General features: G+C 61.1%; 48 protein-coding genes (1 of these 48 running past the window's edge). 27 read left to right on the top strand and 21 right to left on the bottom strand.

What is annotated here, in order from left to right; translation table 11 throughout:
- The 3 genes in view from AC1DKH_RS20350 to AC1DKH_RS20340 are tightly spaced (at most 39 nt apart) and all read left to right on the top strand, a layout consistent with a single transcriptional unit that may run on beyond the window.
- Positions 1-170, top strand: partial view of an oligosaccharide flippase family protein gene (locus tag AC1DKH_RS20350; protein WP_477799094.1) — the final stretch only. 1,249 nt of this gene lie to the left of the window's left edge; 170 of the gene's 1,419 nt are visible here — the last part of the coding sequence; its start codon lies off the left edge, out of view; its stop codon occupies positions 168-170.
- Positions 171-200: 30 nt separating this feature from the next.
- Positions 201-1,253 (top strand): UDP-glucose 4-epimerase GalE, encoded by a 1,053-nt coding sequence (gene galE / locus AC1DKH_RS20345; RefSeq protein WP_477799093.1) that lies wholly within the window; start codon positions 201-203, stop codon positions 1,251-1,253.
- A gap of 39 nt (positions 1,254-1,292) precedes the next feature.
- Positions 1,293-2,768, top strand: a complete 1,476-nt coding sequence (locus AC1DKH_RS20340) for a family 16 glycosylhydrolase (RefSeq protein ID WP_477799092.1) — start codon at positions 1,293-1,295, stop codon at positions 2,766-2,768.
- A gap of 50 nt (positions 2,769-2,818) precedes the next feature.
- On the opposite strand, the gene AC1DKH_RS20335 is transcribed toward AC1DKH_RS20340, so the two are convergent.
- From AC1DKH_RS20335 to AC1DKH_RS20255, 17 genes are all read right to left on the bottom strand, one after another.
- Complete coding sequence (locus tag AC1DKH_RS20335; RefSeq protein ID WP_477799091.1) at positions 2,819-4,429, bottom strand: mechanosensitive ion channel family protein; 1,611 nt, start codon at positions 4,427-4,429, stop codon at positions 2,819-2,821.
- 256 nt (positions 4,430-4,685) lie between these two features.
- On the bottom strand, positions 4,686-5,141 hold the full coding sequence (locus tag AC1DKH_RS20330) for a hypothetical protein (RefSeq protein WP_477753776.1): 456 nt from the start codon (positions 5,139-5,141) through the stop codon (positions 4,686-4,688).
- 274 nt (positions 5,142-5,415) lie between these two features.
- Complete coding sequence (locus AC1DKH_RS20325) at positions 5,416-5,718, bottom strand: DUF6124 family protein (RefSeq protein ID WP_477799090.1); 303 nt, start codon at positions 5,716-5,718, stop codon at positions 5,416-5,418.
- Positions 5,719-6,042: 324 nt separating this feature from the next.
- Positions 6,043-6,744 carry an NAD(P)H-dependent oxidoreductase gene (locus AC1DKH_RS20320; protein WP_477799089.1) on the bottom strand — a complete coding sequence of 234 codons (702 nt, stop codon included), beginning with the start codon at positions 6,742-6,744 and terminating at the stop codon, positions 6,043-6,045.
- A gap of 87 nt (positions 6,745-6,831) precedes the next feature.
- Positions 6,832-8,238, bottom strand: a complete 1,407-nt coding sequence (locus AC1DKH_RS20315; protein WP_477799088.1) for an aldehyde dehydrogenase family protein — start codon at positions 8,236-8,238, stop codon at positions 6,832-6,834.
- Positions 8,231-9,421, bottom strand: coding sequence for a pyridoxal phosphate-dependent aminotransferase (locus AC1DKH_RS20310; RefSeq protein WP_477799087.1), 1,191 nt, complete (start codon positions 9,419-9,421; stop codon positions 8,231-8,233). The genes AC1DKH_RS20315 and AC1DKH_RS20310 overlap by 8 nt, the downstream gene beginning before the upstream one ends.
- 24 nt (positions 9,422-9,445) lie before the next feature.
- On the bottom strand, positions 9,446-11,053 hold the full coding sequence (locus tag AC1DKH_RS20305) for a 5-guanidino-2-oxopentanoate decarboxylase (protein WP_477799137.1): 1,608 nt from the start codon (positions 11,051-11,053) through the stop codon (positions 9,446-9,448).
- Positions 11,054-11,063: 10 nt separating this feature from the next.
- Positions 11,064-13,163, bottom strand: coding sequence for an acetate--CoA ligase family protein (locus AC1DKH_RS20300; protein ID WP_477799086.1), 2,100 nt, complete (start codon positions 13,161-13,163; stop codon positions 11,064-11,066).
- Positions 13,164-13,181: 18 nt separating this feature from the next.
- Positions 13,182-14,342 carry an acyl-CoA dehydrogenase family protein gene (locus AC1DKH_RS20295; RefSeq protein ID WP_477799085.1) on the bottom strand — a complete coding sequence of 387 codons (1,161 nt, stop codon included), beginning with the start codon at positions 14,340-14,342 and terminating at the stop codon, positions 13,182-13,184.
- A 40-nt stretch (positions 14,343-14,382) separates the two neighbouring features.
- Positions 14,383-15,174, bottom strand: a complete 792-nt coding sequence (locus tag AC1DKH_RS20290) for an enoyl-CoA hydratase/isomerase family protein (protein ID WP_477799084.1) — start codon at positions 15,172-15,174, stop codon at positions 14,383-14,385.
- A 508-nt stretch (positions 15,175-15,682) separates the two neighbouring features.
- Complete coding sequence (locus AC1DKH_RS20285; RefSeq protein ID WP_477799083.1) at positions 15,683-17,107, bottom strand: amino acid permease; 1,425 nt, start codon at positions 17,105-17,107, stop codon at positions 15,683-15,685.
- A gap of 208 nt (positions 17,108-17,315) precedes the next feature.
- Positions 17,316-19,571 (bottom strand): ATP-binding protein, encoded by a 2,256-nt coding sequence (locus tag AC1DKH_RS20280; RefSeq protein WP_477799082.1) that lies wholly within the window; start codon positions 19,569-19,571, stop codon positions 17,316-17,318.
- On the bottom strand, positions 19,568-20,341 hold the full coding sequence (locus AC1DKH_RS20275; RefSeq protein ID WP_477799081.1) for a substrate-binding periplasmic protein: 774 nt from the start codon (positions 20,339-20,341) through the stop codon (positions 19,568-19,570). The genes AC1DKH_RS20280 and AC1DKH_RS20275 overlap by 4 nt, the downstream gene beginning before the upstream one ends.
- Before the next feature lie 5 nt (positions 20,342-20,346).
- On the bottom strand, positions 20,347-21,063 hold the full coding sequence (locus AC1DKH_RS20270) for a response regulator (RefSeq protein ID WP_477799080.1): 717 nt from the start codon (positions 21,061-21,063) through the stop codon (positions 20,347-20,349).
- A 107-nt stretch (positions 21,064-21,170) separates the two neighbouring features.
- The gene (locus AC1DKH_RS20265) at positions 21,171-21,803 is read right to left on the bottom strand and encodes a TetR family transcriptional regulator C-terminal domain-containing protein (RefSeq protein ID WP_477799079.1); all 633 of its coding nucleotides are present in this window, start codon (positions 21,801-21,803) and stop codon (positions 21,171-21,173) included.
- 258 nt (positions 21,804-22,061) lie between these two features.
- Positions 22,062-22,850 (bottom strand): class II aldolase/adducin family protein, encoded by a 789-nt coding sequence (locus AC1DKH_RS20260; RefSeq protein ID WP_477799078.1) that lies wholly within the window; start codon positions 22,848-22,850, stop codon positions 22,062-22,064.
- A gap of 76 nt (positions 22,851-22,926) precedes the next feature.
- Positions 22,927-23,976 carry an ABC transporter substrate-binding protein gene (locus AC1DKH_RS20255; protein WP_477799077.1) on the bottom strand — a complete coding sequence of 350 codons (1,050 nt, stop codon included), beginning with the start codon at positions 23,974-23,976 and terminating at the stop codon, positions 22,927-22,929.
- Between the two features lie 315 nt (positions 23,977-24,291).
- Between AC1DKH_RS20255 and AC1DKH_RS20250 the strand changes: the two genes are divergently transcribed.
- Both AC1DKH_RS20250 and AC1DKH_RS20245 read left to right on the top strand, forming a co-directional pair.
- Positions 24,292-26,253 (top strand): oxidoreductase, encoded by a 1,962-nt coding sequence (locus tag AC1DKH_RS20250; RefSeq protein WP_477799076.1) that lies wholly within the window; start codon positions 24,292-24,294, stop codon positions 26,251-26,253.
- Between the two features lie 193 nt (positions 26,254-26,446).
- A complete protein-coding gene (locus AC1DKH_RS20245; RefSeq protein ID WP_477799075.1) occupies positions 26,447-27,043 on the top strand; it encodes a cupin domain-containing protein in 597 nt (198 codons plus the stop codon).
- Here the strand turns inward: AC1DKH_RS20245 and AC1DKH_RS20240 are convergent.
- A complete protein-coding gene (locus AC1DKH_RS20240) occupies positions 27,040-27,972 on the bottom strand; it encodes a helix-turn-helix domain-containing protein (protein WP_477799074.1) in 933 nt (310 codons plus the stop codon). The genes AC1DKH_RS20245 and AC1DKH_RS20240 overlap by 4 nt on opposite strands.
- Before the next feature lie 162 nt (positions 27,973-28,134).
- Between AC1DKH_RS20240 and AC1DKH_RS20235 the strand changes: the two genes are divergently transcribed.
- The 3 genes from AC1DKH_RS20235 to AC1DKH_RS20225 all read left to right on the top strand — a co-directional run bounded on the left by AC1DKH_RS20235 (position 28,135) and on the right by AC1DKH_RS20225 (position 32,031).
- Positions 28,135-29,493, top strand: a complete 1,359-nt coding sequence (locus AC1DKH_RS20235) for a glutamine synthetase family protein (RefSeq protein ID WP_477799073.1) — start codon at positions 28,135-28,137, stop codon at positions 29,491-29,493.
- A 151-nt stretch (positions 29,494-29,644) separates the two neighbouring features.
- Positions 29,645-30,733 carry a polyamine ABC transporter substrate-binding protein gene (locus AC1DKH_RS20230; protein WP_477753667.1) on the top strand — a complete coding sequence of 363 codons (1,089 nt, stop codon included), beginning with the start codon at positions 29,645-29,647 and terminating at the stop codon, positions 30,731-30,733.
- Positions 30,730-32,031 carry an NAD(P)/FAD-dependent oxidoreductase gene (locus AC1DKH_RS20225; RefSeq protein ID WP_477799072.1) on the top strand — a complete coding sequence of 434 codons (1,302 nt, stop codon included), beginning with the start codon at positions 30,730-30,732 and terminating at the stop codon, positions 32,029-32,031. The genes AC1DKH_RS20230 and AC1DKH_RS20225 overlap by 4 nt, the downstream gene beginning before the upstream one ends.
- A gap of 79 nt (positions 32,032-32,110) precedes the next feature.
- Here AC1DKH_RS20225 and AC1DKH_RS20220 read toward each other — a convergent pair whose 3' ends face one another.
- On the bottom strand, positions 32,111-33,763 hold the full coding sequence (locus tag AC1DKH_RS20220) for an arylsulfatase (protein ID WP_477799071.1): 1,653 nt from the start codon (positions 33,761-33,763) through the stop codon (positions 32,111-32,113).
- Between the two features lie 372 nt (positions 33,764-34,135).
- Between AC1DKH_RS20220 and AC1DKH_RS20215 the strand changes: the two genes are divergently transcribed.
- The 9 genes from AC1DKH_RS20215 to AC1DKH_RS20175 all read left to right on the top strand — a co-directional run bounded on the left by AC1DKH_RS20215 (position 34,136) and on the right by AC1DKH_RS20175 (position 44,427).
- Positions 34,136-34,732, top strand: a complete 597-nt coding sequence (locus AC1DKH_RS20215; protein ID WP_477760495.1) for a paraquat-inducible protein A — start codon at positions 34,136-34,138, stop codon at positions 34,730-34,732.
- Positions 34,729-35,385, top strand: coding sequence for a paraquat-inducible protein A (locus AC1DKH_RS20210; RefSeq protein WP_477799070.1), 657 nt, complete (start codon positions 34,729-34,731; stop codon positions 35,383-35,385). The genes AC1DKH_RS20215 and AC1DKH_RS20210 overlap by 4 nt, the downstream gene beginning before the upstream one ends.
- Positions 35,366-37,042: a PqiB family protein gene (locus AC1DKH_RS20205; RefSeq protein ID WP_477799069.1), complete on the top strand. Its 1,677-nt coding sequence runs from the start codon at positions 35,366-35,368 to the stop codon at positions 37,040-37,042. Before AC1DKH_RS20210 ends, AC1DKH_RS20205 begins: the two co-directional genes overlap by 20 nt.
- Positions 37,043-37,059: 17 nt before the next feature.
- Entirely contained in the window at positions 37,060-37,617 is a 558-nt protein-coding gene (locus AC1DKH_RS20200) for a PqiC family protein (RefSeq protein WP_477764200.1), read from the top strand.
- Between the two features lie 305 nt (positions 37,618-37,922).
- A complete protein-coding gene (pmrG, locus tag AC1DKH_RS20195; protein ID WP_477753660.1) occupies positions 37,923-38,579 on the top strand; it encodes a lipopolysaccharide core heptose(II)-phosphate phosphatase PmrG in 657 nt (218 codons plus the stop codon).
- A gap of 176 nt (positions 38,580-38,755) precedes the next feature.
- Entirely contained in the window at positions 38,756-40,477 is a 1,722-nt protein-coding gene (gene arnT, locus AC1DKH_RS20190; RefSeq protein WP_477799068.1) for a lipid IV(A) 4-amino-4-deoxy-L-arabinosyltransferase, read from the top strand.
- A 266-nt stretch (positions 40,478-40,743) separates the two neighbouring features.
- The gene (locus AC1DKH_RS20185; protein ID WP_477753658.1) at positions 40,744-41,757 is read left to right on the top strand and encodes an iron ABC transporter substrate-binding protein; all 1,014 of its coding nucleotides are present in this window, start codon (positions 40,744-40,746) and stop codon (positions 41,755-41,757) included.
- Positions 41,758-41,761: 4 nt separating this feature from the next.
- Complete coding sequence (locus AC1DKH_RS20180) at positions 41,762-43,360, top strand: ABC transporter permease (RefSeq protein ID WP_477799067.1); 1,599 nt, start codon at positions 41,762-41,764, stop codon at positions 43,358-43,360.
- Positions 43,357-44,427: an ABC transporter ATP-binding protein gene (locus AC1DKH_RS20175; protein WP_477753656.1), complete on the top strand. Its 1,071-nt coding sequence runs from the start codon at positions 43,357-43,359 to the stop codon at positions 44,425-44,427. Before AC1DKH_RS20180 ends, AC1DKH_RS20175 begins: the two co-directional genes overlap by 4 nt.
- A gap of 4 nt (positions 44,428-44,431) precedes the next feature.
- Here AC1DKH_RS20175 and AC1DKH_RS20170 read toward each other — a convergent pair whose 3' ends face one another.
- Positions 44,432-45,370 carry a site-specific integrase gene (locus AC1DKH_RS20170; RefSeq protein ID WP_477799066.1) on the bottom strand — a complete coding sequence of 313 codons (939 nt, stop codon included), beginning with the start codon at positions 45,368-45,370 and terminating at the stop codon, positions 44,432-44,434.
- A gap of 392 nt (positions 45,371-45,762) precedes the next feature.
- On the opposite strand from AC1DKH_RS20170, the gene arnB reads away from it, so the two are divergent.
- The 10 genes from arnB to AC1DKH_RS20120 all read left to right on the top strand — a co-directional run bounded on the left by arnB (position 45,763) and on the right by AC1DKH_RS20120 (position 57,420).
- Entirely contained in the window at positions 45,763-46,911 is a 1,149-nt protein-coding gene (gene arnB, locus AC1DKH_RS20165; RefSeq protein WP_477799065.1) for a UDP-4-amino-4-deoxy-L-arabinose aminotransferase, read from the top strand.
- Positions 46,908-47,927 carry an undecaprenyl-phosphate 4-deoxy-4-formamido-L-arabinose transferase gene (gene arnC, locus AC1DKH_RS20160; RefSeq protein WP_477764195.1) on the top strand — a complete coding sequence of 340 codons (1,020 nt, stop codon included), beginning with the start codon at positions 46,908-46,910 and terminating at the stop codon, positions 47,925-47,927. Before arnB ends, arnC begins: the two co-directional genes overlap by 4 nt.
- Positions 47,924-49,915, top strand: coding sequence for a bifunctional UDP-4-amino-4-deoxy-L-arabinose formyltransferase/UDP-glucuronic acid oxidase ArnA (arnA, locus tag AC1DKH_RS20155; protein WP_477799064.1), 1,992 nt, complete (start codon positions 47,924-47,926; stop codon positions 49,913-49,915). The genes arnC and arnA overlap by 4 nt, the downstream gene beginning before the upstream one ends.
- Positions 49,915-50,799: a 4-deoxy-4-formamido-L-arabinose-phosphoundecaprenol deformylase gene (gene arnD, locus AC1DKH_RS20150; RefSeq protein WP_477799063.1), complete on the top strand. Its 885-nt coding sequence runs from the start codon at positions 49,915-49,917 to the stop codon at positions 50,797-50,799. Before arnA ends, arnD begins: the two co-directional genes overlap by 1 nt.
- Positions 50,796-52,445, top strand: coding sequence for a lipid IV(A) 4-amino-4-deoxy-L-arabinosyltransferase (gene arnT / locus AC1DKH_RS20145; protein ID WP_477799062.1), 1,650 nt, complete (start codon positions 50,796-50,798; stop codon positions 52,443-52,445). Before arnD ends, arnT (AC1DKH_RS20145) begins: the two co-directional genes overlap by 4 nt.
- Positions 52,442-52,786 (top strand): 4-amino-4-deoxy-L-arabinose-phosphoundecaprenol flippase subunit ArnE, encoded by a 345-nt coding sequence (arnE, locus tag AC1DKH_RS20140; protein ID WP_477753649.1) that lies wholly within the window; start codon positions 52,442-52,444, stop codon positions 52,784-52,786. Before arnT (AC1DKH_RS20145) ends, arnE begins: the two co-directional genes overlap by 4 nt.
- Positions 52,783-53,184, top strand: coding sequence for a 4-amino-4-deoxy-L-arabinose-phosphoundecaprenol flippase subunit ArnF (gene arnF, locus AC1DKH_RS20135; RefSeq protein ID WP_477799061.1), 402 nt, complete (start codon positions 52,783-52,785; stop codon positions 53,182-53,184). The genes arnE and arnF overlap by 4 nt, the downstream gene beginning before the upstream one ends.
- Positions 53,181-54,560 carry a UDP-glucose dehydrogenase family protein gene (locus AC1DKH_RS20130; RefSeq protein ID WP_477753647.1) on the top strand — a complete coding sequence of 460 codons (1,380 nt, stop codon included), beginning with the start codon at positions 53,181-53,183 and terminating at the stop codon, positions 54,558-54,560. The genes arnF and AC1DKH_RS20130 overlap by 4 nt, the downstream gene beginning before the upstream one ends.
- A gap of 5 nt (positions 54,561-54,565) precedes the next feature.
- Positions 54,566-56,149 (top strand): ArnT family glycosyltransferase, encoded by a 1,584-nt coding sequence (locus AC1DKH_RS20125; RefSeq protein ID WP_477799060.1) that lies wholly within the window; start codon positions 54,566-54,568, stop codon positions 56,147-56,149.
- 92 nt (positions 56,150-56,241) lie between these two features.
- Entirely contained in the window at positions 56,242-57,420 is a 1,179-nt protein-coding gene (locus AC1DKH_RS20120; RefSeq protein WP_477799136.1) for an MFS transporter, read from the top strand.
- A 15-nt stretch (positions 57,421-57,435) separates the two neighbouring features.
- Here AC1DKH_RS20120 and AC1DKH_RS20115 read toward each other — a convergent pair.
- Positions 57,436-57,671: hypothetical protein (locus AC1DKH_RS20115; protein ID WP_477799059.1), on the bottom strand; the 236-nt coding region annotated here is incomplete at its 5' end.

Below are 57,671 nucleotides of genomic sequence, written 5' to 3'. Positions count from 1 at the left end.
CGCTGGTCATGGCGGTTGTGGTGCTGACCGCTTCTGCGCACCTGCCCTTGCAAGGCGTCTTGCACCTGGCCTGCAACATCGCCATCGGTGCCCTGACCTATGCGCTGGCCTATAGCGTGTTGCACCCGCGCTGGCCGCAGGAATTCAAGTTGGTTTTCACCGCCCGCTGACCCTGACTTCTTGAAACAGGAACGCCCAAAATGCCTAAAACCACGCTGATCACGGGCGGGGCCGGCTACATAGGCTCCCACACCGCGTTGACCCTCATCGACGCCGGCCAACATGTGCTGGTGCTGGATAACCTGTGCAACAGTTGCCACGAGTCCATCGAGCGCCTGGAGCACCTGGCCCATGCCCAGGTCCGCTTCATTGAAGGCGACATCCGCGATACGGCCTTGCTCGAAAGCCTCTTCAGCCAATACGAAATTGACGCGGTGGTGCATTTTGCCGGCCTCAAGTCCGTGGCCAACAGCGTGTGTCATCCCCTGGAGTATTACGCCAACAACGTAGTGGGCACCCTTAACCTGTGTGAGGTCATGGCGCGCTTCAATGTGTTCAAACTGGTGTTCAGTTCCTCGGCGACGGTCTACGGCGAACCGGCGCACACGCCCATCGTCGAGGCATCGGGCACCGGCATTCCGGCCAGCCCCTATGGTCGCTCAAAGCTCATGGTCGAGCAGTTGCTCACTGACCTTGCCCTCTCCGAACCGCGCTGGAGCATCGCCCTGTTGCGCTACTTCAACCCGATTGGCGCCCACCAAAGCGGCCTGATCGGCGAAGACCCCAACGGTCGGCCGAATAACCTGTTGCCCTGCCTGACCCAAGTGGCGATTGGCCGAATCCCCGAGCTGACGGTGTTTGGCAATGACTACCCCACCGTCGACGGCACCTGCGTGCGGGACTACATCCACGTGGTCGACCTCGCCGAAGGGCATCTCAAGGCCTTGCAGGTGCTGCACGGTGCTGGCGGCATTCACATCTGGAACCTCGGCACCGGGATCGGCTATAGCGTGCTGCAGATGATCCACAGTTTCGAAGACGTCACCGGCGTCAGCATTCCGTTCCAGATCGCCCCGCGCCGGGCCGGCGATATTGCCCAGTGCTGGGCCGATGCCAGCAAGGCCCGGCACGACCTGGGCTGGTGCGCCCGGCGTGACCTCGCGCAGATGATCCAGGACAGCTGGCGTTGGCAATTGAGCAATCCCTACGGCTACCGCCCCGCTGTCGAGTTGTCGGCCGCCTTTGCCAGGTGACCGGCGCGTCACTCCTCCACGCTCTTTCAGGGGGCTCACATGCTCAGGGAATGCTGGCTGGTTTTGCTGCTGGCCGCGATGGCCTGTTGTGCCCAGGCGACGCCCGCGCGCCCGGCGACCGATGGCCTGGTCCTGTGGCTGGACGGCGCCGATCGGTCAACGATGTCCCTGGACCGGCAAAACCGGGTCCTGCGCTGGCATGACAAGTCGGGCAAGTCCAACCATGCGAGCGTCGACAACCCGAACGCCACGTCACTGCCGCTGCGCGTCGACAACGCGCTCAACGGCAACGCCGTGGTGCGTTTCAGTGGCGTTTCGGCATTCGTCGGCAAACAAATTCGTGTGGCAAAGGGCCCGGCCACGGTGTTTCTGGTGTCCCGCCGGCTGCCCGAACAGGCCGGCGGCGACACCTGGCAGCGCCAGTTCAGCTCGCGCCCGCGGCTTGCCGATAACGACAACGTGGCGCCGAACTTTGCACTCAGCGTGGAAAAGAGCACAGCCTTCGCGCCAACCCTGGATTTTCTGGAACTCCATGATGTGCCCATCGGCCCCTATGCCGTGGCGCGGAACGTGGTGGGTACCACCGAAGTCTTGCGTGGCGACATCGCTGAAGTGCTGGTTTACGACCGCCCGCTGATCACCCAGAAAGAGCGCCGGGAGGTGTTCGAATACCTGGCGAACAAATGGGCGGTGACCATCCCCGGCCAAGCGGATGTCTGGACCCGGGCGGGCCCACTGGGCCCGGTGCCTCAGCAAACCCATGCCAGCCTGCCGCTGTCGGATCAGGCCAATGCCGGGCGTTGGGTGCTGGACGCGCAACTGTCCGACGACTTCAACGGCAACACCCTTGACCGTGATCGCTGGTACGTCAACAACGGCACGGGCAGCGACTCGCTGGGGCGCAAACCGGCCCTGTTCATGCCGGAAAATGCCAGCGTCGACAACGGCAATCTCGACATCGTGTTCCGCAAGCAAACCTTGCCGCAGAAGTACACGAAACTGGGCTTCAAGGATTACAGCTCGGCGATGGTGCATACCAATGAGCGGAGGTTGTACGGTTACTACGAGGCCCGAGCCAAACCGATGAATTCCGCCGGTTCCAGCGCATTCTGGCTGGCCTGGACGGGGCTGCCCGAAAACGCCACCGAAATCGATATCTTCGAAATCGGCGGCAAAACCGGAAACGGCGCTTTCGACCGACTGTACAACATGAACGCCCATGTATGGGCCACGCCGCAAAGCAGCGAACATCTGGCCAATGGCAGCACCTGGACCGCGCCCTGGCGCCTGGCCAGCACCTTTCATGTCTACGGGTTCGACTGGCAACCCGACACCCTGCGCTGGTACGTCGATGGCGTGCTGGTCAGGGAATCGAAAAACACCCACTGGCACTTCCCGATGCAAGTCGTGTTTGACAGTGAGGCCTTCTGGAAATGGTTCGGCGTCGTGGACGACGCTGACCTGCCCTCCACCTTCACAATCGATTACTTAAAGGTATGGCACCGAGGCCAGTAACCGGCGCTGATGTGTGCCTTTGCTCCCGCAGTACGCCCTTCCAGGCGGAATCAGGATTCCTTCGATTTTTGCGCAGGAGCCGGGTACCACTTGTCCCTGGGCACCCACTTTTCCTGTTGCGGATCGCCCAGGTAGTGCGGCGACATGATCTGCACGCCGTACTCGTTGAATACATCCTGGATGTTGGCGTGCAGCATGCTCAGCAACACCGCTCGCGGCCGAGGCTGGCTGGGAATGGCCTGGGCCACCAGCCGGTATTCCGGGTAGAAGTCCGACAATGCCGTCTGGAACACCTGGGCCGGCGGCACTTCGAGAATCCCCGGCGTGCGTTTTGCGGCCTCCAGCAACATCGCCTCCACCTGCCGCCACGGCGTGTCGTAGCCGATGGTCACGACGGTGTCGACCACGTAGCCAGGGCCTTGCACTACACGCGAGTAGTTCTTGGTGACGGTACCGGTGATCATCGAATTGGGCAGGGTCAGCACCTCGCCCAGGCCGGTGCGAATGCTGGTGGTAAACATGCCCAGTTCGGTAACCGTGCCTTCGTAGTCGCCAATGCGCACAAATTCGCCGGGGCGCAGGGTACGGGTGTAGGTCAGGATCAACCCCGCCGCCGCCTGGCCCACCACGCTGGTGGCGCCCAGGGAAATCATCAGGCCGATCAGCACCGACAAGCCTTTGAATGCATCGGTGCCAGCACCCGGCAGGTACGGATAGGCCATGGCCAGAGCAAACAGCCAGATCGCCAGGGACGTCAGGCGTTGGGTCGGTTGCAGGGTTTCATGGTTCAGCCAGCTGACGGTTCCCGGTGCAGCCATGCGCCGCAGTATCCGCCGCATGAACGCGGTTGCGCCGCGGGCGATAAAGAAGATCGCCAGCGCCACGCCCAGCCCGGGTATGGCACCGACGATCCCTTGCAGCAGATAGCCGCCGAGTTCCAACAGATAGTTATTCAGGCTTTCGCCCCAGGGACGGGTATAGGGAAAGCGTGACAGGACAAAGCCCAGCCATTCGTACGTAAACAGCGCGACGACGATCCAGCGCACCAGCTCCAGCAGGCGGCTGACCAAGGGATACAGGTAATTGGCGTCGACGAGCGGAACTTTTCCGACTTTCAGGGCCTGGGTGTGCCGATGCATCAGTTCGGGCAGTTTCTTCAGCACTCTGCGCCGCAAAAACATCATGCCGTACAGCAGAGCGATGTAAATGCCGGTGGCGAGCAACGCGGCGACTACGGAACGCAGGATCAATTGCAGGCTACGGGCTTCCCGGGTTTCGGCCACGACCTGGCGCAGCCTGTCAGCCGCGGCTTCCGCGGCCTGCTGTACCGAGTCGTATTCGGTCTCGTCGAAGTCCTTGGGCGAAACGATAAAGGCGCGCCGGCTACCCAGCAGCACCATGTAGCTTTTCATGATCGGGTCGAGGGTGACATTGAGGTCGTCGGCGTCATCCAGCGCCTCACCGATCACCACTTTCGCCCGTTTGACCCGCGAGGCCGGGGCTTCACCGAGGAGGGTCGCGCGAAATACCATGATGCTGCGGTTGGCCACTTTCAATTCGACGGGAGCATCAACCGCTTTAGGTGCATCCTCGGCCCACAGTTGCACCGACCAAAACATCCCGAAAACAGTAACCATTACAGCGAGCAGCCTGCTCCGCATGTGTCGGATCCTTACGTCACAAAATTCAGATCGAGGGTACGTATCGCAGCGTAGTCCACCGATGAACGGTTGTCAGATTAGAGCTACAGGCAGTTTCCTTATCCGCCTGCTTCCTTGAAACAGCGAGCTCGGGGATCCTGTAGGAGCGAGCTTGCTCGCGATAAACCGGAGAGCACCGCGGGGCACCTGCCAACCAGCGTTATCGTTGACGACCATCGCGAGCAAGCTCGCTCCTACAGTGTGTTCCGTACCTGACTCAAGGGTTGACCTGATAACCCTTGCCCTGCAAACAGCTGCTGTAGGCCGACGCGGTATTCGTCTGGGTGGTTTTCGCATCCGCCCGGCGTTCCTGGCGTTGACGTGAACCACCGACCACAGCGCCGGCCGCTGCCGTCGACTTGGCGCGGTTCTGGCGATAGTCCTGTTTCGTGTCATCGTCGACGCGGTCATAAGCCTCGTCATGCTGATTGCCGCGTACCTGGGCAGCCGTTGCGCCAGCGGCGGCCCCCACAGCGGCACCCTTGACCCTCCCGCCGGAAGGCGTGGAAGCCGTCGAGGCGCTTTGGCTGGCGGCGATGCTGTTGCATTCGTTGATGTCGGCCTGGGTTTGTTGCGAACTTTGCCCTTTCATCGGCACCACCGATTGCGCCCATCCCGGGGCACTGAGAACCGACAAGGCAAGGCACAGACTGATGGGTGACAACCTTTTCATGATGACCTCCGACAGGCTTGCCACAACGGGCAAGCCTTTGGGTCGACTGGCGGCGGCAAGCGACGCCATGCGTCGCCTGCCGATCGGGTGGAGCAACTGAAAAGTGTAGTTCAATGGCTCCGCTGAGAAGGACTTCCGAACAAGCGGTGGGTGTTGTGTAGGAGTGAGCCTGCTCGCGATGGCGGCGTGTCAGACAAAATAGACGTCGACTGACACACCGCTTTCGCTGGCAAGCCAGCTCCTACAGGTCTATCGGTGATCTGGAGATTTGTGGTTATTCAGGCGGATCGAGTTGATCCAGCGCCCGGTTCACCGCCAGTTCGCCGAGCATGATCACCTGCGCAATGCCGAGCAGCGCATTGCGGCTGGTTCCTTCCAGATGATCCACCAGATCGGTGGCCATGACATTGGCCGACGCCAGCGATTCACAGGCATGCACCAGCAAGGTCTCGACATTCAGTTCGGGATTGACGATGAACATGGAACTGGGTTTACGCGGCGTGGCCATGATGCCGGGGCCGGGGTCGAGGTAATGATCGAGGGCGCGCTCGGCGGCTTCGTGGAGTTTTTGGGACATGATGTGTCGTTGCGCGCCAGACTCCGGGCTACCAAACCCGATCGCTGTTGTTTTCCAGCGACCGGCCTACGATAGAACCCGCCCCCAAGACGCACAAGCCGGCGGATTCTGGCGTAGCTGTAGGCAATGACGCAAGCCGCTGTAGCTTGCGGGAAGTAACGCTGACAGCCGTCAAACAACCCATAAACACCCCCGATTCAGACAGCCCATACAATCCCCTGTAGGAGCTGGCTTGCCAGCGAAGGCAGTGTGTCAGGCAAACACTTGTTGGCTGAAGGACCGCTTTCGCTGGCAAGCCAGCTCCTACAAGGTTCGGGGTGTTGATCAGGTCAGTGGATAGAGCTTGTCATCAAACTGCGCCAACTTCGGAAACACCAACGGCTGATCATCACTCAGATGCTGCAGCCGCTGGCCGTAATCAACCAGAAATTGCTGGCGCGCTTCGTCGCTGATGTACGGCACATGCCAGGCCACGAACGGTTCCAGCACATCGAACCCGACGTACGCCAACGTGCCACGCAGGATCGGCCGCAGCATGTCCTCCAGCGGGCCATGAATCGCGCCTTCGCCGAACATGTGTTCGCGCCCGCCCAGGGTCACGGTCACCAGTGCCTTCTTCCCAGCCAATCCGCCCTGATCGTAAAAGCGTTTTCCGCCGTAGCAGATGCCGGACACCAGCACCCGGTCGATCCAGCCCTTGAGCATCGCCGGGGTGGAGAACCAGAAGATCGGGAAGTTGAGGATCAGCAGGTCGGCCCACAGCAGTTTGTCCAGCTCGGCCTGGATGTCCGGCGCCAGCGACTGGCTCTTCACGCCCAGGCGTTGTTCCAGGGCATAGACCAGGTACTCGGGGTTTTCCCGATTCGAGAAGTCTGCGTCACTGGCCACCGGGTTCCAGTTCATTTTGTACAGGTCGCTGACCTGCACCTCGTGGCCCTGGGCTTCGAGGGTGGCGACAGCCTGGTCCCGCAGGGCGGCGGTGAAGGATTGCGGTTCCGGGTGAGCGTGGACGATCAGTACTTTCATGGTGGTTCCTTAGACTTTTTCCGGCGTATCGGTTGAAGGTGTGGAGTCGCAACATCGTGGGTGATGAACAGTTTGAGTCGCCAACCGTCACACCTGGATCGCCTTCACTTCGACGAACTCGTTCAGCCCCTCCTCACCCCATTCGCGACCGTTACCCGACTGTTTGTAGCCACCGAACGGCGCCTGATAATTGAACGCCGCACCGTTGAGGAAGCACTGACCGGCGCGCATCTGCCGTCCCAGGTGCAAGGCGCGTTCGGCACTGCCGGCCCACACGCCACTGGACAAGCCGAACGGCGAGTCGTTGGCGATCTGGATCGCTTGCGCCTCATCGGTGTAGGGAATCAGGCATAGCACCGGGCCGAAGATTTCTTCCTGGGCAATGCGCATGCGGTTGTCGACATCGGCGAACAGCGTCGGGCTGACATGGAAGCCGCGCCCCGGCATGTCACCGCCGCACAGCAGGCGAGCGCCTTCCTGCTGGCCAACCTTGATGTAGTCGAGCACGGTGCGTTTTTGCCCGGCCGAACACATCGGGCCGAGGAAGCTTTGCGGGTCGAGGGGATCGCCCATGCGCAGGCTCAGGGTTTGCGCCAGCGCCACTTCCACAGCCTCGGCGTAGCGGCTGGCCGGCAGCAGCATGCGGGTCAACGCGGTGCAGGTCTGGCCGGAGTTGATCATCACGTCCTGCACGCCGTAGCGCACGGCCGCTGCCAGATCCGCATCCTCGGCGATCAGCAACGGCGACTTGCCGCCCAGTTCCAGGCACACGCGCTTGACCGAAGGTGCCGCCGCTTGCGCAACCCGAACCCCGGCGCCGGTGGATCCGGTGAACGACACCATGTCCACGTCCGGGTGCTTGGCCAGCGCTTCGCCGACTTTCGAGCCCGGACCGCTGACCAGGTTGAACACCCCGGCCGGCAGGCCGATGTCCTCGATCATTTGCGCCAACAGGAAGGCATGCAGCGGAGTTTCCTGGCTCGGTTTGACCACCACGGTGCAACCGGCGGCCAGTGCCGGGGCCAGTTTGCCGATCAATTGGTGCAGCGGGTAATTCCACGGGTTGATGAACGCGCAGACACCCACGGCCTCGCGGATCACCAGCGAATTGCCGACTTCGCGCACCTCGTCCATGAGATGAGCCAGTTCGACGTATTGCTCAAGGCCAGTGATCGGCCCATCGACCTGCACCGAACGGCACCATTGCACCGGCATGCCCAGCTCCATGGTGATGACCGAGGCCATCTCATCGGCACGCTTGCGCAGTTGATCGGCCAGTGCACGGATATAGCCCGCACGCACGCTGGACGGCGTGCGCGACCATGAATCGAAGGCCCGGCGTGCAGCCGCCACGGCGTTTTCGACATCGAGTTCATCACCCAGCGGCACGCTGCCGCACACTTGCCCGGTGGCCGGGTTGATCACCTCGGCGATGCCCTGCCCCGAAGGTTTCTGCCAGCGACCATCAATAAACAACGCCTTGTGGTTAAGCATATAGCTGAGCCTCCATCAGTTCTTGAGCACAACGGGCAATGCGCTGGCAGGCATCGCGCAGCGGTTCGGCGCCGACCACCAGACCGAGGCGAATATGCCCCGCCGCGCTCGGACCAAAGGCCTCGCCAGCCAGTACCGACACGCCGTGGCGATCCAGCAGACGGTCGGCAAACGCTTGGGCGCTGAGCCCGGTCTGGCGGATATCGAGCATCACGAACATCCCGCCATCGGGTTTCAACGGCCGCACGCCGGGGCAATCGGCCAGGCTGTCGCACACCAGATCACGACGCTGGCGATAGGCTTCGCGCATGGCTTCGAGCTCTGGCAGGTTGCTTTCCAGGGCCACCACGGCGGCGTCCTGAATGAAATCCGGCGAGCCGTAGAGCATGCACAACGCGAGGTTTTCCAGGTGCGCGGCCAGGGATGGCGGCGCCACCACCCAGCCGACGCGCCAGCCGGTCATGGCGTGGGATTTCGACAGGCTGTTGAGGGTCGCGGTGCGCTCGGCCATGCCCGGCAGGCTCGCCGGGCTGACGTGCTCGCCGTCGAACAGCAGGTCGCTGTAGACCTCATCGGAAATCAGCCACAGGTCGTGGCCGATGCACAATTCAGCCAAGGCAGCCCAGGTGCTGCGCGGCAGACTCGCGCCGGACGGGTTGTGCGGGCTGTTCAGTGCCAGTGCCCGGGTGCGCGGAGTGATGCGCGCGGCGACATCTTCGGGCAGCACGCGGAAACCGTTTTCCGAGTGCACCGGCACCGGCACCACCACGGCACCGCAGGCACCGAACACCGCTTCGTAGGTGACGTACATCGGTTCGGCGACGATCACTTCGTCACCTGGATTGAGCACGCATTGGGCCACGCTGAACAATGCACATTGCGCCCCGGCCAGCACGGTGACCTGATCGGCCGAAACGGATTGGCCGCTGCGCTGTTGATGACGCCTGGCAATGGCTTCACGCAAGGCACGCTTGCCGCGCACCTCGGCATAGTGAGTGTTGCCGCTCAGCAGGCTGTCGATGGCGCCCTGCACGATGGGCTGTGGCGTGTCGAAATCCGGGTCGCCCACGGACAACAGCAGAATGTCTTCACCCTGCTCGCGCAGCGCCAGGGCGCGGTAGTGAATATCCCACGCGGCGGCGCCGTCACCGGCGATTCGTTGAGTCAGATCGGAAAAGCGCATGGCTTCATCCCCTTAATATGCAGATCAATGCGCGCAGGCATGCTTGAGTTCGATCAGGGTCACGCCGTTACGCTTGAAGCCATGGCGCAGGTCGGTCTGCAACTCGGCCAGGCTTTGCGGTTGAGTCACGGTGCAGCCGAACGCACGTGCGAGGGCGGCGAAATCCGGGTTGCGCGGCAACACGCCGATGGGCTCGATGTCGAGGCCGAGCATGTCGTCACGGATCTGCCCCAGCGCGTCGTTGTTCCACAGCAGCACCACCAGCGGGCTCTCCAGTTCTTCAACAGCCGTGGCCAGTTCCTGGGCGGTGTAGAGGAAACCACCGTCGCCCACCAGCACCAGGCCCGGCCGCTGCGGCGCGCCGAACTTGGCGCCGATGCCGGCCGGCAGGCCATAACCCAAGGTGCCGTAGCCGGTGGGGTGCAGCCAACTGCGGATCGCCAGGCTGTCGAAGGCGTAGTTACCCGTATACGCAAGCTGGGTCATGTCGGTGCTGATGAACGCGTTGTCCGGCAGCTCCGTGGCGATACGGTCGAGAATCGATTGATGAATGGACTGCAACGGTCCATGGCTGGCCTTGACCGCTTCGCGCAGGGCGACAACCGAGGCAATGGCGGCGCCAGCGTCGCGCACGTCGGTGGGCAAACGCTCAAGCAACCCACTGAGGGTTTGTTGTGCATCGCCATGCAACGCCACCGCGCACGGGTAGAAGTCGTTGAACTTGCGCGGGTCGATGTCGACGCGCAGCAGCTCGGCATTGAGCGGCAGGCGTTCACGCCAGTAGTCGGTGTCGGCCATTTCGGTGCCGACCGCCAGCACCACGTCGGCCTCGGCGATGAGGTTCCAGCCCGGCTCCACACACAGGGATGAGCCAGCGTTGAGCGGCGCGTCCGGCGGCAGCAGGCCTTTACCGGCGACGCTGGTGAACAGTGGCGCGGCCAGTCGGGTGCTGATTTCCCGCAATTGCGCAGCGGCATTCAGCGCACCCCCACCGGCGATGATCATCGGCCGCTTGGCAGCCTTCAGTTTGGCCACAGCTTGATCGATGGCGGTAACGGATGCCGGGCCACGACCCGGACGACGCACTACGTCGTTGCTCCAGTCACGGGCAATCGGCGCCGACAGCACGTCCAGCGGCACCGAGATGTGCACCGGGCGCGGGCGCTCGCTGTCGAACACCGCGTAGGCACGGGCAATCAGTTCCGGCAGATCTTCGGCGGTCAGCGCCACTGCGGAGAACGCAGTAATCGGCGCGGTCATCGCACGCTGGTCCTGACATTCGTGCAGGCTGCCCCAGCCCTTGCCAAGGCTGGCGCTGTGGTTGACGCTGGAAATCACCAGCATCGGAATCGAGTCAGCGTAGGCCTGGCCAATGCCGGTGGCGGCGTTGGTCACGCCGGGGCCGGTAATGACGAAACACACGCCGGGTTTGCCGCTGACCCGGGCATAGCCGTCGGCCATGAAGCTGGCGCCCTGCTCATGACGGGTCAAGACGTGGCGGATGCCGCTGCCGGGCAAGCCGCGATACAGCTCCAGGGTGTGTACGCCGGGGATGCCGAACACGGTATCGACGCCGTAGTTGGCCAACAGACGCACCAGGGCCTGGCCACCGGTCAAGGATTTGCTTTGCATATTCATGTCCTCACTCGTGGCCGAGGCGAATCAACGCATCGACCGCAGTCGTGCCTTGGGCACCGACCAACAATGGGTTCACATCGAGTTCCAGCAGGTGTGCGGAGCTCTCGCAGGCGTAATCGGCCACGGCGCGGATCGCGGTCACCAAGGCGTCCAGGTCAGCAGACTCGCGTCCACGGAAACCTTGCAGCAACGGCGCGCTGCGCAGGCTGAGCAAGGCGTTGCGGATCGCGCCGTCGGTGGTCGGCAGCAACAGGCTGCGACTGTCCTTGAGCAACTCCACCAGAATGCCGCCGGCACCGATCACCAGCGCCAGGCCGAAATCGTTTTCGCGTTTGATGCCGACGATCAGCTCAGCCAGTGGCGGCTTGGCCATGGGTTCAAGCAACAGTTGATCGAACACTACGCCCGGGGCGTAGGCGGCAATGCTGGCGCGCATCTTCTCCAGTGCAGCGCCCAATGCCGCGCCGTCCTTGAGGTTCAGCGCCACGGCACCGGCCTCGGTCTTGTGTGGCAGTTGAGCGCTGACCGCTTTGAGTACCAGCGGATAACCCAATGCTTCGGCATCCTTCAGGGCCTTGTCCGGGGTGCTCAATACGCCATTTGGCGTTGGCAGGCCAAAGGCTTTCAACGCCTGTTTGGAGTTCCACTCATTGAGCAAACACCCCTCACCTTCCAGCGCTTGCGGGCACAACGGCACCAGTGCCGATTCGCCCAAAGCCAGCAAGGCCTGGCGGTTGCGCTGATAACCGGCGATGCGACCCCACGCGGCCAGGCCATCTTCAACGCCTTGCAACGCCGCGACACCCTGCGCGTGCAAACGCTCGCGGGCATGGGGCGGCAGCAACTCGGGGAAGGCCGAAGTGACAAAACCGGTCTTGCCGTGACGTTGCAGTGCCGCGCAGTACAACTCCAGCAGCAGGTCGCATTCCTTGCGCTCGCCGGTGAACTCCGACGGGTAGTCGAGCACCAGCATCGCCGCATCGGCTTCGGTGCGCAGCGCACTGTCGAGCATGCAGTTCAAGGCTTCGCCGTCGCCCCAGATCGCCGTGGTGAAATCCAGCGGGTTGACCAGGTTGGCGTAGCTCGGCAGCACTTGCGCGAGTTCGCCGACCTGTCCTTGATCGAGTTTCGGCAGGCCCAGGTCGTTGCGTTCGGCGTAGTCGGCAATCAACCCGGCGTCGCCACCGGAGCAGGCCAGCGCGATCAGGCTGTTGCCCGCCGGCAGATTGCCGCAAGCCGCGGCTTTGAGGGTTTCGACAAAACTCACCGGGCCGCTGACGCGGATCACCCCGAGACGGTCGAACAACGCGTCGTACAGCGCATCGGAACCGGACAGCGAACTGGTGTGACTCAAGGCCAGTTCGGCGCCGATCTGCGACACGCCGGTTTTCAAGGCAATGATCGGGACGCCCTTCTCCAGTGCCTTGTGCGCGGCGCGGGCAAAACCCGGCACGTTCTTCAGGCCTTCCAGATGCAGGCCGATGGCGGTGACGCGCGGCTCGTCGAGCAACACGTCCATCAGTTCAGCGACACCCAGTTGCGCCTGATTGCCGACCGAGGCCATGTAGGCCACCGGCAGCGAACGGTCGCTCATGGACAGGTTGTAGGCGAAGTTGCCGCTCTGGGTCAGCACCGCCACGCCCTTCTCCACTGCCTTGCCGCCATGGGCCACCGGCCACAGCGCACAACTGTGCAGGTAGTCGAGCAGGCCGTAGCAGTTGGGGCCGAGCAAGGCCATGTCGCCAGCGGCCTTTAGCAGTCGCTGTTGCAGGGCCTGGCCTTCGGCGCCGGTTTCGGCGAAGCCCGAGGCGTAGCAGATCGCGCCGCCCGCGCCGATGGCGGCCAGTTCGGCGACGCAGGCCAGGGTCAGTTCGCGGTTGGTGGCGATGAACACGGCGTCCGGGCCGCAAGGCAACTCGGCCACGCTGCGCACGCACGGCACACCTTCAAGGCTGTCGTGCTGCGGGTTGACCAGCCACATCTGCCCTTGGTAGCCACCCTCGGCACAGCGCTTAAGGGCGCGGGCCATGTTGCGGCCGCCGACGAACGCCACGTGTTGCGGCGCGAGCATGCGTTTGAGGTTGTCACGAATGGTTTGGGACATGGGAATTCTCCGGGCCGATCAGCGCAACAGCGGCCGCAGCAGCTCGCGGGAAATGATGTGGCGCTGGATTTCCGAGGTGCCTTCCCAGATCCGTTCGATCCGCGCGTTGCGCCAGATGCGCTCCACCGGTCCTTCGTCCATCAGGCCCATGCCGCCGAAAATCTGCACCGCTTCATCGGCGGCACGACCGAGCACTTCACTGGCGAACAGCTTGGCCATGCCGGCCTCGCCATCGGTCATGGTGCCCTGGTCCATTTTCCAGGCGGTGTGCAGGGTCAGCAGTTCGGCGGCGCGGATTTGCGTGGCCATGTCCGCGAGCTTGAACGACACGCCCTGGTAGGTGCCGATCGGCTGGCCGAATTGCTTGCGGTCTGCCGCCCATTGCAAGGACACGTCCAGTGCGCGCTGGGCCTGACCGACGCAGTTGGCCGCCACCATCACCCGGCCGGCGGTCAGCCAGGCGTTGGCCACTTCCCACCCCTTGCCGACTTCGCCCAGCACTTTGCTGGCCGGTACGCGGCAGTCGTCGAAGAACATTTCAAAGGTGTGATAACCCCGGTTGCTCACGCACTTGGGCCCACGGCGAATGGTCATGCCCGGGGTATTGCGGTCGACCAGGAACGAGGTCACGGCGTTGCGCTTTTTGCCGTTGTGTTCGTAGGTGTCGGTCACGGCGAAGACAATGGCGAAATCGGCATGGCCGGCGTGGCTGATGAAATGCTTGCTGCCGTTGAGAATGAAGTCGTCGCCTTCACGCACGGCGCGGGTCTTGATCGCATTGGCGTCGGAGCCGGCACCCGGTTCGGTCAGGGCAAAGCAGTCGATCTTCTCACCCTGGATGCTCGGCAACAGGTAGTCGTTGATCTGGTCGCCGGTGCAGGCCATGAGGATTTTCGACGGACGCGCGACGAACACGTGCAGCGCCCAGGACACCTTGGACAGCTCACGTTCGATCAGCGCCTGGGACAGATAGTCCAGGCCACCACCGCCCACTTCTTCGGGCATGTTGAAGGCGTAGAAACCGGCGGCGATCGCCTTGCCGCGAATCTGCGCCGCCAGTTCCGGGGAGACCTCGTCGGCGCGGTCGACCTGCTCTTCATAGGGCAGCAGTTCCTTCTCGACGAAGCTGCGTACCGAGTCCACCAACATTTCTTGTTCTTGGGTCAGTTGGAAATTCATGCTGCTACCTGTTGTTCGTGTTCTGGGAGATGGAGAGGAATCAACGACCGATGAAGCGTGCCGGGCGTTTTTCCATGGCGGCACGCAGGGCTTCGTTGCCGTCTTTGCTGCGACCGCAGAGCAGGCCGGCGGCGAGTTCGGCTTGCAGTTGCTCGGCCAGGCTGCGTTCGGCGCCTTCACGCATGAGTTTTTTGGTCTGGGCGAAGGCGAAGGTCGGGCCGGCGGCCAGGCGTGCGGCGAGTTCGCTGGCCGCAGTCAGCAGTTGATCGTCAGCGCAGACGTCACTGACCAGTCCGGCACTCAGGGCACGGTCGGCGCCCCACAATTCGTCGAGGAACAGCAGGCGCTTGGCCTGTTCACTGCCGATCAAACGCGGCAGATGCCAACTGGCGCCAGCATCCGGCGAGTAGGCCATGCTGGTATAGCCGGCCTTGAAGCGTGCCGATTGCCCGGCGATACGCAGGTCGCAGCACAGGGTCAGGTCCATCCCGGCGCCGACGGCGGTGCCGTTGATGGCGGCGATGGTGGGTTTTTCCAGGCTGTGCAGGCGGGTCATCAGGGCGTGGGCGGTTTCGGTCCAGCCGTAGGTTTCCAGGGCGCCCCGGGCTTCGGCATCGGCCCATTCATCGAGGTCGGCGCCGGCGCAGAAGCTGCGGCCACTGCCCGTCAATACCACCACGCGCACCGCTGGATCGGCGTTGAAAGCGTCGAGCAAGCCGTGCAGGTTTTTCAGCGTCGGAATGTCCAGCGCATTGCGCTGGGCAGTGCGATTGAGGGTGATCCAGGCAACGCCTGCTTCGACCTGGCTGAGCAGCGACGATTGAGTGGTCATGGGAATCCTCGAATTATTGTGATGGGTCTGAGGTGATGCGACTTGAGGCCATACTAAACGAGTGTTCAGTAAGGCGGCAATTGGTGGGGGAATGGGCTGTAACAAGCCAAAAAATTATGTAACTAATTGGTTTTATTAAAATATTTCTAGATACACGAGCGTAAGTCGTTGGCGCTGTTACAACTTCGAACAACTGGCGACAGGACGTTGGTCGCAGATCTTTTGCCCACCACAAAACCAATGTAGGAGCGAGCCTGCTCGCGATGGTCGTTAACGGAGACGCGTTCTTGCTGGATGAACGCGGCGCTGTTGAGTCCATCGCGAGCAGGCTCGCTCCTACACTCATTTTTGGTTGCCAACAGATTTTGACCACACCGACTACCCCTGTAGGAGCGAGCCTGCTCGCGATGAACTTGAAAACGCCGCGGAGTGTCAGGTACCCAGCGTTATCGTTGACGACCATCGCGAGCAGGCTCGCTCCTACAGGGGAAACGGTTATCTGGAGGTGTCAGGCAGTCGGCAAGCTCGGTGCCAACACGCCCTGACGCTTGCGATGGATCAGGAAGTACGCGCCATAGCACAGTGCAATGAATCCAAAGCCCCAATACAGCGACGGACGCTGGGTTTCATCCAGGGCCAGGAACACGAACAGCGAGCAGCACAGCGCGATGCACATCAGTGGCAATACCGGGAACCACGGCGCGCGGTATTTCAGGTCGCTGAGTTTGCCGCCGTCACGCAGGTAGGCCTTGCGGAACTTGTACTGCGCCAGCGCGATGACAATCCAGGTCACGGTGCCGGACATGCCGCTCACCGCCATCAGCACCATGAACAAGGTGTCGGCGGCGACGAAGCTGGTCATCAGCGACACCAGCGCGAAGCACAGGGTGATGCTCAAGGCACGCAATGGCACGCCACGCTTGCTCAAAGGCGACAGGCTCTTCGGCGCCATGCCGGTTTTCGACATCGCCCACAGGATGCGCGTCGAGGCATACAGGCCGGAGTTGCCCACCGACAGGATCGCCGTAAGGATCACGAAATTCATCAGGTCGGCGGCGTAGGGAATGCCGACCATGTCGAACACCTGCACGAACGGGCTTTCCATCAGGCCGGCCTGCTGCCACGGCACGATGGCCGACAGCACGATAATCGCCAGCACATAGAAGATCAGCACGCGGAACACCACGTTGCGTACGGCCCGGGGAATGCTCTTTTCCGGTTGATCGGTTTCACCGGCGGCCACGCCCATGATCTCGCAACCCTGGAACGCGTAGACCACGGTCATCATCACCGCAAACACCGCCGACAGGCCGTTGGGGAACAGCGAATCGCCGATCAGGTTGCTCGCCATCGGTGCCGGTGCGCCGCTGCTCAGGGGCATCACGCCGAAGATCACCAGTACGCCGACCACGATGAAACCGAGAATCGCCGCGACCTTGATCCCCGAGAACCAGTATTCCGCCTCACCAAAAGCGCGGGTGGCCATGGCATTGATGCCGAACAGCACCACCACGAACAACGCCGACCAGTACCAGATCGGCACCGCCGGGAACCAGCGCGTCATCAACATGCCAGCGGCGGTGAACTCCAAACCGACGGTGGTGGCCCAGCTCATCCAGTACACCCAGCCGATCATGAACCCGGTGGCCGGGCCAATGTATTTAGTGGCGTGGGTCTGGAACGAACCGGACACCGGCATCTGCACCGACAGTTCGCCCAGGCAGACCATCACCAGGTACATCAGGAAACCCGCGACCAGGTAAGCCAGAATCGCCCCCACCGGGCCGCCCTGATTGATGGTCACACCGGAGCCCATGAACAACCCGGTGCCGATGACGCCGCCCAGCGACAGCATGAAGATGTGACGGCTCTTGAGGGCACGGGTCAGCTGGATGCCTTTATGATCAGTGCTGCGATCAGTATTTTCGTTCATGTCGGCACCTCAGCAGTCAATGAGGTGTGCAGCGCGCGACAGGACGTCACGGCGCAGGGAGGGATCAGCTTTACGGCAATTCATTATTATTATCTCCAATAAGCTTCGAAGACCGCGCTGCGGCGGTTGCGTCGATTATTGGAAAGCCATGTAAGTTCGCGTTGACCGTAAAGATCGAAGTTGTACAAAGTCGTAACAAACTTGTACGTCAGCTCTGCAACAGGCCTTTCAGGGTCGTCAGTGCCTGCTGCAATTGTTCATCCAGCGCGGGGCACATGTGGCGGATCGCCGATTCATCGTTGCCCAGGGCCAACGTCTCCAGCGTCCTGAGCGTCGTGGCCAGCGAACGAAAACCCAGCGAATCGCAGCTGCCGGCCAGACGGTGCGCCAGTTGCGCGACCTCGGTGCAGTCGTCGGCGGCAATGGCTTCATTCAGTTCATCGCGGTGCTGAAGAATAGAGTCGCGCAGCACCGCCAGCAAACTCTGAACCTTTTGCTCGCCGAGCAAGTTGCGATGAGTCTGCAACAGTGGCCAGTCCATCGTCTCGTCGCGCAGAAGCGACTCGGCCACGGGCGTATGCCCGTCCAGCACCTGACGCAGGTTTTCCAGTTTCAAGGGTTTGGCGAGGACGCCGTCCATGCCGGCCTCCAGATAACCGCGCACCAGTGCCGGTTGCACGCTGGCGGTCAGGGCGAAGATGCGGGTGCGGCGATTCGGCCCGTCGCTGTTGCGGATCTGCCGGCACAACTCGACCCCGCTGATGCCCGGCAGATGCACGTCCAGCAGCAGCAGATCGAAAACCCGCGCCGCGCAGTGTTCCAGCGCCTGTTCTGCCTCTTCGGCCAGCCATACCCGGTGACCGTCCCGCTGCAGCAAACCCTTGGCCACTTCGCGGTTGAGCGCCACGTCTTCGACCACCAGGATGTTCAGTGCCGGCCCCACCGCCCGCACCGGTTCCGCCTCAACCACGCCGCTGGCCGGCTGCAAGGACAGCTCGAACCAGAAGCAACTGCCGCGCCCCTCTTCACTGTCCACGCCGATGCAACCGCCCATCTGCTCCACCAGATGTTTGCAGATCGCCAACCCCAGCCCGGTGCCGCCAAACCGTTGCGCGACTTCTTCGCTGGCCTGGGTGAAACGCTCGAAAATCTTCGCCTGCATCAAAGGGGCAATGCCGATGCCGTCGTCCGTGACACTGACCCGCAACCGCTGCCCGGTCTGTTCGCCGGTTTCGCTGAGCAGCGCCACCTCGACGCTGACTGCGCCGCCTTCGGTGAACTTGATCGCGTTGGCCAGCAGGTTGCTCAGCACCTGCCGCAGGAACTGCTCGGCACCGTGGTGATACTCGGCAATGCGCTGATCGACCCGGCAACTCAGGATCGTATCGTTGTTCAGCGCGCGCGGTTCCAACAGTGTCAGTACCTCATCGAGCAACTGGCGCAGCGAGAAATCCACCGGTTCGGGATGGCTGACGCCCTCCTCCAGCTTGGCGAAATACAGCACTTCGTTGAGGATCGTCAGCAAGCCTTCGCCAGCCTTGTGCAAGGCATCCAGGCGTTTACCGTCCAGGGCATCCAGACGCGCGCCGCGCAACAATTCGGCCATGCCGAGGATGCCATTGAGGGGCGTGCGCAGTTCGTGGCTCATGGTCGCCAGGAACCTCGACTTGGCAAGGTTGGCCGCTTCCGCCTCGTCTTTGGCGCGCATCAGGCTGGCGGTGCGGCGCTCAACCATTTTCAGCAGCTCGTCACGGTTGTCCTGCAGGGCCAGGCGATCGGTTTCCCGGCGCTCGATGTCCCGCAGGATCGCCCGGCGCATGTCGTCCAGGGCATGGGCCACGGTGTCGATTTCGTCGCTGCCACGGCGCTTGTCCAGGTGCAGGGGCTCGTGCCATTCACCGGCGGCGATGCGCCGGGCAAACTCGGCCATGACTTTCAGGTGCCGGGTCACCAGTCGATAAAACAGGCCCGACAAGGCAACGGCCAGACCGCAGAGGAACACCGCCATCCACAACAGGCTGGTCAAACCGGTGGCGTAGAGACGCTGGTACACCGCCCCCAGATCGGTACTGACCTCCAGCTCGCCAAGGTGGCGCAAAGGGCCTGACGGCGGCTGATAGTCCAGGGCAAAGCGCTCGATACGCAACGGTCCCGCAGGGTCCGGATTGCCTTGTACCAGATCGAAATCGGCGCTGGTCAAGTGCACCCGCGCGACGTCGGAGAAGTCCACCAGCCCGCGCAACTGCACGTTCAACTGTTCCTGGTTCAAGTCCCAGAGGCTGCGTTCCAGGCTGGCCAGGTAGCCGGCGCGGATCAGCTCCATGCGCGAATCGATATCGCGCATTTCCCGCCGATACTCGATGTACAGTTGCACGCTGCTGGCCAGCACGGTGAAGCACAGGCTGAACAACAGAATGAACAGCAACAGGCGTTGCAACAGTCCACCGGGACGGGCGCGAATCATTGCGCATCTGCCGGCAGATTGATCATGTCACGGTAGGTCACTTCGCTTTCGTTGAGCCAGCGTTCGATGTCGCCGGCATCGACCATGCGCTGCAACTGCGCATTGATCTCGGGCATGCGCTGGGCCAAGGGTGAGCGCCGCGACACGGCGACGCGCAGATAGTCCACGCTCAAGGCCTTGGGCAAGGCAATGATGTCCTGGCCGCCGGGCAGGTTTTCCACATACAACTGGCCGGTGCGCCGCTCCTGGGTGATGAAGTCGATACGCCCGCGAATCAGCTTGCCGAAGTTCTGGTGGCTGTCGGAAACCCATTCGATATTGTTGTTGTGCGCAACCATGCGATCGAACTCCACACCGTAGCTCTCGCCGAACAACAGGCCGCCACGGTAATGGGCCAGATCGTCCAGTTGTTCGAATTTCACCGGGTGTTGGCGATTGATGAACAGCGCCACTTCTTCACGCAAGACCGGCACCGTCGAGAACAGCATGCTCTGCTCGCGTTGCGCGGTGCTGTAGGCCAGCACCACGTCGACCCGGCCTTCGGCGGCGTCCAGCAGGCAGCGTTTCCAGTTGCCCAGCACGACCATCTCGACCTCATATCCCAACTGGCCGAACAGGCTTTTCACCACGCTCGGCGCCAGTCCGCGCACCTGTTTGCCGTCGCTCCAGGAGATCGGCGGGTACACCGGGTAATCGCAATAGCGAACCTTCTCCGCCGCGACGGCATGGCCGGCCACCAGCATCGCCAGCAGGCAAAGACATCGCGCCATCAGGTTCAGGCTGCCACGCTGGCGGTGAACAGGTAACCGGCGCCGTGAATAGTAATGATCAACTGCGGTTCGGCCGGATCGTCATGCAACTTGCGGCGCAGGCGCCCGACCAGCACGTCGATGGAGCGGTCGTTGGGCACCCATTCGCGGTTGCGGATCTGGTCCATCAACTGATCGCGGCTGAGGGTGTGGCCACTGTTGCGCAGGAACACGCTGAGCAACTGGTATTCGCCGTGGGTCAGCAAGGTTTCGCTGCCGGACGCATCGATCAGGCGACGGCGGTCGGTGTCCAGTGACCAGTCGGCAAACTGCTTGACCGGCTTGGCCGCCGCGACAGTTGGCGCTGGTGTTTGCGCATGACGTACCCGGCGAATCAGGTTTTTCGCCCGGGACACCAGCTCCCTTGGATTGAGGGGTTTGATCACGTAGTCATCGGCGCCGCATTCGAGGCCGACGATGCGGTCGATTTCGTCGTTGCGCCCGGTGATCAGGATGATCCCGACCTCAGACCGCACCCGCAGCTCGCGGGTCAGGGTCAGGCCGTCCTTGCCCGGCAGGCGGATGTCGAGCATCACCAGGTCCACGGTCTGGCTGGCGAGGAAGGTTTCCGCCAGTTCCGCCGTGGCGGCGCAATGGACGTCGTAGCCTTCCTGGGACAGGTAGGCATGCAGCAGATCGCGAATCAGCGGATCGTCATCGACGATCAATACCCGAGGAGTCATCGCTTGGTGTCCGGCTCAGGCCCGAAGGCCAGTTTCTTATTAGAGTGTTTTCCTGCATCGGCGCCAGAGAGTATCGATTGCTGAACGACTGATCAACAGTCGCTCGTCTACACGCAGAAGCGCTGGCGTCCGCCGGCCTGCAACCCGTCGACCCACGCCTCGCAAATCTGGATGCCTTGCTCCGGCGTGAAGGTACCTGGGTTCAGCCCGGACTCCAGCCACAAGCCATCGAGCAAGGCGCTCAGGCTGATGGCGGCGAGGTCGGCGTCGAAGTTTTCCCAGCCCTCCTCCCGGGCCAGTTCTGTCAGCACCTTGCGCAGGATGCCGCGATACTCGCCATAGGAATGATCGTGGGCCTGGTTGATGGCCTCGGCGGTTTTCACCGCGCCCCAGAACGCCAGCCAGGCATCGAGCAGTTGCGGATCGAGCAGTTCGGCGGAAAACGATCCGCGGAAAAACGCCGACAAGCGCTCCCGGGCATTCGGCGCGGCTTGCTCCATGGCGTCGCGCAGCAGGGTCATGACCCGCCCGGTGATCGCCATGTAGGCCTCGGCCACCAGTTCGTCCTTGCCGGAATAGTGATGGCTGATCAGCCCCACCGAGACCCCGGCCTCGGCGGAAATCTTGCGGATCGACGCGCCCTGGAAGCCATGACGCTTGAGGCACACCAGCGTCGCCTCGATCAGGTTGGCTTTGCGCAACTCCGGTTCCATACGGGAAAAACGGGCTTCCTGATTCATCGGCGACACGCTCCTTGGTTGAATCGTTCAGGCCTGCGCGGGTAAGCGGCGGGCTGAACGACTGTACAGCAAGAGTGGGCCAAGTCTCCAGTCGGGTATAAGTCTGAGAACCGAGGCGCCCCCATCGCGAGCAAGCTCGCTCCCACAGGGTTAACGGGTGTACGCAAGATCTACGAACAACCCAAACCACTGTGGGAGCGAGCTTGCTCCGGGCGGCGTTCCGACGATGGCGTCAGTCCATACAACATAGGATCTGGATCAGTCGCGGTAACCCGGCGCCACTCGATCCAGCATTCGCAACAACGCCGCCCAGGCCAGTTGCATGGCATCGGGATCACTCAACTCCCCCTCCTCCAACGGTCGCCCCGGCTCATTGAACTGCCGTTCGGTATGCGCGCAGACCTCGTGCGACGGCAGCACTACTTCCCCGGCAGCCTGCGCGGCCAACTGAATCTCACAAGCCTTTTCCAGGTAATACATGCGCAAAAACGCCTGGCTCACGGTCTCGCCGACGGTCAGCAAACCGTGGTTGCGCAGCATCAGTACCGATTTGTCCCCCATGTCCGCCACCAGCCGTTGTTGCTCACTGAGGTCCAGCGCCACACCCTCGTAGTCGTGGTAGGCAACACGGCCATAGAACTCCATGGAAATCTGGTTCACCGGCAACAACCCGCACTTCAACGCCGCCACCGCGCACCCGGATTTGGTATGGGTGTGCAGCACGCATTGCGCATCTTCACGGGCGCCATGAATGGCACTGTGGATCACGAAACCGGCCGGGTTCACCGGGTACGGCGACGACTCCACGGCATGACCATCGAGGTCGATCTTCACCAGATTCGACGCAGTGATTTCATCGAACATCAACCCGTAAGGGTTGATCAGAAAGTGATGCTCCGGCCCCGGAATGCGCACCGAGATGTGGGTGAAGATCAAATCGGTCATGCGAAAGTGCGCAATCAAGCGGTAACAGGCCGCCAGTTCCTCGCGCAGGCGCTGCTCGGTAGCGCTGCGCTCGGGAGCCAGGTGAGTGGCGATTTTATTCATTCTCGTGGTTCTTCAGGCTGATCGGCTGGGGGCAGACAGTAAGGCTGGACGCTTCGACACGTCCAGCCATCCGCGTTTATTTACTGGCCCAGGCGTTGAAGCGCTCCTCGAGCTCTTCGCCATGATCGACCCAGAAACCGACGTTCATCGACAGTGCGCCCTTGAGGTTCTGCGGCGCGGTGGGCACCCATTGCGCCAGTTTGTCGTCCAGCCGTGCGGCGGCCTGGGTGTTGGTCGGGCCGTAGGGAATCTGCTGCACGTAGTTGACCTGGGCGTCCGGCTGGTTGGCGAAGGCGATAAAGCGCTTGGCCTGATCCACATGCCTGGAGCCCTTGATGATCGCCCAGTAGTCCATGCCGTACAGGCTGCCGGGCCAGACCAGCCCGAGGTGGCTGCCTTTCTGCGCGGCGTCGGCGATGCGTCCGCTGTAGGTCGAGGTCATCACCACATCGCCGGCGGTCAGCCATTGCGGCGGTTGCGCGCCGGCCTCCCACCACTGGATGTAAGGCTTGAGTTCAGTGAGTTTGGCAAATGCCCGGTCCACGCCCTGTGGGGTGCCGAGCACCTTGTAGACGTCTTCGGTTTTCACCCCGTCCGCCAGCAAGGCGAATTCCAGGTTGTACACCGCGCGTTTACGCAGCCCACGCTTGCCGGGGGTTTTCTTCACGTCCCAAAAGTCTGCCCACGAGGTCGGGGCCTCGGCCAGTTTGTCGGTGTCGTAGGCAATCGCCACGCTCCACACCAGCGCGGCGGAACCGCATTCCTGCGCCGCTTCGGGGATCAACTGGTCGGCGTGGCCCAGGCGGGTCCAGTCCAGCCGCTCGTACATGCCTTCCTCGCAGCCGTGCATCAGGTCCGGGCCTTCGATCTGCACTACGTCCCAGTCGACGTTGCCGGTGTCGACCATCACTTTGATCCTGGCCATCTCGCCGTTGTATTCGCTCTGGATCACCTTGCTTTGATCCACGGCGGCGAACGGTTGAAAGAACGCCACGTCCTGGGCTTTCTGTCCGGCTCCGCCGTATCCGACCACCACCATGTCCGATGCTGCCTGAGCGCTGCCCAGGCCCATGGACACGGACAACACCAAGGGATAAAAACCGTGCTTGAGCGTGTGCGATTTCATCAGTGGTTCCTCTTGCAGGTGCCACGGGACCCAAGGCCCATGCAGCCCTTTTTTATTGTTGTGAGGTTTGGCCCGGGAGCGGGCTCGAGACGAAATTACTGCAAGGCTAAGTAAAAAAACAAGTTGATTTTTTACTGAAGGTAAATTTCTATAGACCAATAATAACAACGCCGAAAACCTAAATGCCTCTGTAGGAGCGAGCTTGCTCGCGATGGACGTTAACGATAACGCGTGTTGTCTGGATGAACGCGTCGCTTTCAAGTCCATCGCGAGCAAGCTCGCTCCTACAGGTCAGCCTGCCAGGAGTACCGCACCATGCCGACCTCGACACCCGCCTTCGCGCACCTGTTCGAACCCCTGGAGATCCGTGGCAAGCGCCTGAAAAACCGTATCATGTCCAGCGGTCACGACACCTCGATGCCCACCGACAACCTGGTCAATGAACAATTGATCGCCTATCACCGGGCGCGTGCCGAAGGCGGTGCCGGGCTGATCGTGCTGCAAGTGGCCGGGGTGCATGACAGTGCGCGCTACACCTCCCACGTGCTGATGGCCACCGACGATGCGTGCATCGAGGGCTACCGCAAACTGGCGCAAACCTGCCATGCCCATGGCACCCTGGTGTTGTCCCAGGTGTTCCATCCGGGGCGGGAGATCATGGAGTCCAGCGATGGTCTGCTGGCGGTGGCCTACTCCGCCTCGTCGGTGCCCAACGAACGTTTCCGGGTGATGCCCCGGGCGCTGGACCAGGCCATGATCGACGAGATCATCGCCGGTTATGCCGCTGCCGCCCGCCGCCTGCATCAGGCCGGGATCGATGGCGTCGAGGTCGTGGCCAGCCACGGTTACCTGCCGGCGCAGTTCATCAATCCGCGAGTCAACCGGCGTACCGATGGTTACAACGGTGAACTGGAACAGCGATTGCGTTTTCTCCGTGAAGTGATCGCCGCGGTGCGTGCGGCGACCGATGAACAATTCATCATCGGCCTGCGCATTTCCGCCGACGAGCGCGACCCGGAAGGCCTGACCGAAGACGAATCCCTGGCCGCCGTGCAGTCGCTACAAGCGCAGCTCGATTATGTGCATATCGTCGCCGGCACCTCGGCGTCCCTTGGCGGTGCGGTGCATATCGTGCCGCCGATGGCGATCGAGGCGGCGTACCTGGCCAGGGAAGCCGGGACGTTCAAGGCAAGCCTGGACATTCCGCTGTTCGTCACCGGGCGCATCAACCAGCCTCAGGAAGCCGAGCTGATTCTGGCTCGCGGCCAGGCCGACGTGTGCGGAATGACCCGGGCACTGATCTGCGATCCGCAAATGCCCAACAAGACCGACACCGGCCGCGTCGAAGACGTGCGGGCGTGCATTGCCTGCAATCAGGCGTGCATCGGCCACTTCCACAAGGGCTTGCCGATTTCCTGCATCCAGCACCCGGAAACCGGGCGCGAGCTGATCTTCGGCGAACGCCGACAAGCGCCACAGCGCAAACGCATCATGATCGCCGGCGGTGGTCCGGCCGGGATGAAAGCCGCCACCGTCGCGGCCCAGCGCGGGCATGAAGTGACGCTGTACGAAGCCAGTTCGCAATTGGGTGGTCAGGTGCTGCTCGCGCAGTTGCTGCCACGGCGCGGCGAATTCGGCGGTGCCAGCACCAACCTGCAGCGAGAAATGCAACTGGCCGGTGTGCGCGTGGTGCGCAATACCCGGGTCGACCGCGCGCTGGTGGAGCAGGAAAAACCGGACATGGTGATCATCGCCACCGGCGCCGAGCCGTACTGGCCGGCCTTCGAACGCGGCGGTGAGTTGCAGGTGGTAGACGCCTGGCAAGTGCTGCGTGACAAGGTGCAGATCGGCCGTTCGGTGGTGGTGGTCGACTGGCGTTGCGACTGGATCGGTCCCGGCATCGCCGAACGCCTGGTGCGCGCCGGGCATCAGGTGCAACTGGCGGTCAACGGCACCCATTGCGGGGAAAACCTGCCGCTGTACGTGCGCGATCAACTGGCCGGCGAACTGCATAAACTCGGGGTGCCGATCACGCCGTACGCTCGGTTGTATGGCTGCGATGACAACACGGTGTACCTGCAACACACCGCCAGCGGCGAGCCGATGCTGATGGAGAACATCGACACCCTGGTGCTGTGTCAGGGTCACCAACCGCTGGATACGTTGGGTGATGAACTGCAAGGGCTGGTGGAGTTTCGCCGCATCGGCGATTGCCTGGCACCGCGTACCGCCGAAGAAGCGATTTATGAAGGCCTGAAAGTCGCGTGGGAGCTTTAAGGCTGTTTATACTCCGGGGCTTTAGATTCAAATGATCGCTCTTTGTAGGAGCGAGCTTGCTCCGGGCGGCGCTCCGACGATGGTCGCTAACGATGACGCGTGTTTTCTGGATAAGACGCGGTGTTCTGAAGTCCATCGCGAGCAGGCTCGCTCCTACAAGGGGCGAAGTGCAGCCCCCGGTTCGGAACTTTCCATGAGCAACAACAGCAAGACCCCACCCGCATCAGGCAGCGCCGAACCGCATTTCCTCGGCACGCGCATTCGCGGCCTGCGTAAACGCCGGGGCATGACCCTGGCGGAACTGGCGCAACAGAGCGAGCTCACCGCCGGCTACATCAGCCAGCTGGAGCGCAACCTCGCCTACCCGTCGATCCCGGCGCTGTTCAACATTGCCCGCAGCCTCGGCGTCACCATCCAGTGGTTTTTCGCCAGTGAAGCGGTCACCGCGCCCGAAGACGATGGTGTCGTGGTGCGCAAGAACAGCCGCCTGAACGTGCATTACGAAGACGGCATCGTCGATCAGTTGCTGACCCCGCAAGCCAACCGCCAACTGGAAATGCTCCACTCGCGTTTCCCGCCTGGCACCTACAGCCAGCAAAGCTACAGCCACGACGGTGAAGAAGCCGGTTACCTGCTGTCCGGCAGTTTCGAGTTGTGGGTCGGCGAACGCCATTTCCAGCTCAATGAAGGCGACAGCTTCAGCTTTTCCAGCCAGGAACCACACCGCTACGGTAATCCCGGCGAGGTGGACGCGGTGGTGATCTGGGTGATTACGCCGCCGACGTTCTAGCGCCGGCCGCGCCCGTTTGCCTGCGCGGCACTCGCACGCTTGAGGGTTTCGCTGGGCAATTCCTGGAACAGCGCACGGTAGCTGCTGGAAAACCGCCCCAGGTGCCAGAACGACCAATGCATGGCCACTTCGGCCACGGTGGTTTGCGTCGGCGTGCGGCTGAGCAATTCGCGGCGGGCGCTATTGAGGCGGCGCAGGCGCAGCCATTGGGTCGGCGCCATGCCGGTGTAGGTTTTGAACGCATGCTGCAGCTGGCGCAGTGAAACCCCGGCAACCTGGGACAGTTCCAGCAGGTTGAGGTGCTCTTCTGGAGTGTCCGCCGCCCATTCCCCTACCCGTTTCATGATCGCCCGCTCTCCCGCACGGCGCTGCAAGGCACCCTGGTCGAGGCCGACACAGGCGTTGTCGAGAATGAACAGACAGTCTTCCAGCAGTTGCTGGGTCAGCGCTTCGCGGCTCGGTGGATCGAAGGTCTGCGACAGCCGCGTCAACGTCCCACTGAGCCAGCGGCAGAACAGCGCGTTCTGCCGGGAGTTGAGCGGCGCCATGAACAGCCCTTCGAGCCGGGCGATATCCAGGCTATGACGCCTTACAAACTCCGGACCGAACACCACGGCGATTTCCTGGTAGTTCTCCGGGGTGATCCAGATGTTGCGGCTTTCGCCATTCAACACGTACAGCGCGTTGTCGCCGCGATCGAAGCAGAACGACAGAGAGCCCTGGGGCGCGCTGAAATTCTGCTCGACCCGGGTGTTCATCGACTCTTCGTAAATCTCCACGCCCTGCAGGTCCAGATAACGCACCCTACCCGCGAAATGCCCCGGCGACATCTGCTGGTAATGCTGCACCCAGCCCGGTGTGGCGCGGATTTGCTCGGCGACATCGGCGGTGTCGAAGGCTTGGACCAGGAGTGAATTGGAACCTGTCATGGGGCGACCTTACGCACTCTTTTGGTGCGCTTTGTGCTGCTTAAAGTGGATAGATGGAACCGCAAGGCTCGCCCAAGATAGACGTCAACGCGCTACAGGGGAAGTGTCCGGCGGATGAAACCGGCCTCTCCTGGCGTTAATAAAACCAATAACGAGGTCTTTATGAATGCCCCTTTCGATCAGCTGTTCACTTGGCTGAAAGATCACAAGATTACCGAAGTCGAGTGCGTCGTCAGCGACCTGACCGGCATTGCACGCGGCAAAATCGCACCCACCAACAAGTTCCTGCATGAGCGAGGCATGCGCCTGCCGGAAAGTGTGCTGTTGCAAACGGTAACCGGGGACTTTGTCGACGACGACATCTACTACGACCTGCTCGATCCGGCTGACATCGACATGGTCTGCAAGCCGGATGCCGACGCCGTTTACGTGGTGCCGTGGGCCATCGAGCCGACCGCCATCGTGATCCACGACACCTTCGACAAGTTCGGCAACCCGATCGAACTGTCGCCGCGCAACGTGTTGAAGAAAGTCCTGCAGTTGTACACCGACAAAGGCTGGCGGCCGATTGTGGCGCCGGAAATGGAGTTCTACCTGACCCAGCGCTGCGAAGACCCGGACCTGCCGCTCAAGGCGCCGATGGGCCGTTCGGGCCGTGCCGAAAGCGGTCGCCAGTCGTTCTCCATCGATGCGGCCAACGAATTCGATCCGCTGTTCGAAGACGTCTACGACTGGTGCGAACTGCAAGGTCTGGACCTCGACACGCTGATCCACGAAGACGGCCCGGCACAGATGGAAATCAACTTCCGTCATGGCAACGCCCTGGACCTGGCCGACCAGATCACCGTGTTCAAACGCACCATGCGTGAGGCGGCGCTCAAGCACAACGTGGCGGCAACCTTCATGGCCAAGCCGGTCGGCGATGAGCCGGGCAGCGCCATGCACCTTCACCAGAGCGTGGTGGACATTGCCACCGGCCAGCCGATCTTTGCCGATGCCGATGGCAACATGAGCGAGCTGTTCCTGCATCACATCGGTGGCTTGCAGAAGTACATCCCGAAAGTGCTGCCGATGTTCGCGCCGAACGTCAACTCGTTCCGCCGCTTCCTGCCGGACACCTCGGCACCGGTGAACGTCGAATGGGGCGAAGAAAACCGCACCGTCGGCCTGCGCGTGCCGACCTCAAGCCCGGACGCCATGCGCGTCGAGAACCGTCTGCCGGGCGCTGACGCCAACCCGTACCTGGCCATCGCCGCTAGCCTGCTGTGCGGTTACCTGGGCATGGTCGAGCGTATCGAGCCGAGCGCTGCGGTACAAGGCCGCGCCTATGAGCGTCGCAACCTGCGCCTGCCGATCACCATCGAGGACGCCCTGACCCAAATGGAAGAGTGCGACACCATCGGCCGCTACCTGGGCGACAAGTTCGTGCGCGGCTATGTCGCGGTCAAGCGCGCCGAGCACGAGAACTTCAAACGGGTGATCAGTTCCTGGGAGCGTGAGTTCCTGATGCTCAGCGTCTGAGATCTTCGCTGTCCGTAACGGCCTCATCGCGAGCAAGCTCGCTCCCACAGGGGAACGCATTTCAAATGTGGGAGCGAGCTTGCTCGCGATGAGGGCCGACAGACCACCAAAGAATCACCTGAAGAATCCAATAACTCTAATAGGTATCGATATGCGTCTATTGAAATCCGTGGTCCCGGCCGCGCTGGCGGTCCTGTTCAGCGCCGTTGCCCAGGCTCAGCCACAGGTCAGCGTCTACAACTGGACCGACTACATCGGCGAAACCACCCTCGTCGACTTCCAGGCGAAAACCGGGATCAAGGTGATCTACGACGTATTCGATTCCAACGAAACCCTGGAGGGCAAGCTGCTTGCCGGTCGTACCGGGTATGACGTGGTGGTGCCGTCCAACCACTTCCTCGCCCGTCAGGTGAAGGCGGGTGCGTTCCTCAAGCTCGATCGCGAGCAACTGCCGAGTTTCCAGAACCTTGACCCGAAACTGCTGACGCTGCTGGAGAAAAACGATCCGGGCAACTCGCACTCGGTACCGTACCTGTGGGGTACCAACGGCATCGGCTATAACGTCGACAAGGTCAAGCAAGTGCTGGGCATCGATCACATCGATTCCTGGGCAGTGCTGTTCGAACCGGAAAACATCAAGAAGCTCAGCGCCTGCGGCGTGTCGATGATGGACTCGGCGGACGAAGTGTTCCCGGCGATGCTCAACTACATGGGCATGGACCCGCGCAGCGAAAACCCCGAGGACTTCAAAAAGGCCGAAGCCAAGCTGCTGCAGATCCGCCCCTACATCACCTACTTCCACTCCTCCAAGTACGTTTCGGACCTGGCCAATGGCGATATCTGCGTGGCCTTCGGTTACTCGGGTGACGTGTTCCAGGCCGCCAACCGCGCCAAGGAAGCCAGGAACGGCGTGAACATCGCCTACGCCATTCCCAAGGAAGGCGCCAACCTGTGGTTTGACCTGCTGGCCATCCCCGCCGACGCCAGCAATCCGAAAGAAGCCCACGCCTTCATCAACTACCTGCTGGACCCGCAAGTGATTGCCAAGGTCAGTGCTTCGGTCGGTTATGCCAACCCGAACCCGGCCGCCAAGCAGTACATGGACCCTGAGCTGGTCGGCAATCCCGAGGTTTATCCGTCCCAGGAAGTCCTCGACAAACTCTACATCTCCACCACGCCGCCGCAGTCGATCATGCGTCTGATGACCCGCTCGTGGAGCAAAGTGAAGTCCAACAAATGAATCAGTACACCAAGGAACACACCCTCTCCTGGTACGCGGCGTCCGCCAGGGGCATGCGACAGCGTCCCGCGCTGTCCTCGGACCTGGAGGCCGATGTCTGCGTGGTCGGCGCGGGCTTCACCGGCATCAACACCGCCATCGAACTGGCCCAGCGCGGGCTCTCGGTGGTCCTGCTGGAGGCTCGGCGGATTGGCTGGGGCGCCAGCGGGCGCAACGGCGGCCAGTTGATTCGCGGCATCGGTCATGACGTCAGCGGCTTTGCAAAGCACATCGGTGCCGAAGGCGTGCAATACCTGGAGTACGCCGGGACCGAATCGGTGCAGGTGGTGGCCAATCGCATCCGAGAGCAAGGCATTGATTGCGACTTGCGCTGGGGGTTCTGCGAACTGGCCAACACCCCGGCGCATTTTGCCGGGCTGAAGGCCGAGCACGCGCAATTGCTTGAGTCTGGTTACGCCCATGAAACCCGCTTGATCGAACCGGGCCAGATCCGTGAGCACGTGGTGGATTCCGGCGTTTACGCGGGCGGTCTGGTAGACATGGGCTCGGGCCACTTGCATCCGCTGAACCTGGCGCTTGGCGAAGCGAACGTCGCCGAGTCCTTGGGTGTGCAGATCTTCGAGCAGAGCCCGGTGCTGGAGTTGATCCACGGCAGCACCGTGCAGGTGCGCTGTGCCGGCGGCACTGTGCGTGCGGGCACGTTGGTGCTGGCTTGCAACGCGCATCTCGAAGAGCTTGAACCGAAGCTCAGTGGCAAGGTGCTCCCGGCGGGTAGCTACATCATCGCCACCGAACCCTTGTCGGCAGAGGCCGCCGCAGAACTGATCCCGCACAACCTCGCGCTGTGCGACCAGAAAGTCGGACTGGATTACTACCGGCTCTCGGCTGACCGGCGTTTGTTGTTCGGCGGTGCCTGTCATTACTCGGGGCGCGACCCGGCGGACATCGCTGCCTACATGCGCCCGCAGATGCTCAAGGTGTTCCCGCAACTGGCCAATGCGCGCATCGACTTTCAGTGGGGCGGCAAGATCGGCATCTCGGCCAACCGCTTCCCCCAGGTCGGGCGCCTGAGCCAGCACCCGAACGTGTTCTACGCCCAGGGTTACTCCGGCCATGGCCTGAACGTGACCCACTGGTGCGCGAAGTTGTTGGGCGAAGCGATCCATGCCGGCCACAGCAAAGGCTTTGACGTGTTCAGCGCCGTGCCGCACATGACCTTCCCCGGCGGACGCGCCCTGCGTTCACCCTTGCTGGCCCTTGGCATGTTCTGGTATCGGATGCGGGAAGTGCTGGGTTGACCGGGTAGCCGTGGCGAGGGAGTTCCCCCGCCTGGCTGACAGAAATGCAGCGGTCTTGAGCAAGACCGCTGCCGCACCGCTAGTTAGGCACCGGGATATTGACGCCCTCCTTCTGCAAGCTTTCCCGAATCGACTGGAATTTCTGGTACTTCGACAATTCGATCGGCCCGTCGTAGCCCATGCTTTGCAATTTGCGCGGTGGGTATTTGACGTAGGTCTGCATCAACTTGGTGATCGCCTGGCTGATCGGCACCATGGTCCAGGTGTGCTCGGTGTAATTGTTCATGAAGACGTCATAGCGCTCCTGTGGATCCTGCAGCAGGTCGAACACTTGCGGCACGATCGCCACGTACTTCGCTTCACCCTTCCAGCCGAGGTTGGAGTCCACCGCCAGGCCGCCGGTCTGCGCACCATTGTCGCCACGCAGGTTGAATACAGCCTTGTAGCTCCCGACGCGGACAGCCCCCGGCGACAACTCGTTTTCGGTGAAATAGAACCACTCCTTACGTGGGTCGGGGCCAGTGCCGGTTATCACCGGGGTCATGTCGTAGCTGTCGAAATAGATCGGCTGACCTTCGCGATCTTTCTCCGGCAACTTGATGCCGGCCACCGAGGCGAAGGTCGCCATCAAATCGAGCCCGCCGAGAATGTCGTGGTTCTTGGCATTGGGCTTGATTTTTCCAGGCCAGGTCATGATTGCAGGGACCCGGTTACCGCCCTCGCGCACGGTGCCCTTGGTGCCACGGAATGGCGTGTAGCCGGCGTCCGGATAAACGTCCTGCCAGGCGCCGTTGTCGGTGGTGTAAACCACCAGCGTGTTCTTATCCAGGCCCAGCGCCTTGAGCTTGTCCATGATATGGCCGATGCGCGTATCCAGTTCGACCACCGAGTCGGCGTACTTGGACTTGGAGATCGATTTGTGAACGAACTCCGGTGCCGGCAGGTTCGGCTGGTGCACTTTCATGAAGTTGACGTTGATGAAAAATGGCTTGTCGGATTTGGCGGCGGTGTCGAGGAATTCCAGTGCAGCTTTTTCGACATAACCGTCAAAGTAGGGGATCCCGACTACACCGGGTTTGCCATCGATGACCGGCGTATCAACATACTGGCCGTTGATCTTGAACTCTTCGACGGCCTTTTCTCCCGCCTTGCCCGAGAGTGCGCCCTTGGTCACCTTGGTAAACATTTCCCGGGTTTCCGGGTCCATGTCGGGGAACCATGTCGGGTCGGCGTAGGTGTAGGCATTGAGGTGATAGAGGCCGACGTACTTCATCACGTCATAGCCCTGGGCATTGGGCAACGCATAGTCGGCTTCACCCAGGTGCCACTTGCCGGTGAAGTAGGTTTCGTACCCGCCGGTCTTGAGCACCGAGGCCAGCGTCCACTCGGCGGCAGGCAAACCACCGCCCTGGCCCTGGAAGGCCACGGTGGTCATGCCGCTGCGATTGGGGATGCGCCCGGTCTGCATGGCGGCTCGCCCTGGCGTGCAGCTTGGTTGCGCGTAGAACGAGTAAAAGGTTGTGCCCTCAGCGGCCAGTTCGTCGATGCTGGGTGTCGGCATGCCCCGGCCGACACCGCCACCGTACGGCCCCAGATCGCCGTAGCCGGTATCGTCGGACACGATGAACAGGATATTGGGCTTTTCTGTTTGTGCTGCCTGGGCCATACCGTTAAGCGCTATCAGTAATGAACCTGCAATGTAGAACCTTGAGCGATGCGAGAGTGTTTTCATGGCGACCTTCCTTTATCGGGACGGATCCTTGTGGCCGGCTACTTGTTTTCAAGTAATCCGTAACCGGACCCTGGTGAGTTACCCCCAAACCATGCCCTCCGGTTAGTTCCAGGCGTTCAACTGAGCAAACAATTGAATTTCTGTAGCTACTCAAGGCACCCGAGTCAGCCTAGTACGGTTATTTTCATAACGCGCAATGCAGGCAGTGGAATTCGAAGTCGTTCGTCGCTTGCTTCCCATGTAATTCCGTGGGTCGAGTCATCCCCCGGCGGCGGATAGCCTTCAGCTTGCGACTTTCGATTTGCTCAATTGCGAGTCACTTCTATATTGAGGGGGTGCTCTGAACTTCCTGCCTTCTGTTGAGCTTGACCCATGGCAACTACTGATCAGCTGATCATCTGCGAGCACTGCGACAGCGTGTACCAAAAAGTAACGCTCGCCAAACATCAGAAAACCCTGTGTACGCGCTGCGGCGGCGTGCTTCAGCGCTATAACGGCCTCACGGTGGAACAGCGTCTTGCCTTGACCTTCACGGCGCTGATGCTCTGGGTATTCGCCAATTTCTATCCGGTGATGAGCATCAGCTTCAAAGGCGTGAAGAACAGCGCAACGCTCTGGGACTCGGTGCTGGCCCTGAGCCTGGGGCCTATCACGTTCATCGCCATGGTGGCGGCAATCGCCATGATCATCGCGCCGATTTTCCAGCTGTTGCTGCTGATCTGGGTGCTGGGCTTCGCCCTCTCCCGGCAACGCTCGCCCGGATTCAAATTCTGCATGCGCTGGCTGGAAACCCTGAGGCCCTGGAGCATGCTCGAAGTCTGCCTGCTGGGCGCCATGGTCGCAGTGATCAAACTCGCCGGACTGCTCGATGTGCTGCCCGGCATAGGGTTGTTTGCCCTGGCTGCGCTGAGCCTGATGATGATCCGCATCGCCGGGCGCGATATCCGCGAACTATGGGACATCGTATGAGCACACCTCCGTACGCCGACGAGCTCAACCTGTGCCTGTGTCACACCTGCGGGCTAGCCTGCGACATGACTGGTGAACCTCACGAATGCGAACGCTGCGGCGCGCCTTTGCATCGACGCAAGACCAATGCCATGACCCGGACCTGGGCCTACATGATCGCCGCCCTGGTGTTTTACATCCCCGCCAATTTGCTGCCGGTAATGAACACCAAAATGGTCGGCCATGGCGCCGACAGCACGATCATGAGCGGCGTGCTGGAGTTCTGGGAAGCCGGAGCCTGGGACATCGCCCTGATCATCTTCATTGCCAGTATCGCGGTGCCGGGCATCAAGTTCGTCGCCGTCACGCTGCTGCTGGTCACCGTGCAACGCGACAGCGAGTGGGCACGTAAAGAGCGGTCGACGCTGTACCGCTTCGTCGAAGTCATCGGTTACTGGTCGATGCTCGATGTGATCGTGGTCGCCCTGGTGGCCTCGCTGGTGAAATTCCAGGCCCTGGCCGACATCGAGCCGCGCCCGGGCATTCTGTTTTTTGGTCTGGTGGTGGTGTTCACCATGCTCTCGGCCATGAGTTTCGATCCACGCATGATCTGGGATAAAGAACGGGAAAACCCACACGATGAGGAGGTCACGGATGAAGTCACAAGCCACTGACGGGCCGCAAGCCCCCGGGCTGGCGCCGATCAAGACCCGCCGTTTCAGCGTCTCGCTGGTCTGGATCGTACCGATCGTCGCGGTGCTGGTGGGTATTTCGCTGGTGGTTCACAGCATTCTGCAGCAAGGCCCGACCATCGTTGTCACGTTCAAGACCGGGGACGGCCTGACCGCGAATAAAACCGAGGTCAAATACCGCAATGTCGTGATTGGTCATGTCTCCGATGTGGAACTGAGCGCTGACCAGAAGAGCGTCAACGCCACGATCAAACTGGAAAAGCAGGCCGAAAGCTTTACCCGTGAAGACTCGCAGTTCTGGGTCGTGCGGCCGCGCATTGGCGCTGGCGGTGTGTCCGGCATCGATACGCTGCTGTCGGGCGATTACATCGGTGCCGATATCGGCCAGGCCAACGGCCGGGCAAAAAACTTCATGGGGCTGGAGAGTCCGCCGCCCATCACCTACGGCGAGCCGGGCAAGCGTTTCACCCTGTTCACACAGGACCTGGGGTCGCTGGATATCGGCTCTCCGGTCTACTACCGCAAGATCCCGGTGGGTCAGGTGGTGGCCTACGCGCTGGACCCGGATGGCAAAGGCGTGAACATCGAGCTGTTCATCCATGCACCCAATGACAAGTACGTCACCGAAAACACCCGTTTCTGGAACGCCAGCGGCATAGACGTGAGCGTCGGCGCCAACGGTTTTGCGGTCAAGACCGAATCGTTGTCTTCCTTGCTGGTGGGCGGTATTGCCTTCCGCGCGCCCGACTACAGCCCTGACGATAAACCTGCGGCTGCCGAGTATGCCTACGAACTGTTCGAAGACCAGCAATCCGCCCTCGCCCCGCCAAACGGCAAGCCGCAGTACCTGGCCATGCGTTTCGATCAGGCAATGCGCGGGCTCAAGGTTGATGCGCCGGTGGAATTCCTCGGCGTGGAAATCGGCAAGGTGGTGGCGGTCAATCTGGATTACGACGAGAAGAAACGTTCCTTTCCGATCAACGTCGGCATCGTGATTTACCCGCAACGCCTGGGTCAGGCCCACCTCAAAATGCTCAAGGCGCTCAATCATGATCCTAATGACGAGGCCGGGAGTGTGCGCCTGATCGGCACCTTCATCGAAAACGGCCTGCGAGCCCAGGCTCGCACCGGCAACTTCCTGACCGGCCAGTTGTACATTGCCCTGGACTTCTACCCCAAGGCCGACAAAGTCGCCTTCGATGCAAATGCACGCCCGGTCATGATTCCGACCCTTCCCGGCAGCCTCGAGCAATTGCAGGAAAAACTCGAGTCCATGGTCGACAAGATCAACAAACTGCCGATCGAGCGAATCGCCGGCAATCTCGATGGCAATCTCGTCGAACTGCGCAAAGGCATCATGCAATTCAACGGCAAGATCATGCCTGGCGTGCAGACCACCTTGTCAGATGTCAGCAAAACCCTGGAAACCGCCAATTCGACCCTGCAGTCCGCCAGTTCGACCTTGGCCGACGATTCACCGCAACGGGAAAAACTGGGGCAAACCCTGGATGAACTGGGACGTACGTCGAGATCCTTGCGTGACCTTTCGGATTACCTGGGACGGCATCCGGAATCGCTGCTTCGCGGCCGTCCGAACAATGCCGCACCCGTGGATCTGCAGGGGCCACCGCGCAATTGAACACAGGAGCAACACCCATGGCTTTTCCGCTGAAGTTCACCCTGGTCACCGCGATGTTGCTGCTCGCCGCTTGCCGCAGTGACCCGATTCAATTCCACACCCTGACCCCGGCCCAGGTGGGCGATCATTCAATGACCACCGTCGGGGTGATTCAGATCGAGACGATCAGCGTGCCGCCCCAGGTCGATCGTGCGCAGATCGTCATTCGCCAAGGCAACAGTGGCCTGGCGATCCTGGAAACCCATTGGTGGGCTGCGACCCTCGTGGATGAATTGCGCGGTGCGCTGGCCGATCAACTGAGCAACAGTCCGGTACAAGGCAAATATTCGGTGCGGGTCGATGTGCAGCGTTTTGACTCGGTCCCCGGTCAATACGCGTTGATGGACGTGAAATGGCGCCTGCGCAGTGCCGGCATCGGCGACACGGCACGGGTGATTTGCCGCAGCACCTTGCAAACACCGTCAGGTGCGAGCATCGATGACCTGGTGCTTGCCCAGCAAAACAACGTCAAACGCCTGGCCGCGCTGATCAGCCAGGCTGCCGCCAGACCACAGGCGAGCTGCCCTTCGCCCTGAACGCCTTTTCTCCTGCTTCCCGGATTAACGGCGACACGTTCGCCGTTAATCCCAACCCATACGCCCTCTCTGTTTCCCGCTGTCATTCCATGCGAGTGTAAAAGATAACGTTTCTCAATAACAAACAAATTATCCGAGCGAACCTCCTATGCAATTTTTTCACATTCCTTTCACCGCTCCGACACCTGCACAGATTTAACGTGGGCCGCAGTTAATTCGCTGAACTTAGTCTCGGCGGACATTTTTTGTGCTGTTTCAGGTTTTGTTTAACAGTACTTCCCTGGCGCTCCTATTGGTGGACAAACTTGGTCAATTCCGTCTCGCGTAAACCGTCTTCGCGCCTGTCTAAATCGGTCGTGGCCATTGCTGCACTGACCGTCGCCGCGGTGGTCACCGGTTTGGTCCTGTGGCCGAAATCCCCGGCCAACCTGGCCCATGAGGGCGCGCAAGCCCGGGCTCAATTGCTGCAACAATGGAGTGCCGGCGAGATCGCGGTACTGGTTCGTCACGCCGAGCGCTGCGACCGTTCCAGCAATCCTTGCCTGGGCCCGGCTGACGGTATTACCCGAATTGGCAGTGAAGCGGCCGCCGGTGTCGGGCAAGGCCTGGCACGCCTGGGTTTGACGCAAGCCGACATCCTGACCAGCCCGGTGACGCGCACCGTGCAGACCGCGCATTACATGTTCAACAGCGACCCACGGACCCAGGAGTGGCTGGCGACCTGCGGCACGACCCTGCGTAACGATGTCGTGGCGCACAAGGTAGCCCATCGCAACCTGGTGCTGGTGACCCACAGCGGTTGCATCGCCGACTTTGAAAAGCAGGCCGGCCTGAAGCATTCGGCGAAGGACGCCGAGTACGCCAGCGCGCTGTTTGTCCACATCGATGGCAATGGCCAACTGCAAGTGCTCGGCATTGTGAATGCCGAAGACTGGAACACTCTGTTACAAGAAAAAAACTGAAATCATTACTGACCGAGAACTTTGCCACTAAGTTGTTTCAAGCCGGACTGAATGGAACCTGAACAAAACAGCGAGAAGTGTGATTGCACTTCTCGCCGTTCAATATCATTCCGGTTTTCTCTCTCACTAGTTGCACATCACTCTTCAACCAGCCATCTAAGCGCCAAGGTCGAGACATGACGTCTAATCAGCCATTGCCAGATTCTGCTAGCCATTCTTCCCGCCTGCGCGCCCCAACGGCGCCTGCCAACGAACGCTGGATGCTATTCGCCTTGGTACTGGCGTTCTTTGCGTTCTACTTGCTGCCGCTCATGAGCCACGGCCTGTGGATTCCCGATGAAACCCGTTATGCCCAGATCAGCCAGGAAATGCTGCAGGGCGGGAACTGGGTCTCGCCGCATTTCATGGGCCTGCGTTATTTCGAGAAGCCGATTGCCGGTTACTGGATGATTGCCATCGGCCAGGCGGTGTTTGGCGAGAATCTGTTCGGGGTGCGCATCGCCTCAGCGTTGAGTACCGGGCTGAGCGTGTGGCTGACCTACCTGATTGCCCGCCGGTTCTGGGGCGATCCGCGCAAAAGCTTTGCCTGCGCACTGTTGTACATGAGCTTCGGGCTGATTGCCGGTCAGGCCGGGTACGCCAACCTCGATCCGCAGTTCACCCTGTGGGTCAACCTGAGCCTGGTTTCACTGTGGTTTGCCATCGACAGCCGCACCACGCGTGCCCGCCTGGGTGCCTGGACGATGCTGGGTATCGCCTGCGGCATGGGCTTCATGACCAAGGGCTTTCTGGCCTGGCTGCTGCCAGCGGCGATCGCCCTGCCCTACATGCTCTGGCAGCGCCGCATGGGTGAGCTGTTGCGTTACGGGCCACTGGCCGTTGTGGTCGCCGCGGCCGTCTGCTTGCCCTGGACATTGGCCATTCATCATCAGGAACCGGACTTCTGGAATTTCTTCTTCTGGAACGAGCACGTACGCCGCTTCGCCGCCGACAATGCGCAACACGCCCGGCCGTGGTGGTTCTACCTGCCGATGCTGGTCGTCTCCGCCCTGCCCTGGGCCGCGTTGTTGCCGACAACGTTCATCCAGGCCTGGAACGACAAGCGCCAGCCCGTCAGCGGTTTTCTCCTGCTCTGGCTGTTGTTGCCATTGGCGATTTTCAGCGTGAGCAGCGGCAAGTTGCCGACCTACATCATGCCGTGCCTGTTGCCGCTGGCGCTGCTGATGGGTCATGCGCTGACCAGCCTGCTGGAACGCGCACAGGGGCGGACGATTCGCGTCAACGGCTGGCTCAACGTGGTCATTGCCACGACGGCCTTGATCGCTTTGCTGTACCTGCAACGGAGCAAAGAGGTTTTTGAGAATACCGAGATGTTCAGCCTGTCCCTGGCGTTCATCGTGCTGTTGGGCTGGATCATCGCCAACGCCCTGCAAATCCTGCGACCATTGACGTTATGGGCGATGCCGGCCCTCGGCATCTGGTTGCTGGTGGCACTGCTTCCCGCCGCCATGCCGGGCCAGATCGTCGACAGCAAGATGCCCGACCGGTTTATCGCCGAACACCTGGACAGCCTGAACCAGACCACCTCGCTGCTGAGTAACGACCTGGGAGCGGCCTCGGCCTTGTCGTGGCTGACCAGGCGACCGGAGGTGGCGCTGTACAATGTTGTCGGCGAGCTCAAGTATGGTCTTTCGGATCCGGACGCGGCCTCGCGCAAAGTGACTCAGCAAGACATCGGGCAATGGATGACCGAGGCGCGTAAAAAGGGCTCGGTCGGGGTGGTGATGAGGGTCAACAGCGTCGATGAAATTCAGGAAGTCGAGGCGCTGCCCATCGACGGAAAACGCTATCAGCGCGGCAACCTGCAAGTCCTGATCTTCCCGCAAATCCAGCCCTGACAGGCAAGACGCAAAAAACCCGAGAGGTCGAACCGGCCTCTCGGGTTTTTCGTTTTCGCATCGTTTAAGCGACGAGTCGAACCACAGTGGGCACAGCGCTGCTAATCTGAATGAAAATTACATGTATTTACGGTTTTTTTTACGTTATTTTCTCATTTGGATCTCTACATTCCCTGCAATTCAAAACATGCAAATGATTCGCATTGATTTACAAGCGTTTCAATGCGTATGACTTTCAAAAAAATGCACCAGGAGCAGCTCGCAGAATGATTCCCAACATCCCTTCGTTCTTGAAAAAGGCCCTGCTGGCCACCGCTTTGCTGAGCGCTGGCCAGGTCTACGCAGCTGACTCCGTCGGCATCGTGGTGTACAACGCGCAACACGAAGGCCTGACCAAGGCCTGGGTCGAGGGCTTTACCCAGGAAACCGGTATTCCCGTGACCTTGCGTAACGGCGATGACACCGAGATGGGCAACCAGATCGTGCAGGAAGGCACCGCTTCTCCGGCGGACGTATTCCTGACCGAAAACTCCCCGGCCATGGTGCTGGTCGACAACGCCGGGCTGTTTGCGCCAGTCGACAAGACCACGCTGGAACAGGTTGACTCCGCCTATCGCCCGGCCCACGGCAAATGGGTCGGGATTGCCGCGCGCTCCACAGTGTTTGTGTACAACCCGGGCAAACTGTCGGAAGCCAATCTGCCGAAATCGATCATGGACCTGGCCGATCCGAGCTGGAAGGGTCGCTGGGCTGCGTCGCCAGGCGGTGCTGACTTCCAGGCCATCGTCGCTGCCATCCTGGAACAAAAGGGTGAAGCCGCCACGCTGGAATGGCTGAAAGCGATGAAAACCAACTACACCAACTACCGTGGCAACAGCTCGGTACTCAAGGCGGTGAATGCCGGGCAGATCGACAGCGGCGTGATCTACCACTATTACAGCCTGGTCGATCAGTCCAAGACCGGCGAAAACAGCAAAAACACCGCCCTGCACTATTTCAAGCACAAAGATCCGGGCGCTTTTGTTAGCATCTCCGGCGGCGGCGTCCTCGCTTCCAGCCAACACAAAGAACAAGCCCAGGCGTTTCTCAAATACATTACCGGCAAGGATGGCCAGGCCGTCCTGAAAAACGGTAAGTCGTTTGAGTACGCCGTGGGCAAGAACGCTGAATCCAACCCTAAACTGGTGCCTTTGCAGCAACTTGACGCGCCGACTGTCGATGCTTCGAAACTCGACAGTAAAAAAGCCGTGGAGCTGATGACACAGGCCGGACTGCTCTAAATTGATGCCAGAAACCCTGCCTGCGGGGGTCGCTGTGGCGACACCCGCACATTTGCGTCGACGATCCCGCGGAGTCTTTGCGGGACGTGGCGGTGTATGGGTGATCGGTTTGTCGGTGCTGGTTTCATTACTGGCACTGCTACCGATCGCTTACGTTATTGGCGTGTCCCTGCAGACAGGCTGGTCAACCGTCGTGACCCTGGTGTTCCGCCCCCGGGTTGGTGAACTGCTGATCAATACCGTATTGCTGGTACTGCTGACGATTCCGTTGTGCGTGGCGCTGGGGGTGACACTGGCGTGGCTCACAGAACGTACAAATTTGCCCGGACGACGCTGGTGGTCGTTGCTGGCCACCGCACCGCTGGCGGTGCCCGCGTTCGTTCACAGCTACGCCTGGGTCAGCCTGGTGCCACCGATCCACGGCTTGTTTGCCGGTGTCCTGGTCTCGGTCATCGCCTACTTCCCGTTCCTGTATTTGCCGGTAGCGGCCACCTTGCGCCGGCTCGACCCGGCCATTGAAGACGTCGCCGAATCCATGGGGCTCAAACCCTGGAAAGTGTTTTTCCGCGTGGTGTTGCCGCAATTGCGCCTGGCGATCTGCGGCGGTGCCTTGCTGGTCGGCCTGCACCTTCTCGCCGAATACGGCCTGTACGCGATGATCCGCTTCGACACCTTTACCACCGCGATCTTCGATCAGTTCAAATCGACCTTCAACGGCGCAGCGGCGCACATGCTGGCCAGCGTGCTGGCGTTGTGTTGCCTGGCGATGTTGACGGCCGAATCCGCCGCCCGGGGTTCTGCCCGTTATGCTCGCGTCGGTTCGGGAAGCGCCCGGGAGCAACGGGTCGTGTGCCTGAAACCGGTATCCACCCTGCTCTCGTTGACCCTGCAAATCGTGACCTGCGCCCTGGCCCTGGGCGTGCCCTTGATCACCCTGGGTAAATGGCTGATCGCCGGCGGTGTGGAAGTCTGGGACATGGCTGAATTGCTGCCTGCCCTGGAGCAAACCCTGCTGCTCGGCGTCGCTGGCGCGGCGCTGACCACTTGCGCGGCGATCCCGATCGCCTGGCTGTCAATCCGCTACCCCGGCCGACTGCAACGGGTACTGGAAAGCTGCAACTACATCACCAGCTCCCTGCCGGGAATTATCGTGGCGCTGGCGTTGGTGACCGTCACGATCCATTTTGCCCGGCCGATTTACCAAACCACCTTCACCGTGCTGCTGGCGTACCTGTTGATGTTCTTGCCCCGCGCGCTGGTGAGCCTGCGCGCAGGCATTGCCCAGGCCCCGGTGGAACTGGAAAACATTGCCCGCAGCCTGGGCCGCTCGCCGGCCCGGGCACTGTGGCTGATCACCTTGCGACTGGCCGCTCCGGGGGCTGCCGCCGGCGCGGCGCTGGTGTTCCTGGCGATCACCAACGAGCTGACCGCCACCCTGTTGCTGGCTCCGAATGGCACGCGCACCCTGGCGACCGGATTCTGGGCCATGACCAGCGAAATCGATTATGCCGCCGCTGCACCCTACGCCTTGTTGATGGTTATGCTGTCGCTGCCGCTGACCGGACTTCTTTATCACCAATCGAAAAAAACGGCTGGCCGATGAACACTCTTGAATTGAATGCCCTCTACAAATCCTATGGCGCCCATTGCGCCCTGGACAACGTCAGCCTGTCGGTGCCCAGCGGCAGTCGCACGGTGATCGTCGGTCCTTCCGGCTCCGGTAAAACCACGTTACTGCGGATGATTGCCGGCTTCGAATTCCCCGACGCCGGACGTCTTTCGTTCAATGGCCAGACCCTGGTCGACGGCACCCACGAAGTGCCGGCCCATCAACGCCTGATCGGCTACGTGCCGCAGGACGGTGCGCTGTTCCCGCACATGACCGTGGCCGCGAACATCGGCTTCGGCCTGGCGACCAAGGGCACTGAAAAACAACAGCGAATCGCCGAACTGATGGACAGCGTGGCGCTGGACGCGAAGATGGCCGAGCGCTGGCCTCACGAATTGTCCGGTGGCCAGCAACAGCGCGTGGCCCTGGCCCGGGCGTTGGCGCAACAGCCACGGCTGATGCTGCTGGACGAGCCATTCTCGGCGCTCGATACCGGATTGCGCGCCGCAATGCGCAAGATGGTTGCGCGGCTGCTGGAAGACGCAGGCGTCACCACCATTCTGGTCACCCATGACCAGAGTGAAGCCCTGTCGTTCGCCGACCAGTTGGCGGTGATGCGCCATGGCCGACTGGTCCAGTCAGGGCATCCGCTGGACCTCTACCGCTACCCCGAAGACGAACAGACCGCCCTGTTCCTGGGGGATGCCGTGGTCATGCCCGCGCGCATCGAGGCCGGTTGGGCCCATTGCGACCTGGGGCGAATCCCGGTCAACAACCACCGCAACAACAGCGCGGCACAGATCATGCTGCGTCCCGAACAGCTGCAACTGGCCAGCATCCTGCCCAGCGACCCGGAAGCCAGCGGTTGCCGGGCCGTGGTCACCGACCGGGACTTCAGCGGCAACACCTGCACGCTGACGGTGGAACTCCAGCCATTGACCAGCCGCGAGCAACCGGGCCGATCACTGCTGGTGCGCAGCTCAGGCATGTATGCACCACCCGCCGGCAGCTCGGTTCAGGTCTCGACCATCGGCCATGCCCATGTGCTGAGCGAGATGTGATCGCTCACAGATCGAATCGATCCACCGCCCGACGCCGCTCGTTGTCATCGCGCACATCGTAGTTGGCCGTGGTCTGGATGTTGCTGTGGTGCGCCAGCTTCTGCGCAATCGACAAGTCATGCTCTTCGATCACCCGGGTTATGAATGAACGCCGGAAGTCGTGGGGCATGATTTTCACCCCGACCTGCGCGCCCCGCTGCCGGGCGATGTAATAAATCGCATGCTTGGTGATGCGCTCACGGGTGATATGGCTGCCCCGGCGGATGCGGTTGAACAGGAACGGGTCGTCCGGCTCGCCGTCCTTGAGCATGGAGCGGCGCAGCTCAAGCCAGGCTTCAAGCTTGGCGAAGGCCCAGGCCGGGGCGTACTTGATCAACTGTTTGTTGCCCTTGGCCGTCACCCGCAGGCTGCGCTCGGTGAAATCGACCTGGTTCAGCTCAAGGTTCACCGATTCGGATTTGCGCATCCCCGAACCGTACAGAATCCCGATGATTGCTGCATCCCGCAGGCCTTGCGGCCGCGGATCGGCGGCGCAGACCGCCATCAATTCCTGAATCAGCGTGCGCCTGAGATTGCGCCCCTGGGACAGCCGTGTCCCGGCCATGCCCTTCACCGTACGCATCTTCAACAGATGGTCCTGAGAGATCAGGCTCATGCGCCACGCTTCGTTCATCACCCCGCGCACTGCGTTGACATACAGCGAGGAGGTGTTCGGCGCATAACCATCCGAACGCAAAGTGGCCACCAGGGCGATCACATCCTCGGGCTGCAAGTTGTGCCAGGGTATCTCCTCGATATCCTGGTCTTCGAAGCCCAGGCGGTCGGCGGCATCCTGCAGCACATAACGCATGGTCAGTTGGCTGGATGGCGCCAGTCGCGCCAGATACAGGGTCAGCGGATTGGTGAGGGGTGAGCGTGAGTCAGTAACAGGTAAGTCAATCAAACGAAACGGCCTTGAATATAAACAGTTCAATGAAGCAACTAAGAAGTGAAATAACGATGATGTAAAAGACATTACTGCTGTAGGACTTTTCCTAAAAACGCGGTAGACGGAAGAAGTCTGAACAGCGGCTTAATAGCCTTCAGATAAAACGATTCCCCAACCGTTTTTTCATGTTCCTTTCACAAAATCGGGCATAACCTTCTGTAAAGTCGGCGCAACCCAAATGGACGTCCAACCTGCCGGCCAAGGCGAAAAAAGTCAACCGACGCGGTTTTTCACCTACACACCAGTAACTAGTTGATTTGATGCAGATTCTGATTTAGCGTCTATACTGATTTTTGGATCCCTTTTAGCCTCAAAGGCTATTTTCGTTTTCAGCCCCTGAGGTGCCCATGAGTCAGGCGTTTCTCCCTTTCTCCCGTCCCAGCATCGGCGACGAAGAAATCGCGGCCGTAGAGCAAGTATTGCGCTCCGGGTGGATCACTACCGGACCGAAGAACCTGGCACTGGAAGAACACTTCGCCAACTACGTCGGTTGCGGACATGCCGTGGCACTTTCCTCAGCCACCGGCGGCATGCATATCACCCTGCTGGCATTGGGCATCGGTCCCGGCGATGAAGTCATTACGCCGTCGCAGACCTGGGTTTCCACCGCCAACATGATCACCCTGCTGGGTGCCACGCCGGTGTTCGTCGACGTCGACCGCGACACGCTGATGACCGACGTGGCCACTATCGAAGCTGCGATCACTTCGCGCACCAAAGCCATTATCCCGGTGCATTACGCCGGTGCGGCATTCGACCTCGATCCGCTCTACGCCCTGGCCGACAAACACGGCATTGCCGTGATCGAAGACGCCGCCCACGCGGCAGGCACTTTCTATAAAGGTCGCCACGTCGGTTCCAAAGGCACGGCGATCTTCTCGTTCCACGCGATCAAGAACATGACCTGCGCCGAAGGCGCCATGTTCGTCAGCGACGATGAAGCCCTGGCCTCGCGGGTACGCATGCTCAAGTTTCACGGGCTGGGGGTTGATGCCTACGACCGCCTGACCCACGGCCGCAAGCCCCAGGCCCAGGTGGTCGAACCCGGCTTCAAGTACAACCTGGCCGACATCAACGCGGCCATCGCGCTGGTGCAACTGGAACGCCTGGACGAAATCAACGCCAGGCGCACTCAACTGGCCCAGACCTACTTGCAGCGCCTGGAAGGCTTGCCGGTGCAGCCGCTGGCCGTTCCCGCCTATTCGCAAAAACACGCCTGGCACCTGTTCATCCTGCGTATCGATGCCGAGCGCTGCGGGCTCGATCGCGAAGCGTTCATGAAAGCGCTCCAGGAACAGAATGTCGGCACAGGTATTCACTTCATTGCAACGCACCTGCACACTTACTACCGCCAGCGTTACCCCAACCTGTACCTGCCCAACACCGAATGGAATTCGGCGCGGCTGTGTTCGATCCCGTTGTTCCCCGACATGACCACCGATGATGTCGAGCGCGTCGTCGGTGCCATCGAAAACTGTATGGACAGAAGCCTTTGAGACCTTACCCAATCAACTTCGTTTCGATCGTCATTCCGGTCTACAACGAACAGGAAAGCCTGCCTGAGTTGCTCCGGCGCACTGAAGCGGCTTGCCAGCAGTTGCACCAGGCCTATGAAATCGTGCTGGTCGACGACGGTAGCCGTGATGACTCCGCGCAGATCCTGGAAGACGCCGCCTCCCGCGAAGGCAGCCCGGTGGTCGCAGTGATCCTTAACCGCAACTACGGCCAGCACGCGGCGATCATGGCCGGTTTCGAACAGTGCAAGGGCGATGTCGTCATCACCCTCGATGCCGACCTGCAAAACCCGCCCGAAGAAATCCCGCGGCTGGTGGCCCAGGCCGAACTTGGCTATGACGTCGTCGCGACGGTGCGCAACAACCGCCAGGACTCGGCCTTGCGCCGCTGGCCATCGAAGCTGATCAACCTCGCCGTGCAGCGTTCCACCGGGGTAGCCATGAGCGACTATGGCTGCATGCTCCGCGCTTACCGACGCACCATCGTCGACGCCATGCTCGCCTGCCGTGAACGCAGCACCTTCATTCCGATCCTGGCCAACAGCTTTGCCCGCCACACCACGGAAATCCCCGTGACCCACTCCGAGCGTGAACACGGCGATTCCAAGTACAGCCCCATGCGCCTGATCAACCTGATGTTCGACCTGGTCACCTGCATGACCACCACGCCGCTGCGACTGCTGAGCATCGTCGGCGTCGGCATGGCGGCCCTGGGTGTTCTATTCGCCATTGCGCTGATCCTGTTGCGTCTGGTGTTCGGTTCCGGCTGGGCCGGTGGCGGTACCTTCGTACTGTTCGCCGTGCTGTTCGTCTTCACCGGTGGTCAATTCATCGGCATGGGCCTGTTGGGTGAATACCTGGGCCGCATGTACAGCGACGTGCGCGCACGTCCGCGCTTCTTCATTGAAAAGGTGCTGCGTAGCCAGCCCGAATCCCCCTCTTCCGTTGTTACCGTCGACGGCCTTACTTCCACTTCTTCAGATCAGGTTCCTTCATGAGTGCAAAAGCTGTTGTCTTCGCCTATCACGATATTGGCTGCGCCGGCATCGAATCCCTGCTCTCCTCCGGGTTTGAGATCGCTGCGGTGTTCACCCACGCCGACGATCCGAAGGAGAATGCGTTCTACGGTTCCGTCGCACAGTTGTGCGCCCGCCACGGCATTGCCGTGCATGCACCGGAAGATGCCAACCACCCGTTGTGGATCGAGCGTATCGCCAAACTCGATCCCGACTACATTTTCTCCTTCTACTACCGCAACCTGCTGAGCGAACCGCTGTTGGCCACTGCGCGCAAAGGCGCGTTCAACCTGCACGGTTCCCTGTTGCCACGCTACCGTGGTCGCGCACCGGCCAACTGGGTACTGGTCAACGGCGAAACGGAAACCGGCGTGACCCTGCACCGCATGCTCAAGCGCGCCGATGCAGGCGCCATCGTGTCCCAGCAAAAGGTCGCCATCGAGCGCAGCGACACCGCGCTGAGCCTGCACGGCAAGTTGCGCACCGCCGCCGCTGAACTGCTGCGCGACACCCTGCCGGCGCTGCTGCAAGGCAAGGTCAGCGAAACACCGCAAGACGAATCCAAAGCCACGGTGTTCGGCCGTCGCACTCCGGCTGACGGCAAACTGGTCTGGGCCAAGCCAGCCGAAGAACTGTTCAACCTCGTGCGCGCCGTGACCCAGCCATACCCCGGTGCATTCTGCGCGGTAGGCGAGCACAAGCTGATTGTCTGGAGCGCTGAAGTCGCCAAGGGCAACGAAGGCCTGGCGCCAGGCCGCGTCATCAGCGTCGACCCGCTGCGCATCGCCTGCGGTCAAGACTCGCTGATCATCAACGCCGGCCAGCGCAACGACAACGGTCTGTACCTGAGCGGTCCGCAACTGGCCAACGAACTGGGCCTGGTGGACGGTTCCGTGCTGCGCGGTGCCGAATCCGGCCGCGCCCCACGTCGCACCCGCGTGCTGATCCTCGGCGTCAACGGCTTCATCGGCAACCACCTGTCCGAGCGCCTGTTGCGTGACGACCGCTACGAGGTCTACGGCCTGGACATCGGTTCGGACGCCATCGAGCGCCTGCGCAGCCACCCGAACTTCCACTTCGTCGAAGGCGACATCAGCATCCACTCCGAGTGGATCGAGTACCACATCAAGAAGTGCGACGTGGTACTGCCGCTGGTGGCCATCGCGACGCCAATCGAATACACCCGGAACCCGCTGCGCGTGTTCGAACTGGACTTCGAAGAAAACCTTAAACTGGTTCGCTACTGCGTCAAGTACAACAAGCGCGTGATCTTCCCGTCGACCTCGGAAGTCTATGGCATGTGCCAGGACAACAACTTCGACGAAGACAACTCCAACCTGGTGGTCGGTCCGATCAACAAGCAGCGCTGGATCTACTCGGTCTCCAAGCAACTGCTGGACCGCGTGATCTGGGCCTATGGCCAGAAGGGTCTGAATTTCACCCTGTTCCGTCCGTTCAACTGGATGGGTCCACGTCTGGACCGCCTGGATTCGGCCCGTATCGGCAGCTCCCGCGCCATTACCCAGCTGATCCTGAACCTGGTGGAAGGTACGCCGATTCGCCTGTTCGACGGTGGCGAGCAAAAACGCTGCTTCACCGACATCGCCGACGGTGTTGAAGCCCTGGCACGGATCATCGATAACGACAACGATGTCTGCAATGGCCAGATCATCAACATCGGCAACCCGGAAAACGAGGCCAGCATCCGTCAGTTGGGCGAAGAGCTGCTGCGTCAGTTCGAAGCCCACCCGCTGCGCGCCAACTTCCCTCCGTTCGCCGGCTTCCGCGACATCGAAAGCAAGGCGTTCTACGGCACCGGTTATCAGGACGTGTCGCACCGCAAGCCGAGCATCGCCAACGCCAAACGCCTGCTGGACTGGACGCCAACCGTGGAGATGAGCGAAACCATCGGCAACACCCTGGACTTCTTCCTGCGTGAAGCCATGCTCGAAATCGCGGACAAGCGTTGATGCAGGCGGGACTGCGGATCGATGTCGACACCTACCGAGGCACCCGTGAAGGGGTGCCCCGGCTGCTGGAAATCCTTGATGAAGCACAGGTCAAGGCGACGTTCTTCTTCAGTGTCGGGCCGGACAACATGGGGCGCCACTTGTGGCGCCTCATCCGTCCACAGTTTCTCTGGAAAATGCTCCGTTCCAACGCAGCCGGCCTGTATGGCTGGGACATTCTGCTGGCCGGCACCGCATGGCCTGGAAAACCGATCGGCCGCGACCTGGGGCACTTGATGCGCCAGGCCCGGGATGCCGGGCATGAGGTTGGCCTGCACGCCTGGGATCACCACGGCTGGCAAGCCAACGCCGGGCGCTGGAGCGACGCACAACTGGTCGAACAGATACGCCGTGGCGTGGACACCCTCAGCGACATTCTCGGGGACAAGATCACCTGCTCGGCGTCCGCCGGCTGGCGTGCCGACGAGCGTGTGATCGAAGCCAAGCAGGGCTTCGGCTTTCGCTATAACAGCGATTGTCGCGGCCTGAGCCTGTTCCAGCCACGATTGGCCGATGGTCGCCTGGGCACACCGCAAATTCCGGTGGACCTGCCGACCTTCGACGAAGTGGTCGGGCCGACCGTCGCCGCCAAGGACTTCAACAGGTTCATCCTGGACCGGTTCACGCCGGAAAAACTCAATGTCTACACGATCCATGCCGAGGTAGAAGGGATTCTGATGGCTAATGATTTCCGTCAACTGCTGAGCGATGCACATCAGCGGGACATCCGTTTTCAACCCTTGGGCGACTTGCTGCCCCAGGCCCCTGACAGTTTGCCGATCGGCCGCGTGGTACGCGGTGCGCTCGAAGGTCGCGAAGGCTGGCTGGGAGTGCAAGGCGCATGAGCAAACGCTGGGCTTTGCCGTTACTGCTGGCCATGGTGGCGCTGGCATACCTGCTGCCATTGGGCAGCCATGGTTTATGGATTCCTGACGAAACCCGCTACGCCCAGATCAGCCAAGGCATGCTCCTGAGCGGCAACTGGGTGTCGCCACACTTCATGGACGTGCGCTATTTCGAAAAACCCGCGGCCGGCTACTGGATGATTGCCATCGGTCAGGCGCTGTTCGGCCAGAACCTCTTCGGAGTGCGCTTCGCTTCGGCACTGAGCACCGGTTTGAGCGTGCTGCTGTGCTACCTGGTCGCCCGCCGGATGTGGAACGAACCGCGCAAGAGTTTCGCCTGCGCGCTGCTGTACATGAGCTTCACGGTCATTGCCGCTTCGGCGGGGTATGCCAACCTCGATCCGCAATTCACCTTCTGGGTCAATCTGAGCCTGGTCGCGTTGTGGTTTGCCCTGGACAGCGTCACCCGCGGTCAACGCCTGATCGCGTGGGCGGTGCTGGGCCTTGCCTGCGGCATGGGCTTCATGACCAAGGGTTTCCTGGCCTGGCTACTGCCGGTGCTGATTGCGCTGCCCTGGATGATCTGGCAAAAACGCTGGCGTGAACTGCTGGTCTACGGCCCGGTGGCGGTCGTGGTCGCCATCGCCGTCAGCCTGCCATGGGCGCTGGCAGTGCACGCCCAGGAGCCTGACTACTGGCGGTTTTTCTTCTGGCACGAACACATCCGCCGTTTTGCCGGGGACGATGCCCAGCATAACGCGCCATGGTGGTATTACCTGCCGTTGCTGGTGGCTTTCAGCATGCCGTGGGTTGCATTGCTGCCGCCCGCGCTGAAGCAAGCCTGGCAGACCCGACGCCAGTCCAATATCGGGTTCCTGCTGCTGTGGCTGTGGATGCCGTTGTTCTTCTTCAGCCTGAGCAAGGGCAAGTTGCCGGCCTACATCCTGCCGTGCCTGTTGCCCCTGGCATTGTTGCTCGGCCATGCACTGGCTGACCGATTGAAGCTGGAGCAAGGTCGCGTCCTGGGCATCAACGGCCTGCTGAACCTGGTGGTGGGTGTGGTCACCCTGTTGGCCCTGGTTTATCTGCAATTGAAAAAGCCGATTTACGATCATGAACTGCACAACCTGGTGTTGGTGTTCATCGGCTTGATCGGCTGGATCATGGCCAACCTGCTGCAGGCCTTCCGCCCGCTGCAATGCTGGGCAGCCCCGGCTTTTGGCAGCCTGCTGCTCATCGGTTTATTGCCTGCCGGACTGCCCAATTCCGTAGTCGCCAACAAAACGCCTGACCAGTTCATCCTCGATCACGCCCAGGAGCTTGGCCAGAGTGCCAAATTGTTGAGCAACGATCTGGGTGCCGCGTCGGCATTGTCCTGGCGGGTGAAACGGCCGGAAGTGGCTTTTTTCAACACGATAGGCGAATTGAAATATGGCCTTGCCTATCCTGATTCGCTCAAGCAACGCGTCGACCCTGACCAGGTGCAACAGTGGATGCACGACGCTCGCCAACTAGGCTCGGTCGGTGTGGTCATGCGGGTCAAGGGCGAAGAAGAGCTGCGCGAACTTGATCAATTGCCCAAAGAGGGCAAACGGTATGAACAAGGCAACCTGGTGATTTTGATTATCCCTCAGGCGACGCTATGAGCCTGCTATTGCTACTGGTCGCCTGCCTGCTGACCTGCCTGGGCCAGATTGCCCAGAAATATGCGGTAGAAAGCTGGCGCGGCAAACCTTCCGGGTGGATGGAGAAACTGCGCTCACCCTGGCTTTGGCTGGCCCTGGCCTCTTTGGGGCTGGGCCTGCTGGTGTGGCTGCTGGTGCTGCAACGCCTGGAAGTCGGGATTGCCTACCCGATGCTGAGCCTGAACTTCGTGCTGATCACCCTGGTCGCGCGTTTCGTGTTCCACGAAACCATCGACCGCCGCCACTGGCTGGGTGTGGCGCTGGTGATCGGCGGCGTTGCACTGCTGGGGCAACACGCATGAACCTGAGTCGCGGTATCACCTTCGCACTGGGCAGTGTGTTGCTGGTCAGCGCCGCTCAACTGGGCATGCGCTGGAGCATGAGTCATCTGCCACAACCCGAACACTGGCTCAGCGCCCACATCGGCCTGACACCCGTTGCCGTGGTGCTCGTAGCCATCTTCGCCTATGCCTTGTCGATGCTCTGCTGGCTCGCCGCCCTGCGGGACCTGCCCCTGGGCCGGGCCTACTCGTTGCTGAGCATCAGCTACGCGCTGGTGTACCTGCTGGCTGCCAGCCTGCCGCTGTTCAACGAATCATTCAGCCTTACAAAAAGCCTTGGTGTGGCATTGGTCATCCTCGGCGTCATTACCATCAATTCTCGACCTGCTCGTGCGCCCGAATTAAGGAGTGCCCCATGAAAATCAGTGTGTTTGGTAGCGGTTATGTTGGCCTGGTGCAGGCAGCGGTATTGGCGGAAGTCGGCCACGACGTAGTCTGCATGGACGTTGACCAGAAAAAAGTCGAACTGCTCAAGCAGGGCCACGTGAGTATTTTCGAACCCGGGCTGGCCAGCCTGGTACGCGAAGGCCTTGACGCCAAACGGTTGCAGTTCACCAGCGATGAAAAGTTCGCGGTTCAGCACGGACAGGTGCTGTTCATCGCGGTCGGTACTCCATCCCGGGACGATGGCTCGGCGGACTTGCGCTACGTGATGTCGGTGGGCGAAGCGGTAGCACGGCATCGCGAACAGCCGGCGATCCTGGTGGAGAAATCCACCGTTCCGGTCGGCACCGGAGACGCCTTGCGTGCCCACATCGACAAATGCCTGCTCAATGCCGGGCGTGAATTGCAGTTCGATATCGTGTCCAACCCGGAGTTTTTGAAAGAAGGTTCGGCCGTGGCCGACTGCCGCCGCCCGGACCGTATCGTCGTCGGCTGTGAACGCGACGAAGTGCGTGACGTGATGCGTGACCTGTACTCGCCCTTCAACCGCAACCATGAGCGCATCATGTTCATGGACCTGCGCAGTGCCGAACTGACCAAGTACGCCGCCAACTGCATGCTGGCGACCAAGATCAGCTTCATCAACCAGATCGCCGAACTGGCCGAACACCTGGGTGCCGACATCGAATCGGTACGCCTGGGCATCGGCGCCGACTCGCGAATCGGCTACCACTTCATCTACCCCGGTTGCGGCTACGGCGGCTCTTGCTTCCCCAAGGACATGCGCGCCCTGATCCACAGCGCCGAAGAGGCCCATTGCTCCAGCGACCTGCTGCAAGCGGTGGAAGCCATCAACGAGCGGCAGAAACACAAACTGTTCGAACGCATCAATGCGTTCTACAAGGGCGACTTGCGTGGCAAGACCTTTGCCTTGTGGGGCCTGGCGTTCAAGCCAAACACCGACGACATGCGCGATGCACCAAGCCGGGTGTTGCTGGAATCGCTGTGGGCCGCCGGGGCGAATGTCCGTGCGTTCGATCCGGAAGCCATGCAGGAAACCCAGAAGCTGTATCCCGACGAATCGAAACTGATGCTCATGGGTACGCCTGAGTCGGTCTTGTCCGGTGCCGATGCACTGATCATCTGCACCGAATGGCAACAGTTCAAGGCGCCGGACTTCGAGCTGATCCAGCAGCGGCTCAACGCACCGGTGATCTTCGACGGCCGCAACCTGTACGACGCAGACCGTCTGGCACGCATCGGCTTCACCTACTTCCCGATCGGCCGCGGCGAATCGCGTAAATTGCCGATTCCTTACCAGCAATGGTCAACCGAATCAGTGGTCGCCTGAATCTCATGATCCCTCGCATCCGCCAACAGTCCCTCGCGCTGGGTCTGTTGGCGCTGATGTTGTTCTGCGCCGGAATGTATCAGCAGGCGGCCATCGGTTTCGATTCGCGCTTCGTGCTGTTCGCCCAGGAGATGCTGCGCAATGGGCCGTCGTTTTTTCCGACGACCTATGGCCAGCCCTACGCAGACTATTCGGGACTTTCAACGCTATTCATCTGGCTGCTTTCACTGCCGTTCGGCCAGGTCACCAGCCTGACCGCATGGCTGCCGAGCGCCATCGCCGCAGCGGTCATCGTCACCTTGATGTACCGCCTGCTGGCACCCTATTCCACGCGTTGGGCGCTGCTGAGCATCGCCCTGATGCTGTTGACCAACACCTTCATCACGGAAACCCGCGCGGTTTCCCTCGACCTGATGCTGGCGGCTGTCGCGTTCAGCGTGTTCTACCTGGGCTACGCCGCCGATCACTTTGCCGCGCCGCGCCGCCGGGTTCTGATCTTTGCCTTGCTGATGCTGGGCTTCTGGATTCGCGGGCCCATCGGCCTGGTTATTCCTACGGGGATGCTGTGCAGCTATTTCCTGGTCAATCGCCAATGGCGACGGCTGATCGTCTTCGGATTGCTGGCAGCGGTGCTGCTGGCGGTGTGCATCGGTCTGTTGTTGTGGCTGGCGGACGTCAGCGGCGGCCCGGCCTTCTTGCAGGACGTGATTCGCATGCAGTTCATGGGACGCATGGACGGTAGCGAAGGCTCCAACGAGGTGTTGTATTACTTCACCAGTTCGGTAGGCAACTACGCACTGGCTTGGCCACTGGCAGTGCTGGCGCTGGTGGCGATCGCCGCTTCTGGCCGACAACAGTCAGGCCCGGCATTGCGCCTGACGCTGTACTGCGCAGCCGCCGGGCTGATCGTGATGGTCGGCCTTTCTGTCCCGCAGGCGAAAAAGGCCCGTTACCTGCTGCCGATGCTGCCCATGGCGGCGATCATTGCAGCTTATCCGTTTTACGCCTTGCAAGGTCGACTGTTCAGTTGGTTGCGCGTATTGATGCAGGGACTTTGGCTGCTGATCCCGGGGCTGCTGATCGTGACCTTGCTGGTGATACAGCGAAGATTCCCCGCAGACGTGGCTCCCCTCACTTCGTTGTTCATCATTCTCGGCGTGCTGCAAGCGATCGCCGTGGCAGCGTTCAAGCAGCCCCGCTGGCGCGCACAGATTCTCGCCCTTTGCGCGATCCTGGCACTGTGGTCGTTATATATCCTGCAGTTCGAGCCAATCCAGCGACAGCTTTACGACACCCGGACCTTCAGCCACGAAGCGTTTGAACTCGTGCAAAAAGACCCCGCACCACTGGTGATGCACGCGATGGGCAAGGATGCCAAAGCCATCAAGTTCATGGTCAACATCAATCAAGGCCTGCAACCAGAGTTCACCGATTCACCACAGGAACTTGAAACCATCCAGGGCCCGGCGTGGCTGATGATGGACCTGAACGTTTACAAGACACTGCAAGGCACGGCCATAGGTGCCTTGCCACCCGTGCTGAGCGGGCGTTTCGACAAGAATGATTTCGTGCTGCTGCACCTCCAGTAAACCCCGTAGCAAAGACCGAGTGTCCGACTGCCAGAGTAGTAGCGCTCACGACCGGGCTGATGCCGGCCCGATTGAATAAGGACATTCACGCCGTGACCACCTACTCCCCCCTCATCCGCCGCCTGCTGATCTGCTCTTTGACCATCGTCGTCAGCCGCGCCATCACCAGCCCGCTGCTCACACTGTTCATCAGCGACAAACTTGGCCTCAACCAACAGGACGTTGGCTTGTTGCTCGGCATTGCGGTGTTCGTCGCCACCCTGCTCTCCCTCTACGGCGGCTACATCATCGATCGCTTCGAAAAACGCCGGCTGCTGATCCTCGCCATGCTTTCCAGCGCCATCGGCCTGGTGCTGCTGACATTCGCCGAAAACCTTTACCTGACCACGATGACCCTGATCGTCACCGAAACCGCGTCGGCGCTGTTTCTGATCGGCTCGAAAGCGATTCTCAGTGAAAACCTGCCTGTGGGTCAGCGCGCCAAGGCGTTTTCCTTGAGCTATACCTTGACCAACATTGGCTACGCCATCGGCCCGATGCTCGGCGTGGTGATTGCTGGCCTGTTTACCCGTGCGCCGTTCCTGATCGCAGCGGCCATCGCCTTTTTCAGTATTTTCCTGATGAGCGGGATCGCGAAGGACCCGGCGCGTCCGTCTGTCACCGGTCAGGCGCAGAGCTTCCTCAAAACCCTGATCACCCTGAAAAACGACCGCACGCTGATCATGTTCACCGCCGGTTGCCTGCTCAGCACGGTAGTGCACGGGCGATTTACCTTTTACCTGTCGCAGTACCTGCTGGTGACCAGTAATCCCCAACACACCATGGAAATCATGGCCGCCCTGCTCGCCTGCAACGCCATCAGTGTGATCTTGTTGCAATACCAGATCGGGCGTTTTCTCAAACGTGAGCAACTGCGCCAATGGATCGTGGCCGGCACCGGCCTGTTCATCCTCGGGCTGATCGGTTTCAGCCTGGCGGACAGCCTGGTGAGCTGGTGCGTGGCGATGTTTATCTTCACCCTCGGTGAAATCATCATTTACCCGGCCGAGTTTCTCTTCGTCGATACCCTGGCTCCGGAAGAACTGCGCGGCAGCTACTACGGCGCGCAAAACCTGGCTGCGCTCGGCGGTGCGTTGAGCCCGGTGATTTGCGGCGTCATGTTGATGCACACCCCGGCGCCAACGATGTTTTATGCCTTGAGCGCACTCGCTGCCCTGGGTGGTTTGCTGTGCTACATAAGCGGCCGACGGGGCAACTTACAGCAAAATTAATGCACTGAAAGCTCATTAATATGAATTTGTCAGTGGCTGGATTGAACGGCACACTGTGCGCGTTCCTCCCCCAACAGTTGGAACACCTTCAAGGGCTTTCTGGGTTTCCCAGCCAAGCCCTTTTTTTTGGTTCTTCACGCAATCCCGGGGAGCACATATAACGAAATATCTGTAGGGGCTGCCGAAGGTTCGGGCCGCGTTCGGACGATCTTTTTGATCTTGATCTTCAGCAATCTCCAGATCGCAAAAGC

Source organism: Pseudomonas sp. 05L36 (genome assembly GCF_056398125.1).
Note: the sequence above shows the minus strand (reverse complement) of the source record. Positions and strands in the feature narration are given on the sequence as shown.

What these genes read in the sequence shown, in the direction of transcription:
- AC1DKH_RS20125 (WP_477799060.1), top strand. Translation starts at nt 54,566, where the DNA reads ATGATCCCTCGCATCCGCCAACAGTCCCTCGCGCTGGGTCTGTTGGCG.
- arnA (WP_477799064.1), top strand. Translation starts at nt 47,924, where the DNA reads ATGAGTGCAAAAGCTGTTGTCTTCGCCTATCACGATATTGGCTGCGCC.
- AC1DKH_RS20285 (WP_477799083.1), bottom strand. Translation starts at nt 17,107, where the DNA reads ATGAACGAAAATACTGATCGCAGCACTGATCATAAAGGCATCCAGCTG.
- AC1DKH_RS20200 (WP_477764200.1), top strand. Translation starts at nt 37,060, where the DNA reads ATGGCTTTTCCGCTGAAGTTCACCCTGGTCACCGCGATGTTGCTGCTC.
- AC1DKH_RS20300 (WP_477799086.1), bottom strand. Translation starts at nt 13,163, where the DNA reads ATGTCCCAAACCATTCGTGACAACCTCAAACGCATGCTCGCGCCGCAA.
- AC1DKH_RS20295 (WP_477799085.1), bottom strand. Translation starts at nt 14,342, where the DNA reads ATGAATTTCCAACTGACCCAAGAACAAGAAATGTTGGTGGACTCGGTA.
- AC1DKH_RS20245 (WP_477799075.1), top strand. Translation starts at nt 26,447, where the DNA reads ATGAGCAACAACAGCAAGACCCCACCCGCATCAGGCAGCGCCGAACCG.
- AC1DKH_RS20330 (WP_477753776.1), bottom strand. Translation starts at nt 5,141, where the DNA reads ATGAAAAGGTTGTCACCCATCAGTCTGTGCCTTGCCTTGTCGGTTCTC.
- AC1DKH_RS20185 (WP_477753658.1), top strand. Translation starts at nt 40,744, where the DNA reads ATGATTCCCAACATCCCTTCGTTCTTGAAAAAGGCCCTGCTGGCCACC.
- AC1DKH_RS20130 (WP_477753647.1), top strand. Translation starts at nt 53,181, where the DNA reads ATGAAAATCAGTGTGTTTGGTAGCGGTTATGTTGGCCTGGTGCAGGCA.
- arnD (WP_477799063.1), top strand. Translation starts at nt 49,915, where the DNA reads ATGCAGGCGGGACTGCGGATCGATGTCGACACCTACCGAGGCACCCGT.
- AC1DKH_RS20175 (WP_477753656.1), top strand. Translation starts at nt 43,357, where the DNA reads ATGAACACTCTTGAATTGAATGCCCTCTACAAATCCTATGGCGCCCAT.
- arnE (WP_477753649.1), top strand. Translation starts at nt 52,442, where the DNA reads ATGAGCCTGCTATTGCTACTGGTCGCCTGCCTGCTGACCTGCCTGGGC.
- AC1DKH_RS20315 (WP_477799088.1), bottom strand. Translation starts at nt 8,238, where the DNA reads ATGCTTAACCACAAGGCGTTGTTTATTGATGGTCGCTGGCAGAAACCT.
- arnF (WP_477799061.1), top strand. Translation starts at nt 52,783, where the DNA reads ATGAACCTGAGTCGCGGTATCACCTTCGCACTGGGCAGTGTGTTGCTG.
- AC1DKH_RS20325 (WP_477799090.1), bottom strand. Translation starts at nt 5,718, where the DNA reads ATGTCCCAAAAACTCCACGAAGCCGCCGAGCGCGCCCTCGATCATTAC.
- AC1DKH_RS20180 (WP_477799067.1), top strand. Translation starts at nt 41,762, where the DNA reads ATGCCAGAAACCCTGCCTGCGGGGGTCGCTGTGGCGACACCCGCACAT.
- AC1DKH_RS20265 (WP_477799079.1), bottom strand. Translation starts at nt 21,803, where the DNA reads ATGAATCAGGAAGCCCGTTTTTCCCGTATGGAACCGGAGTTGCGCAAA.
- AC1DKH_RS20260 (WP_477799078.1), bottom strand. Translation starts at nt 22,850, where the DNA reads ATGAATAAAATCGCCACTCACCTGGCTCCCGAGCGCAGCGCTACCGAG.
- AC1DKH_RS20310 (WP_477799087.1), bottom strand. Translation starts at nt 9,421, where the DNA reads ATGCGCTTTTCCGATCTGACTCAACGAATCGCCGGTGACGGCGCCGCC.
- AC1DKH_RS20305 (WP_477799137.1), bottom strand. Translation starts at nt 11,053, where the DNA reads ATGCAAAGCAAATCCTTGACCGGTGGCCAGGCCCTGGTGCGTCTGTTG.
- arnT (WP_477799062.1), top strand. Translation starts at nt 50,796, where the DNA reads ATGAGCAAACGCTGGGCTTTGCCGTTACTGCTGGCCATGGTGGCGCTG.
- galE (WP_477799093.1), top strand. Translation starts at nt 201, where the DNA reads ATGCCTAAAACCACGCTGATCACGGGCGGGGCCGGCTACATAGGCTCC.
- AC1DKH_RS20290 (WP_477799084.1), bottom strand. Translation starts at nt 15,174, where the DNA reads ATGACCACTCAATCGTCGCTGCTCAGCCAGGTCGAAGCAGGCGTTGCC.
- arnB (WP_477799065.1), top strand. Translation starts at nt 45,763, where the DNA reads ATGAGTCAGGCGTTTCTCCCTTTCTCCCGTCCCAGCATCGGCGACGAA.
- arnT (WP_477799068.1), top strand. Translation starts at nt 38,756, where the DNA reads ATGACGTCTAATCAGCCATTGCCAGATTCTGCTAGCCATTCTTCCCGC.
- AC1DKH_RS20320 (WP_477799089.1), bottom strand. Translation starts at nt 6,744, where the DNA reads ATGAAAGTACTGATCGTCCACGCTCACCCGGAACCGCAATCCTTCACC.
- AC1DKH_RS20340 (WP_477799092.1), top strand. Translation starts at nt 1,293, where the DNA reads ATGCTCAGGGAATGCTGGCTGGTTTTGCTGCTGGCCGCGATGGCCTGT.
- AC1DKH_RS20275 (WP_477799081.1), bottom strand. Translation starts at nt 20,341, where the DNA reads ATGGCGCGATGTCTTTGCCTGCTGGCGATGCTGGTGGCCGGCCATGCC.
- AC1DKH_RS20210 (WP_477799070.1), top strand. Translation starts at nt 34,729, where the DNA reads ATGAGCACACCTCCGTACGCCGACGAGCTCAACCTGTGCCTGTGTCAC.
- AC1DKH_RS20215 (WP_477760495.1), top strand. Translation starts at nt 34,136, where the DNA reads ATGGCAACTACTGATCAGCTGATCATCTGCGAGCACTGCGACAGCGTG.
- AC1DKH_RS20335 (WP_477799091.1), bottom strand. Translation starts at nt 4,429, where the DNA reads ATGCGGAGCAGGCTGCTCGCTGTAATGGTTACTGTTTTCGGGATGTTT.
- AC1DKH_RS20250 (WP_477799076.1), top strand. Translation starts at nt 24,292, where the DNA reads ATGCCGACCTCGACACCCGCCTTCGCGCACCTGTTCGAACCCCTGGAG.
- AC1DKH_RS20270 (WP_477799080.1), bottom strand. Translation starts at nt 21,063, where the DNA reads ATGACTCCTCGGGTATTGATCGTCGATGACGATCCGCTGATTCGCGAT.
- AC1DKH_RS20205 (WP_477799069.1), top strand. Translation starts at nt 35,366, where the DNA reads ATGAAGTCACAAGCCACTGACGGGCCGCAAGCCCCCGGGCTGGCGCCG.
- AC1DKH_RS20280 (WP_477799082.1), bottom strand. Translation starts at nt 19,571, where the DNA reads ATGATTCGCGCCCGTCCCGGTGGACTGTTGCAACGCCTGTTGCTGTTC.
- AC1DKH_RS20220 (WP_477799071.1), bottom strand. Translation starts at nt 33,763, where the DNA reads ATGAAAACACTCTCGCATCGCTCAAGGTTCTACATTGCAGGTTCATTA.
- AC1DKH_RS20240 (WP_477799074.1), bottom strand. Translation starts at nt 27,972, where the DNA reads ATGACAGGTTCCAATTCACTCCTGGTCCAAGCCTTCGACACCGCCGAT.
- AC1DKH_RS20230 (WP_477753667.1), top strand. Translation starts at nt 29,645, where the DNA reads ATGCGTCTATTGAAATCCGTGGTCCCGGCCGCGCTGGCGGTCCTGTTC.
- AC1DKH_RS20255 (WP_477799077.1), bottom strand. Translation starts at nt 23,976, where the DNA reads ATGAAATCGCACACGCTCAAGCACGGTTTTTATCCCTTGGTGTTGTCC.
- AC1DKH_RS20225 (WP_477799072.1), top strand. Translation starts at nt 30,730, where the DNA reads ATGAATCAGTACACCAAGGAACACACCCTCTCCTGGTACGCGGCGTCC.
- AC1DKH_RS20235 (WP_477799073.1), top strand. Translation starts at nt 28,135, where the DNA reads ATGAATGCCCCTTTCGATCAGCTGTTCACTTGGCTGAAAGATCACAAG.